54 protein-coding genes and 1 pseudogene are annotated in these 49,741 nt (G+C 76.3%); 28 read left to right on the top strand and 27 right to left on the bottom strand.

Annotation, left to right across the window (positions count from 1 at the left end):
• The 3 genes and pseudogenes from PHK61_RS28700 to PHK61_RS28690 all read right to left on the bottom strand — a co-directional run.
• Positions 1-418: pseudogene (locus tag PHK61_RS28700) on the bottom strand (ISH6 family transposase); the annotation flags it as partial.
• 83 nt (positions 419-501) lie between these two features.
• Positions 502-1,431 (bottom strand): DUF389 domain-containing protein, encoded by a 930-nt coding sequence (locus PHK61_RS28695; RefSeq protein WP_274284451.1) that lies wholly within the window; start codon positions 1,429-1,431, stop codon positions 502-504.
• 10 nt (positions 1,432-1,441) lie between these two features.
• Positions 1,442-2,221, bottom strand: coding sequence for a HemK2/MTQ2 family protein methyltransferase (locus PHK61_RS28690; RefSeq protein ID WP_274284450.1), 780 nt, complete (start codon positions 2,219-2,221; stop codon positions 1,442-1,444).
• Positions 2,222-2,378: 157 nt separating this feature from the next.
• On the opposite strand from PHK61_RS28690, the gene PHK61_RS28685 reads away from it, so the two are divergent.
• The gene (locus tag PHK61_RS28685; RefSeq protein ID WP_274284449.1) at positions 2,379-3,368 is read left to right on the top strand and encodes an iron-containing redox enzyme family protein; all 990 of its coding nucleotides are present in this window, start codon (positions 2,379-2,381) and stop codon (positions 3,366-3,368) included.
• Here PHK61_RS28685 and PHK61_RS28680 read toward each other — a convergent pair.
• From PHK61_RS28680 to PHK61_RS28655, 6 genes are all read right to left on the bottom strand, one after another.
• Positions 3,305-3,571: a CDGSH iron-sulfur domain-containing protein gene (locus PHK61_RS28680; protein ID WP_274284448.1), complete on the bottom strand. Its 267-nt coding sequence runs from the start codon at positions 3,569-3,571 to the stop codon at positions 3,305-3,307. The genes PHK61_RS28685 and PHK61_RS28680 overlap by 64 nt on opposite strands.
• Before the next feature lie 8 nt (positions 3,572-3,579).
• On the bottom strand, positions 3,580-4,239 hold the full coding sequence (locus PHK61_RS28675) for an alpha/beta fold hydrolase (protein WP_274284447.1): 660 nt from the start codon (positions 4,237-4,239) through the stop codon (positions 3,580-3,582).
• Positions 4,236-5,237 carry a LacI family DNA-binding transcriptional regulator gene (locus PHK61_RS28670; protein WP_274284446.1) on the bottom strand — a complete coding sequence of 334 codons (1,002 nt, stop codon included), beginning with the start codon at positions 5,235-5,237 and terminating at the stop codon, positions 4,236-4,238. The genes PHK61_RS28675 and PHK61_RS28670 overlap by 4 nt, the downstream gene beginning before the upstream one ends.
• Positions 5,238-5,247: 10 nt before the next feature.
• Positions 5,248-6,405 (bottom strand): galactokinase, encoded by a 1,158-nt coding sequence (gene galK, locus PHK61_RS28665; RefSeq protein WP_274284445.1) that lies wholly within the window; start codon positions 6,403-6,405, stop codon positions 5,248-5,250.
• Positions 6,402-7,388 carry a galactose-1-phosphate uridylyltransferase gene (gene galT, locus PHK61_RS28660; RefSeq protein WP_274284444.1) on the bottom strand — a complete coding sequence of 329 codons (987 nt, stop codon included), beginning with the start codon at positions 7,386-7,388 and terminating at the stop codon, positions 6,402-6,404. Before galT ends, galK begins: the two co-directional genes overlap by 4 nt.
• 277 nt (positions 7,389-7,665) lie before the next feature.
• Positions 7,666-8,052, bottom strand: a complete 387-nt coding sequence (locus PHK61_RS28655) for a helix-turn-helix transcriptional regulator (protein WP_274284443.1) — start codon at positions 8,050-8,052, stop codon at positions 7,666-7,668.
• Positions 8,053-8,220: 168 nt separating this feature from the next.
• Between PHK61_RS28655 and PHK61_RS28650 the strand changes: the two genes are divergently transcribed.
• Both PHK61_RS28650 and PHK61_RS28645 read left to right on the top strand, forming a co-directional pair.
• Positions 8,221-8,697: a YbaK/EbsC family protein gene (locus PHK61_RS28650; protein WP_274284442.1), complete on the top strand. Its 477-nt coding sequence runs from the start codon at positions 8,221-8,223 to the stop codon at positions 8,695-8,697.
• A gap of 296 nt (positions 8,698-8,993) precedes the next feature.
• Positions 8,994-9,176: a hypothetical protein gene (locus PHK61_RS28645; protein ID WP_274284441.1), complete on the top strand. Its 183-nt coding sequence runs from the start codon at positions 8,994-8,996 to the stop codon at positions 9,174-9,176.
• Between the two features lie 64 nt (positions 9,177-9,240).
• On the opposite strand, the gene PHK61_RS28640 is transcribed toward PHK61_RS28645, so the two are convergent.
• A complete protein-coding gene (locus PHK61_RS28640; RefSeq protein WP_274284440.1) occupies positions 9,241-11,016 on the bottom strand; it encodes an ABC transporter ATP-binding protein in 1,776 nt (591 codons plus the stop codon).
• Between the two features lie 96 nt (positions 11,017-11,112).
• Here PHK61_RS28640 and PHK61_RS28635 point away from each other — a divergent pair, with 96 nt between their 5' ends.
• The 5 genes from PHK61_RS28635 (at position 11,113) to PHK61_RS28615 (ending at position 14,567) form a co-directional block, all read left to right on the top strand.
• The gene (locus PHK61_RS28635) at positions 11,113-11,526 is read left to right on the top strand and encodes a MarR family winged helix-turn-helix transcriptional regulator (protein WP_274284439.1); all 414 of its coding nucleotides are present in this window, start codon (positions 11,113-11,115) and stop codon (positions 11,524-11,526) included.
• A gap of 109 nt (positions 11,527-11,635) precedes the next feature.
• Positions 11,636-12,451, top strand: coding sequence for a DUF4397 domain-containing protein (locus tag PHK61_RS28630; RefSeq protein WP_274284438.1), 816 nt, complete (start codon positions 11,636-11,638; stop codon positions 12,449-12,451).
• A 23-nt stretch (positions 12,452-12,474) separates the two neighbouring features.
• Positions 12,475-13,140: a class F sortase gene (locus tag PHK61_RS28625; protein WP_274284437.1), complete on the top strand. Its 666-nt coding sequence runs from the start codon at positions 12,475-12,477 to the stop codon at positions 13,138-13,140.
• A 70-nt stretch (positions 13,141-13,210) separates the two neighbouring features.
• The gene (locus PHK61_RS28620) at positions 13,211-13,825 is read left to right on the top strand and encodes an RNA polymerase sigma factor (protein ID WP_274284436.1); all 615 of its coding nucleotides are present in this window, start codon (positions 13,211-13,213) and stop codon (positions 13,823-13,825) included.
• Positions 13,809-14,567 (top strand): cupin domain-containing protein, encoded by a 759-nt coding sequence (locus tag PHK61_RS28615; RefSeq protein WP_274284435.1) that lies wholly within the window; start codon positions 13,809-13,811, stop codon positions 14,565-14,567. The genes PHK61_RS28620 and PHK61_RS28615 overlap by 17 nt, the downstream gene beginning before the upstream one ends.
• Positions 14,568-14,578: 11 nt before the next feature.
• Here the strand turns inward: PHK61_RS28615 and PHK61_RS28610 are convergent, their stop codons facing one another.
• Positions 14,579-15,448: an alpha/beta fold hydrolase gene (locus PHK61_RS28610; RefSeq protein WP_274284434.1), complete on the bottom strand. Its 870-nt coding sequence runs from the start codon at positions 15,446-15,448 to the stop codon at positions 14,579-14,581.
• A 67-nt stretch (positions 15,449-15,515) separates the two neighbouring features.
• Positions 15,516-15,989 (bottom strand): MarR family winged helix-turn-helix transcriptional regulator, encoded by a 474-nt coding sequence (locus PHK61_RS28605; RefSeq protein WP_274284433.1) that lies wholly within the window; start codon positions 15,987-15,989, stop codon positions 15,516-15,518.
• A gap of 77 nt (positions 15,990-16,066) precedes the next feature.
• Between PHK61_RS28605 and PHK61_RS28600 the strand changes: the two genes are divergently transcribed.
• Entirely contained in the window at positions 16,067-16,468 is a 402-nt protein-coding gene (locus tag PHK61_RS28600; protein WP_274284432.1) for a DUF5313 family protein, read from the top strand.
• On the opposite strand, the gene PHK61_RS28595 is transcribed toward PHK61_RS28600, so the two are convergent.
• Positions 16,444-17,997 (bottom strand): MFS transporter, encoded by a 1,554-nt coding sequence (locus tag PHK61_RS28595; protein ID WP_274284431.1) that lies wholly within the window; start codon positions 17,995-17,997, stop codon positions 16,444-16,446. The two genes, PHK61_RS28600 and PHK61_RS28595, sit on opposite strands and share 25 nt — an antisense overlap.
• Before the next feature lie 167 nt (positions 17,998-18,164).
• Here PHK61_RS28595 and PHK61_RS28590 point away from each other — a divergent pair, with 167 nt between their 5' ends.
• From PHK61_RS28590 to PHK61_RS28580, 3 genes are all read left to right on the top strand, one after another.
• Positions 18,165-18,632: a DUF7144 family membrane protein gene (locus PHK61_RS28590; protein ID WP_274284430.1), complete on the top strand. Its 468-nt coding sequence runs from the start codon at positions 18,165-18,167 to the stop codon at positions 18,630-18,632.
• Positions 18,633-18,727: 95 nt separating this feature from the next.
• Complete coding sequence (locus PHK61_RS28585) at positions 18,728-19,288, top strand: potassium channel family protein (protein ID WP_274284429.1); 561 nt, start codon at positions 18,728-18,730, stop codon at positions 19,286-19,288.
• Positions 19,285-19,548: a hypothetical protein gene (locus PHK61_RS28580; protein ID WP_274284428.1), complete on the top strand. Its 264-nt coding sequence runs from the start codon at positions 19,285-19,287 to the stop codon at positions 19,546-19,548. The genes PHK61_RS28585 and PHK61_RS28580 overlap by 4 nt, the downstream gene beginning before the upstream one ends.
• Positions 19,549-19,554: 6 nt before the next feature.
• Here PHK61_RS28580 and PHK61_RS28575 read toward each other — a convergent pair whose 3' ends face one another.
• Positions 19,555-19,764: a hypothetical protein gene (locus PHK61_RS28575; protein WP_274284427.1), complete on the bottom strand. Its 210-nt coding sequence runs from the start codon at positions 19,762-19,764 to the stop codon at positions 19,555-19,557.
• A 146-nt stretch (positions 19,765-19,910) separates the two neighbouring features.
• On the opposite strand from PHK61_RS28575, the gene PHK61_RS28570 reads away from it, so the two are divergent.
• From PHK61_RS28570 to PHK61_RS28545, 6 genes are all read left to right on the top strand, one after another.
• Positions 19,911-22,277 (top strand): arylsulfatase, encoded by a 2,367-nt coding sequence (locus tag PHK61_RS28570; protein WP_274284426.1) that lies wholly within the window; start codon positions 19,911-19,913, stop codon positions 22,275-22,277.
• Between the two features lie 251 nt (positions 22,278-22,528).
• Positions 22,529-25,078, top strand: coding sequence for a LuxR family transcriptional regulator (locus PHK61_RS28565; protein ID WP_274284425.1), 2,550 nt, complete (start codon positions 22,529-22,531; stop codon positions 25,076-25,078).
• On the top strand, positions 25,075-26,331 hold the full coding sequence (locus PHK61_RS28560; RefSeq protein ID WP_274284424.1) for an MFS transporter: 1,257 nt from the start codon (positions 25,075-25,077) through the stop codon (positions 26,329-26,331). The genes PHK61_RS28565 and PHK61_RS28560 overlap by 4 nt, the downstream gene beginning before the upstream one ends.
• Before the next feature lie 3 nt (positions 26,332-26,334).
• On the top strand, positions 26,335-29,052 hold the full coding sequence (locus PHK61_RS28555) for a winged helix-turn-helix domain-containing protein (RefSeq protein WP_274284423.1): 2,718 nt from the start codon (positions 26,335-26,337) through the stop codon (positions 29,050-29,052).
• 111 nt (positions 29,053-29,163) lie between these two features.
• Positions 29,164-31,806, top strand: coding sequence for a winged helix-turn-helix domain-containing protein (locus tag PHK61_RS28550; RefSeq protein WP_274284422.1), 2,643 nt, complete (start codon positions 29,164-29,166; stop codon positions 31,804-31,806).
• Between the two features lie 112 nt (positions 31,807-31,918).
• Complete coding sequence (locus PHK61_RS28545) at positions 31,919-32,134, top strand: hypothetical protein (protein WP_274284421.1); 216 nt, start codon at positions 31,919-31,921, stop codon at positions 32,132-32,134.
• Positions 32,135-32,223: 89 nt separating this feature from the next.
• On the opposite strand, the gene PHK61_RS28540 is transcribed toward PHK61_RS28545, so the two are convergent.
• From PHK61_RS28540 to PHK61_RS28530, 3 genes are read right to left on the bottom strand one after another with little or no spacing between them, the layout of a single operon-like run.
• Positions 32,224-32,736: a DUF1269 domain-containing protein gene (locus tag PHK61_RS28540; RefSeq protein WP_274284420.1), complete on the bottom strand. Its 513-nt coding sequence runs from the start codon at positions 32,734-32,736 to the stop codon at positions 32,224-32,226.
• Between the two features lie 2 nt (positions 32,737-32,738).
• Entirely contained in the window at positions 32,739-33,683 is a 945-nt protein-coding gene (locus PHK61_RS28535; RefSeq protein WP_274284419.1) for a YihY/virulence factor BrkB family protein, read from the bottom strand.
• Positions 33,684-33,694: 11 nt separating this feature from the next.
• Positions 33,695-34,216 carry a hypothetical protein gene (locus tag PHK61_RS28530; RefSeq protein WP_274284418.1) on the bottom strand — a complete coding sequence of 174 codons (522 nt, stop codon included), beginning with the start codon at positions 34,214-34,216 and terminating at the stop codon, positions 33,695-33,697.
• Positions 34,217-34,360: 144 nt separating this feature from the next.
• On the opposite strand from PHK61_RS28530, the gene PHK61_RS28525 reads away from it, so the two are divergent.
• On the top strand, positions 34,361-35,572 hold the full coding sequence (locus tag PHK61_RS28525; protein ID WP_274284417.1) for an AI-2E family transporter: 1,212 nt from the start codon (positions 34,361-34,363) through the stop codon (positions 35,570-35,572).
• A gap of 28 nt (positions 35,573-35,600) precedes the next feature.
• Positions 35,601-36,029: a DUF5709 domain-containing protein gene (locus PHK61_RS28520; RefSeq protein WP_274284416.1), complete on the top strand. Its 429-nt coding sequence runs from the start codon at positions 35,601-35,603 to the stop codon at positions 36,027-36,029.
• Positions 36,030-36,046: 17 nt separating this feature from the next.
• Here PHK61_RS28520 and PHK61_RS28515 read toward each other — a convergent pair whose 3' ends face one another.
• On the bottom strand, positions 36,047-36,679 hold the full coding sequence (locus PHK61_RS28515; protein WP_274284415.1) for a polysaccharide deacetylase family protein: 633 nt from the start codon (positions 36,677-36,679) through the stop codon (positions 36,047-36,049).
• 10 nt (positions 36,680-36,689) lie between these two features.
• Positions 36,690-36,932, bottom strand: coding sequence for a DUF6158 family protein (locus PHK61_RS28510; protein WP_274284414.1), 243 nt, complete (start codon positions 36,930-36,932; stop codon positions 36,690-36,692).
• A gap of 88 nt (positions 36,933-37,020) precedes the next feature.
• On the opposite strand from PHK61_RS28510, the gene PHK61_RS28505 reads away from it, so the two are divergent.
• Positions 37,021-37,359 (top strand): MmcQ/YjbR family DNA-binding protein, encoded by a 339-nt coding sequence (locus PHK61_RS28505; protein ID WP_274284413.1) that lies wholly within the window; start codon positions 37,021-37,023, stop codon positions 37,357-37,359.
• A gap of 12 nt (positions 37,360-37,371) precedes the next feature.
• Here the strand turns inward: PHK61_RS28505 and PHK61_RS28500 are convergent, their stop codons facing one another.
• From PHK61_RS28500 to PHK61_RS28490, 3 genes are read right to left on the bottom strand one after another with little or no spacing between them, the layout of a single operon-like run.
• Complete coding sequence (locus PHK61_RS28500) at positions 37,372-38,169, bottom strand: enoyl-CoA hydratase/isomerase family protein (RefSeq protein ID WP_274284412.1); 798 nt, start codon at positions 38,167-38,169, stop codon at positions 37,372-37,374.
• Complete coding sequence (locus PHK61_RS28495; RefSeq protein WP_274284411.1) at positions 38,166-38,834, bottom strand: TIGR03086 family metal-binding protein; 669 nt, start codon at positions 38,832-38,834, stop codon at positions 38,166-38,168. Before PHK61_RS28495 ends, PHK61_RS28500 begins: the two co-directional genes overlap by 4 nt.
• A gap of 53 nt (positions 38,835-38,887) precedes the next feature.
• Entirely contained in the window at positions 38,888-39,913 is a 1,026-nt protein-coding gene (locus tag PHK61_RS28490; RefSeq protein ID WP_274284410.1) for a methyltransferase, read from the bottom strand.
• Between the two features lie 153 nt (positions 39,914-40,066).
• Here PHK61_RS28490 and PHK61_RS28485 point away from each other — a divergent pair, with 153 nt between their 5' ends.
• Positions 40,067-40,813, top strand: a complete 747-nt coding sequence (locus PHK61_RS28485; protein ID WP_274284409.1) for an ABC transporter substrate-binding protein — start codon at positions 40,067-40,069, stop codon at positions 40,811-40,813.
• On the top strand, positions 40,810-41,133 hold the full coding sequence (locus PHK61_RS28480; protein WP_274284408.1) for a cupin domain-containing protein: 324 nt from the start codon (positions 40,810-40,812) through the stop codon (positions 41,131-41,133). Before PHK61_RS28485 ends, PHK61_RS28480 begins: the two co-directional genes overlap by 4 nt.
• Before the next feature lie 7 nt (positions 41,134-41,140).
• On the opposite strand, the gene PHK61_RS28475 is transcribed toward PHK61_RS28480, so the two are convergent.
• The 5 genes from PHK61_RS28475 to PHK61_RS28455 all read right to left on the bottom strand — a co-directional run bounded on the left by PHK61_RS28475 (position 41,141) and on the right by PHK61_RS28455 (position 44,364).
• Entirely contained in the window at positions 41,141-41,350 is a 210-nt protein-coding gene (locus PHK61_RS28475; protein ID WP_274284407.1) for a DUF4236 domain-containing protein, read from the bottom strand.
• 101 nt (positions 41,351-41,451) lie between these two features.
• Positions 41,452-41,886 (bottom strand): hypothetical protein, encoded by a 435-nt coding sequence (locus PHK61_RS32175; protein ID WP_420791453.1) that lies wholly within the window; start codon positions 41,884-41,886, stop codon positions 41,452-41,454.
• Positions 41,883-42,659, bottom strand: coding sequence for an ABC transporter permease (locus tag PHK61_RS28465; protein WP_274284406.1), 777 nt, complete (start codon positions 42,657-42,659; stop codon positions 41,883-41,885). The genes PHK61_RS32175 and PHK61_RS28465 overlap by 4 nt, the downstream gene beginning before the upstream one ends.
• Entirely contained in the window at positions 42,656-43,414 is a 759-nt protein-coding gene (locus PHK61_RS28460; RefSeq protein WP_274284405.1) for an ABC transporter permease, read from the bottom strand. The genes PHK61_RS28465 and PHK61_RS28460 overlap by 4 nt, the downstream gene beginning before the upstream one ends.
• Positions 43,411-44,364, bottom strand: coding sequence for an ABC transporter substrate-binding protein (locus PHK61_RS28455; protein ID WP_274284404.1), 954 nt, complete (start codon positions 44,362-44,364; stop codon positions 43,411-43,413). Before PHK61_RS28455 ends, PHK61_RS28460 begins: the two co-directional genes overlap by 4 nt.
• Positions 44,365-44,647: 283 nt before the next feature.
• On the opposite strand from PHK61_RS28455, the gene PHK61_RS28450 reads away from it, so the two are divergent.
• From PHK61_RS28450 to PHK61_RS28430, 5 genes are all read left to right on the top strand, one after another.
• On the top strand, positions 44,648-47,194 hold the full coding sequence (locus PHK61_RS28450) for a sensor histidine kinase (RefSeq protein ID WP_274284403.1): 2,547 nt from the start codon (positions 44,648-44,650) through the stop codon (positions 47,192-47,194).
• On the top strand, positions 47,191-47,610 hold the full coding sequence (locus PHK61_RS28445; protein ID WP_274284402.1) for a roadblock/LC7 domain-containing protein: 420 nt from the start codon (positions 47,191-47,193) through the stop codon (positions 47,608-47,610). The genes PHK61_RS28450 and PHK61_RS28445 overlap by 4 nt, the downstream gene beginning before the upstream one ends.
• Positions 47,607-47,957, top strand: coding sequence for a DUF742 domain-containing protein (locus tag PHK61_RS28440; protein ID WP_274284401.1), 351 nt, complete (start codon positions 47,607-47,609; stop codon positions 47,955-47,957). Before PHK61_RS28445 ends, PHK61_RS28440 begins: the two co-directional genes overlap by 4 nt.
• A complete protein-coding gene (locus tag PHK61_RS28435; protein ID WP_274284400.1) occupies positions 47,938-48,525 on the top strand; it encodes a GTP-binding protein in 588 nt (195 codons plus the stop codon). Before PHK61_RS28440 ends, PHK61_RS28435 begins: the two co-directional genes overlap by 20 nt.
• 231 nt (positions 48,526-48,756) lie before the next feature.
• Positions 48,757-49,662, top strand: coding sequence for a DUF262 domain-containing protein (locus tag PHK61_RS28430; RefSeq protein ID WP_274284399.1), 906 nt, complete (start codon positions 48,757-48,759; stop codon positions 49,660-49,662).
• The last annotated feature ends 79 nt before the right edge of the window (positions 49,663-49,741 follow it).

Below are 49,741 nucleotides of genomic sequence, written 5' to 3'. Positions count from 1 at the left end.
CCGCGAGCCGGTCGGTGCGGCGGCGCCCCGTGAGGTCGAGCATCAGCAGCAGCGGGGCGAACACTCGCCCGCAGTCGCGGCACCCCACGTTGGCCAGCTGCACGCGCACCACCCCGACCGAGGTGTCGATGCGGCGCGGGCGGGTGCGCTTGCCCTTGCGGGCGAAGTCCTGCATGACCCCGCACCCCGGGCACGCGAACGGTGCGGGCAGGCCCCGCACGGGCAGCCACCGCGGGCCGCACACGCGTTCGATGAGCCGGTCCTGGACCTGCTCCAACGACGCCGCCAGCGCCGCGGCCGGGACCTCCTCGCGCATCGCCACCGCCCACGCCTCGACCATCGACCAGCTCAAGGCTCCTGGACCTTCACCGAGATCGGGAACCTCGGCGCACAGCGTGACAGAGATCGAGGACGGCACAGGCGCTCCTCACAGCAGGCCGGAACCCACCAACCTCACCGCAAGATCTCTGGAATTCAACGCTGCGCCACGCTACCGATCCCTCAGGCGAGCGGGCGCCGGCCGCCGTGGTGGAGCCGGTCCTTGATCAGCACCACCGCGCCGCCGAGCACCACGACCAGCGCCATGTCGGCGCCCGTGCGCTGCAGCCCCTCCAGCGCGAGCGTCCAGTCGCCCGCGACGACGCCCACGCCGGCGAGCGCCGCCGCGGGCACGAGCGCCAGGGCGATCAGCGCCCCCGCGAGGACGGCCTCGCGGAACGACGTGATGATGACGAGCCCGGCGAGCGCACCGCCCGCCCCGACGAGCCAGTCGGCCACCGTCGGGTCGACCACCATGTGCACGCCCTCGCTCTTGGCCAGCATCTCGGGGCTGCCCATCCCCAGCGCGCGCAGCACGAGGAACGCGACACCTCCCGCCGCCGCGAGGACCAGGTAGCCCACGACGACCGACACCAGCGCGCGCCGGATCCGGTAGAGGTTGCCGCGCAGGATCGCCACCGCCAGCTTCGCGACCGGCTCGAACGCGGGCGCGATGATCGCCGACGCGGCCAGCGCGAGGGCCTGGGGCACGGGCGGCGAGAGCAGCCCGGCGACCGCGATCGCGCCGCCCAGGGCCATGAGCGCGAGGTAGTTCGTGCTCATGCGGCCGTGGTGGCGCAGGGTGCGCTCGAACTCCTCCCACGGGGACTCGTCGGCGTCGTCCTCGACGGCCTCCTGCATCCCGGTGGCGACGACGCTCTCGGTGCGCACGGTGGCCACGGTGATCGGGCCGTGCTCGCGGGCGTGCTCGACCGCGGCGAGGACGTCGTCGATCGACCGGTTGAGCACGTGCAGGCTCAGCACGTCGCCGGGCGGCTTCACCGAGCCGTCGCGCTGGTGGGTGAGGGCCAGCACGCCCTCGTGGGCCGACAGCTCGGCGACCAGGCCGTCGGCCGCGGCGGAGGGGAGGGTCAGGTCGATCTGGTGGTGCACGCCCGCCCCCTCAGCAACCGGCCGGGCGCACGGCCCGCACGACGACGAGCTCCTCGGTGCGCTGCTCCGGCGTGGCGAGGCCGCGCGCGCAGAGCAGCTCGCGGCGCTGGGTGAGCACCGGGCCGTACGGGTGCTCGTGGCGCGCGACGACCTCGGCGGACATGCCCCGCGAGTGCAGGCGCCGCACGGTCAGGGCCGGGTCGTTGAACGCGGAGTGCACGACGAGCAGGCGCCCGCCCTCGGTGAGCACGTCGGGGGCCTCGTCGCACACGCGGTCGAGCACGGCGCGCCCGTCGCGGCCGCCGTCGAAGGCGCGGGCCAGCCCGTGCACGGGCAGCTCGTCGGTCGCGGCCGGGACGTAGGGCGGGTTGGACACGACGACGTCGAACCGCTCCCGCGCCACCGGCGCGGTGAGGTCGCCGCGGCGCGTCCGGACCCGGCGCCCGTGCCGCAGGGCGTTGACCCGGGTCGAGAGCAGGGCGCGCCGGGAGAGGTCGACCGCCGTGACGTCGGTGCAGGGCACCCCGGCGGCCACGACCGACAGCGCGCCCGCGCCGGCCCCGAGCTCCAGGACGCGGCACGGCCCGGCGGCGCCGCAGCCGTGGTCGGCGAGCTCGGCGCGCAGGACGTCGGCGAGCAGCCAGGTGTCCCGCTGGACCGGGTAGACCCCGGGCACGCGGAAGACGCGGTGGTGCGGGCGGATGCCGGCGACCGGCTCCGGCATCGGTCCCGGCGCCGTGGTCCTCGGCTCGCTGGTGGCGTGGCGCGGGTCGGGCGCGACGGTGGTCATGGATCCGGCGTTACCCGGCCGTCGGCGCGCGGGAGCCCGTCGGACCGGGTCGCGGATCTCACGTGCGGGACGACGCTGGAGCGGCGATCCGATCGGGTACCACCTCGCCTTCCCCGACGTCCTCCCCGCACCGCCCGACCTCACCGAGGAGCGTTCCGTGACCGCCCTGCCCTCTGCCCGCGGACCGGTCTCGTCCGCCGTGATCGACGTCCTCGCCGGGCGCGGCAGCACGGCCGACCTGCCGCACCGACCCGACGGCGACCCGCTGGGCGACGACCTGCAGCTCGCCCTCTACTGCTGCTACGAGCTGCACTACCGCTCGTTCGACGGGGTCGCCGACGACCTCGAGTGGGACCCCGACCTGCTGCGCCTGCGGGCGCACCTCGAGGACCTGTTCTTGGCGGCCGTCCGCGCGGAGGTCGCGGGCGGCGACGACGTCGAGGCCGCGGTGGACGCGCTGCTCGTCGAGCCGACCGAGGGCACCGGGCCGTCGTGGCACCTCGCGCGCGACGGCGAGCGCTGGCAGCTCGACGAGTACGTCGCGCACCGCTCGATCTACCACCTCAAGGAGGCCGACCCGCAGGCCTGGGTGATCCCGCGCCTGGACGGGGTCGAGGGGCGGGCGAAGGCGTCGCTGATGACGGTCGAGCACGACGAGTACGGCGCCGGGCGCCCCGAGCGGGTGCACGCGCGGATCTACAGCGAGATGATGGCCGGCCTCGGCCTGGAGACCGCGTACGGCGCCTACCTCGACGTCGCGCCGGCGGCGACCCTGGCCACCGTCAACATCATGTCGCTGTTCGGGCTGCACCGGCGCTGGCGCGGGGCCTCGGTGGGCCAGTTCGCGCTCATCGAGGTCACCTCACCGCCCGGGGCGGCGCGGCTCGTCACGGCGATCGAGCGCCTGGGGCTGCCGGCCGAGGTCACGGCCTTCTACGCCGAGCACGTCGAGGCCGACGCCGTGCACGAGCAGCTGGTGCGCCGCGAGCTCCTCGCCGGACTGCTCGAGCGCGAGCCGGAGCTCGCCGCCGACGTCGTCCTGGGCATCCAGGCCTCGACGTGGCTCGAGGACCGGCTCGCCGATCAGCTGGTGGCGGCCTGGTCGGCCGGCGAGTCGTCGCTGCTGGCGGTGCCGGCGCCCGCCTGATCCTTCGCGGGCCGCACCTTGCGCCGGTGGCTGGTGTCGCAGAAGGGGTAGCGCTTGGTGCGCCGGCACGCGCACAGCGCGACCACCGGGCGCTCGCTGGTCACCGTGGTCCCGTCGGGGAGCTCGAGCTCGACGGGTCCCTCGACGAGGAACGGCCCGCCCTCGGTCATCGTGACGCGGGTGGGTCGTGACGGTGCGGCCATGGCGGCGACTACCCCGCCAACGCGACGCGACACACGCGCGCGAGCTCCTCGGGCCGCGTGAGGGGCACCATGTGCGCCCCGGCGCGCGTGGTCACCACCGTGATCCCGGGGCGGACGGCGGCGAGGTCGTCGATCCACGCGGACGGCGCGAGATGGTCGTGGGGACCGCGCACCACGAGGACGGGGAGGTCGGAGCCGGCGAGCGTCTCGCGCAGGTCGTGGCGCCGCGCCGCGCGCAGGGCCCGGGCGAAGCCGGACAGGCGCGTCGTGAGGTAGTCGCGCAGCATCGCCGGCACGCGTCGCGGGTCCTCGCGGGCCGCGGTGCGCAGCCAGCGGATCACCAGCGCGGGCCGGGGCGACATCCGCGGGTCCGCGGTCGGGCCGACCAGGACCGACCCGCGCACCGCGGCGGGGTGACGCCGCGCGGCCTCGGCGACGACCTGGCAGCTCGCCGAGTGCCCGAGCAGCACGACCGGGCCGTCCGCGAGCCCGTCCAGCCGGCGCACGAGGTCGTCGGCGGACGACGCGGGCGCGATCGGCCCCGGGCCGGCCGGGAGCCCGTAGGCGGGCAGGGCGACGACCGCCGTGCCGGCGAGGTGACGGGCGACGTCCCGCCACCCGCGCTCGGTCAGCCCGAGGCCGGGGACGGCGACCGCGACGGGGGTCACGCCGACCCGCGGACGACGAGCGTCGCGGGCAGGAGGCGGGGCTCGGGGGCCGGCGTCGCGCCGGTGTCGTCGCGCCGGGCCCGGACGACGGCGTCGAGGGTCTCGACCAGCGTGCGCCCCAGCTCGTACTTGTCGGTGTGCACGGTGGTCAGCGGCGGGTCGAGGTCGGCGGCGAGGGTGAGGTCGTCGTGGCCGACGACGGCGCAGTCGTCGGGGACGCGGCGCCCGCGCTCGCGCAGCGCGCGGATCGCGCCGACCGCCATGAGGTCGTTGAACGCGACCAGCGCGGTGACCTCCGGGTGCTCGCCGAGCAGCTGGGCGGCCGCGGCGGCGCCGCCCGTGATCGTCGGCGGGCCGGTGACGATCGGCGACCCGGGCGCGGCGGCCGCGGCGAACGCGTGGCGGCGGACGTGGTCGACGCCGACGGCGCCGTCGAGCATCCCGAGATGGCGGTGCCCCCGGGCGTGCAGGTGCTCGACGGCGAGACGGGTGCCGGTGGCGAAGTCGGAGGACACGCTCGCGACCGTCGGGGCGGGCGCGCGCCGGTCCGCGACGACCAGGGGCAGCCGGCGGTGCAGTGCGACGAGCTCCTCGTCGCCGAGCGCCTCGAAGAACCCGATGACGCCCTCCGCGCCCCCCTCGAGGATCTCGCGTGCCGCGGCCGACTCCCGCCCGGCGTGGGCGTCGGTGTTGTGCACGACCACCGAGAAACCGTGGGCCGCGGCGGCGTCGAACACCCCGCGGGCCACGGCCGGGAAGAAGGGGTTGGCGATGTCGGAGAGGATCACACCGAGCGTCCCGGCGCGCCGGGTGCGCATGCCGCGGGCGAACACGCTGGGCCGGTACTCGAGCTCCTCGATCGTCGCGAGCACCCGCCGCCGGGTGGCCGCGCTGATCTCGCCCTTGCCGTTCATCGCCCGCGACACGGTCTGGCGGGACACACCGGCGGCACGGGCGACGTCGTCGATGGTCACCCGGACCGACGGCTCGACCTCCACCGTGTCGACCCTAGTGCCGCGCGCCCGGAGCCCAGGGCTCGCGACGCGCGCCGCCGGCGGGGTGAACCTCGCGGACCACGGGCTCCGGGTGGCCGTCGTCGGCGGCGCGGCGCCGGACGGCCTCGCCGATGCTGTCGGCCGTCGTCGTCGGCGCGAGCACGAGCGCGCTGCCGCCGAAGCCGCCGCCGACCAGGCGCGCGCCGAGCGCCCCGTGCTCCAGCACCGCCTCGACGACCGCGTCGAGCGCGGGCACCGAGACCGCGAAGTCGTCGCGCAGCGAGGCGTGCGACGCGGTGAGCTCGGGGCCGACGTCGGCGGGGCGCTGCGTCCTGAGCAGCTCGACGACCCGGTGGACGCGGGCCTGCTCGGTGACGACGTGGCGGGCGCGGCGACGCAGCCTGCCGTCGAGCCGCCCGAGCATGTCCGGCGTCGCGTCGCGCAGCGCCGGCACCCCGAGGGCGTCGGCGGCCGCGACGCAGGCGGCGCGGCGATCGGCGTACCCGCCGTCGGCGAGGTCGTGGCGCACCCGCGTGTCGACGACGAGCGTCACCAGCCCGGCCTCGTCGAGACCGAGCGCCACGTCCTCGCCCTGCAGCGTGCGGCAGTCGAGCAGCAGCGCGGCCCCGTCGCGACAGAGCAGCGACGCCGCCTGGTCCATGATCCCGACGGGTGCGCCGACCACGTCGTTCTCGGCACGGCGCCCGGCGCGGGCGAGGGTGGCGCGGTCGAACGCCGCGCCGGAGAGCTCGGCGACGGCCAGGGCGACCGCGCACTCCAGCGCCGCCGACGACGACAGCCCGGCGCCGAGCGGGACGTCGCCGGCGACGACGAGGTCCCAGCCGTGCCGCCCCGGCAGCCCGGCATCGCGCAGCGCCCACAGCGTGCCGAGCGCGTAGGCCGACCAGCCGCGCGCCCGCGGGAGCGCCTCGAGGGTGGTGCTCACCGCGTCGCCCGGCTCCTGCGCCGACCGGACCGTGACGACGTCGTCGGCGCGGCGCCCGGCCGCGACCCGGCAGTGCCGGTCGATCGCGAAGGGCAGCACGTGGCCCTCGTTGTGGTCGGTGTGCTCGCCGATGAGGTTCACGCGGCCCGGCGCCGCGAACACGCCGTCGGGCTCGTGGCCGACGGCGTCGCGGAAGGTGGCGACGACGTCCTCGATCACGCTCACGCCGGCACCTCCACGTCCCGGCACGCCGCGCGGAGGCGCTCGGCGGCCACCTCGGGGGCGACGTCGGTGAGGAACGCCCCGCCGAACGTCTCCGACCCCGCCAGGTACTTGAGCTTGCCCCCGCCCCGGTGCGGCGGGCAGATCTCCAGGTGCAGGTGGGACACGTCGCGATCCTGGCCGTCGGTGGGCGCGGCGTGGAGGCCGAGCAGGTAGGAGGTGCTGGCGCCGAAGAACCGGTCGTAGCCGGCGAGCACGCGGGCCAGCACGCGGGCGAGGTCGGCGCGGGCCGGCGTGCTCAGCTCGGGCAGCGACGGGACGTGTGCGCGGGCCCAGATGTCGATCTCGTAGGGGAAGCGCGCCCACGGCGGTACCCCGGCCACGAAGTGCTCGCCGGCGACGACCTCGCGGGGGCCGCCGGCCTCGGCCGCAACGACGTCGCAGAACACGCAGCGCCCGGTCGCGTCGTGGTGGCGGCGGCCGGCGGCGATCTCGCGCGCCGGGCGCGGGGGTACGTCGGGGTAGGCGTAGATCTGCCCGTGGGGGTGGTGCAGCGTGACGCCGACCGCCTCGCCCTTGTTCTCGAAGGGGAGCACGTAGCGCACGCGGGGGTCGGCGCCGAGGTCGGCGACGCGGCGCGCCCAGGTCTCGACGAGCAGGTGCACCCGGGCGACGCCGACGTCGGCGAGGGTCGCGTCGTGGTCGTCGGTGAACACGACGACCTCGCAGTGCCCGTACGCCGGCTCGACGGGCACGAGGTCGGTGCCGGCGATCCCGGGCCCGGGCGGGTGCGGGGACAGCGACGGGAAGCGGTTGTCGAAGACCGCGATGTCGACGTGCTCGCGGGCGATCTCGGTCTCGGGGGCTCCCGGCCGCGTCGGACACAGGGGGCAGGCCGCGGCCGACGGCTTGTACGTCCGGTCCTGGCGGTGCGTCGCGAACGTGACCCACTCGCCGTGGGTGGGGTCGTAGCGCCGCTCGCTCACGTGTCCCCCGCGCCCCAGGAGAAGTAGCGGACGGTCCGGCCGTCGGCGAGCTGCTCGACGTCCTCCGCGACCGCCTCCTCCGGTTCCGGCGGCGACGCTGCGTGCTCGTCCAACGAACCCTCCCCCTCGACCCGGCCTTCCGCCGGTATCGGTCCCGTGAACCATCACGTTAACGTTCACGGACGGGAGGCGACAGGGTGATCGTGACGCCGGGGCGGGGCGAGGGCCGGGGCGGGCGCCGGCACCGAGCACCTGGCCAGGGGCGCCCCTCGCCCCTCTATCCGCGCGACGGTGCCCTTCGCTCAGAACCGGCACCCGTACCGGACTCCGCATCGGCGAGGCGGTGCATCGACGCCGCGAACGCGTCGGCGGCGCGGCGGCGGGCGGTCAGGGAGCGCGTGCCGGTCTCGGTGAGCCGGTAGCGGCGGGGGTCCCGGCTCGACCGGACGACGAGGCGGTTGCGGGCGAGCCGGTGCAGGGTCGGCACGATGCGCGAGTAGGGGACGTCGAGCACGTCACCGACCTGCGCGCGGATGACGTCCGCGACCTCTTCCTGTCGACGCGGGGCCTCGGCCAGGGCAGCGAGGACGAGCGCGTCGACCTGCCCGCGGTCGCGGATGCGGGCGCGCGGCACGGAGGCGCGGCGGGGAGCCGTCGTGGTCATGACCTGCAGGATTACCGCCGACCCACCCCTCTGACACTCCGCCGTCGGGCCGAGCGTGTTGACCTTCGCGGGGTACTTGCCCGCCGAGGGCCTCGGCGGCGCGGCGCCGCTGCCCTCGTCGCGGGAACCCGCTCGCCCGTGTGCGGACCGGGCCTAGCCTGCGCGCTCGTGACCACGGGCAGGGAAGCGGTACGGCGCGCGCTCGAGGACGCGGGGGCGCCGCGGGAGATCCGGACCTTCACCACGGCGGTCCCGTCGGCCGCGGCGGCCGCCGAGCAGCTGGGCTGCGAGGTCGGCGCGATCGCCAACAGCCTCGTCTTCACCGCCGGCGACGGGGTCGTGCTGGTGCTCGCGTTGGGCGCACACCGCGTCGACCTCGGCCGGGTCGCCGCGCACCTCGACGTCGCCAAGCGCCGCGTGAAGCGCGCCGACCCCGAGACCGTCGAGCGCGCGACCGGGCAGCGTCCCGGCGGTGTGGCGCCCGTCGGTCACCCGGCGCCGCTGCCCTGCGTCGTCGACGTCGCGCTCGCCGCGTTCCCGACGGTCTGGGCGGGCGCCGGCGACGAGCACTCGATGTTCCCGACGACCGCCGACGAGCTCGTGACGCTCACGGGCGGGACGCTGCTCGAGGTCGCCCCGGCCTGAGTTCCGGCGTGTCGCACCCGCGAGGATGTGGCGATCCTGGCGTCGAACGCCAGCAATGCCGCATCGCTCGCACTCCGGAGTGCGTCAGCGCGGTGTCGGTCACGCGGTCTCCCGCTCGTCCACGGGATCAGCCGCCGCTGGGCGGGGGTCACCGGGTCGTGCGGCGAGCCCCGTGCATCGTCCGCCGTACCGGGGCGTAGCATCGGTAGTGCGTCACTGGATCGATCCCGAACTGCTCGGGACGGGCCGGTCCGGCGACGCTCCCCGAACCACCCGCGACCCGAAGAAGGTTCGCCGTGACCGCCAGCACGACCCCGCAGTCCGAGGCCGACAGCGCACTCGACACCGAGATCGCCGAGCTGCGCCAGCTCCTCGACCGCCTCGACGGTCTGACCCACCAGGCGCGCACGCGCCTGCGCCGCATCGAGCAGCACCGCAACGGTGTCGACGCGCGCTGGATCGACCGGTCGCTGCGATAGACCAGGACGCCCCCGACGGCCCGCCCCGACGCGATCGGGGCGGGCCGACGTGTGTCCGGACCCGTCAGGCGGCCAGCGCCGCGTAGCGACCCTCGCGGTCGACGAGCTCGGCGTGGCTGCCGCTCTCGACGACCTGTCCGTGGTCGAGCACGGCGATGCGGTCGGCGTGCCGCACGGTCGAGAGGCGGTGGGCGATCGTCAGCGTCGTCCGGTGCCGCGCGAGGTCGTCGAGCGCGAGCTGCACGGCACGCTCGGTGCCGGTGTCCAGGGCGCTCGTGGCCTCGTCGAGGACGAGGACGCGCGGGTCGCGCAGCAGCGTGCGGGCGATCGCGATGCGCTGCTTCTCGCCGCGGGAGAACCGGTGGCCCCGGGCGCCGACGACGGTGTCGTAGCCGTCGGGCAGCGCCGCCACCATGTCGTGGATCCGCGCGGCCCGGGCGGCGGCCTCGATCTCCGCGTCGGTCGCCCCCGGCTTCGCGACCCGCAGGTTCTCGCGCACCGTGGTGTGCAGCAGGTAGGTCTCCTGGCTCACGACGCCGACGACGCGCGCGAGGTCGGCGAGGCGCATGTCGCGCAGGTCGACGCCGTCGATGGTGATCCGCCCGGCGTCGGGGTCGTGCAGCCGGGCGACGAGCGCGCCGAGCGTGGTCTTGCCCGACCCGGTCTCCCCCACCAGCGCCAGCGTCGTCCCCGCGGGGATGGTGAGGTCGACGCCGTCGACGGCGGGGCGGTCGCCGCCGGGGTGGGTGAAGCCGACGCCCTCGATCCGGACGTCGCCCCGGACGTCACCGAGCTCGACCGGGTGCTCGGGGTCCGCGATGTCGACGGCCAGGTCCTGGTACTCGAAGATCCGCGAGAAGAGGGCCAGCGAGCTGGCCACCTGCACGCCGACGTCGAGCAGGCCCGACAGCGGCCGGAAGACGCCCGCCTGCAGCGAGGTGAAGGCGACGAGCGTGCCGATCGAGAGCTGCCCGACCGTCCAGGGCAGGCCGGCGCCGAGGTAGATGAGGGCGGGGATCGCCGCGAAGACCACGCTCATCGTGGCCATGCGCCAGCGGCCGGCGAGCTGGGAGCGGATCTCGAGGTCGGTGAGGCGCGCCGAGGAGGCGGTGAACCGGTCGACGAGGGCGGGGCCGGTGCCGAGCGTGCGGTGCAGCGCGGCGGCGTCGACCGAGAGGCCCTCCTCGATGGTGACGTTGAGGTCGGCGAGCTCGCTCTGGCGCTTGGCGGTCAGCTCGCGGCGCATGCGCGCGACGCGGCGGCTGATCAGCACGGCCGGCGGCAGCACGACGAGCGTGACGAGCGAGAGCTGCCAGGACAGGGCGACCATCGCGACGGCGGTCGCGACGACGGTGGTGAGGTTGGCGGCGATCGACGTCGCGGTCGAGGTGACCACGGTCTGCATGCCGCCGATGTCGTTGGTGATGCGGGACTGCACCTCGCCGGTGCGGGTGCGCGTGAAGAAGCCCAGCGACTGGCGCTGCAGGTGGGCGAAGACGTCGGTGCGCAGCCGGTGCATGACGCGCTGCCCGACGCCGGTGGAGATCCAGGTCTGGACGACGCCGAGCACCGAGGTGACGGCGGCGACGCCGATCATCCCGCCGGCCAGCCACGCGAGCAGGGGCAGGTCGCGGTGCGGGAGCGCGTCGTCGATGACGGCACGCAGCAGGAACGGCGAGGCCATCCCGACGATCGACGAGGCGACGATGACGGCGACGACGAGCGCGAGCGGGCCGCGGTCGTGACGGAACAGGCGCGCGATGCGCCGCAGCGAGACGTGGCGAGCCTGCTCGGCCTCGAGCGCGCGCGTCTCGGGTGAGGGTGGCGTGGGGCGGGGCAAGGGGCGCCTCCTGGGGAGCGGGTCCGGCCACTGAGGTAAACTGCTGAGGTATCCTCAACATGAGGCTACAACAGCAAGCGCCCTACGGTATTCCCCGTGGAGGAGGACGGCTCGCTGGCCGACGCGTTCTGGCAGGTCGCCCGCCGGCTGCGCCACCAGTCGCGCGAGGCCCTCGCCCCGTGGGGCGTGTCGCTCTCCCAGCTGCGCGCGCTCGAGGTGCTGCTGCGCCACGGCCCGACCCGGTCCGGCGAGCTGGCCGAGCACCTGCGCATCGCGCCGCGCTCGGCCACCGAGGTCGTCGACGCGCTCGCCGAGCGGGGCCTGGTCGAGCGCCGCCCCGACCCCGCCGACCGGCGGGCCACCCAGGTCGTCGCCACCGACGCGGGCACCGAGCTCGGCGCCGCCGTGCGGGCGACGCGGGCCGCGGAGGCCGACCGCGTGTTCGCCGTCCTCGACGACGCCGAGCGCGCGGAGCTGCACCGCCTGCTGCGACGCCTCGCCGAGGGCTGAGCCCGCCGGCACCGGGCGCGCACGAAGGATCGCACCGGGGTGCATCCGTCCGCGGGGCCGGCGCCGTAGTGGGGGTGTCCGTCCGTTCCGCTCCGCTGGAGGAGAACCCATGCGCCGCCTGATCCGCGCCGCCGGAGGTGCCCTGATCGCGTCCGCGATCGTGCTCGGCACCGCCGGCGTCGCCAGCGCCCAGGAGACCGGCACCGTGTACGTCGTCCACGGCATCCCCGACACCCCCGTCGACGTCTACGTCGACGGCGAGCGTGCCCTCGACGACTTCGCGCCCGGGACCGTCCAGGGGCCGCTGGCCCTGCCGGCCGGCCCGCACGAGGTCAAGGTCTTCCCTGCCGACGCCGCCGACGACTCGGGGCAGGCCCTGCTCTCGGCGCAGGCCGAGGTGCCCGCCGGGGGCAACGTCACCCTCGCCGCCCACCTCTCCGCGCAGGGGCAGCCGACCATCTCGCCGCTGGTCAACGAGGTCGGTGAGGTGCCCGCCGGACAGGCCCGCGTCGTCGTCCGCCACCTCGCGGCGGCCCCGGCCGTCGACGTGCTCGCCGGCGGCCAGCCCGTGGTCCGCGGCCTGACCAACCCGAACCAGGAGGCGCTCGAGGTGCCCGCCGGCACCGTGTCGGCCGCCGTCGCCGCGGCCGGCACCACCGAGCCGGTCATCGGTCCGGCGGACCTGTCGCTGGAGGAGGGCACGACGACCTTCGTGCACGCCATCGGCTCGCTCGACCAGGACTCCCTGCAGCTCGTGACCTTCACGGTGTCCGGCGGCGACTCCGCGCCGCACGGCGTGCCCTCGGGCGCCCCGTCCGGTGCGCCGGCGTCGAGCCTGCCGCTCGGCTGGGCGGCGGCCTCGCTGCTCGGTGTCGGGCTCGTCGCGGTCTCGCTGGTGCGGCTGCGCACCGCGGGCCGGCGCTGAGCGATCCCACCCCGGATCGAGTGATGGCCCGGATCCTCCCCAGGCCGGCCGGGCGCGGCCCCGCCCTGGTCGGGCTGATCGTCGGCCTCGTGCTGGCGATCGGCCCGGCCTGGGTCGGGCTCGCGGACGTCCTCGCGGTCGGGGGTGCCGCTCCCCCGGCGACCCCGCCCGCCGCAGCCGGCCCGCCCCCGGGTGCGGCCCCGGTGACGACGGATCCGACCGCGCCGGCGCGCCCGGCACCGACGCCGGGCGCGCCGGTCCGGGTCCGCGCCCCGGCCATCGGCCTGGACGCCCCCGTGGTCTCCGTCGGCGTGCGCACCGACGGGCAGATGGAGGTGCCCGACCGGGTGGCCGACGTCGGGTGGTACCGCTTCGGCCCGACCCCGGGCGCCTCGACCGGGTCGGCGGTGCTGGCCGGCCACGTCGACGATCGCGTCCAGGGCGCGGGCGCCTTCGTCGACCTGGGCGGGCTGCGCCCGGGCGACGAGGTGACCGTCGACGCGCCGGGCGGTGCCGTCGTGCACCGGGTGCGCGAGGTCCGGACGTACAGCAAGGAGGCGCTGCCGGTCGCGGACCTGTTCCGGGAGACCGGCCCGTCACGTCTCGTGCTCGTCACCTGCGACGGGCCGTTCGACACCGACGCCGGCCGCTACCGGGACAACCTGGTGGTGGTCGCGGATCCGGGGTGAGGACGTGCGGCCGTCCGGCGGAGTTTCGTCCGCTTCCTCCGGGGCATCTCGAACGGGTGAGGAGTCCCCGGTGACCGACGGGATCGCGCCGTCCCCGCGCGCCGCCCCCGTCCCCGGGTCCCCCGTGTCCGACGACGACCGCATCGGTCGCGAGCTGTCCCGGGGCGAGCCCGGCGCGCTGCGCGAGGCCTACGACCGCCACGGCGGCTGGGTCCTCGCCGTCGCCCGCCGCAGCCTCGGGTCGCCGCAGGACGCCGAGGACGTCGCCCAGCAGGTCTTCGTCGACGCGTGGCGCGGCCGGGCGGGCTTCGACCCCGAGCGCGGCGCGCTCGGCGCCTGGCTGGCGGGCATCCTGCGCCGCCGCGTGGCCGACCGCCTCGGCGCCCGCGGGCGGGAGGCCCCGCCCGGTGCGCGCGCCGACGTCGCCGACGTCGAGCGCGACGAGGGCACGGTCGGGCCGTCCCTGGCCGACCAGGTGGTCGAGACCCTGCTCGTCGCCGACGAGCTCGCCCGGTTACCCGCCGACCAGGCGCGGGTACTGCGCCTGGCGGTGCTCGACGAGCTCACCCACCAGCAGGTCGCGGCGGCCACCGGGCTCCCGCTCGGTACCGTGAAGAGTCACCTGCGCCGGGGGCTCACCCGGCTGCGACGACGGTGGGAGGTCGACGGTGCACCCCACCGATGACCAGCTCACCGCCGCGGCACTGCCCGGGACGCCGGTCGACGCGGACGTCGCCGCCCACCTCGCCGCCTGCCCGGACTGCGCCGCGGAGGTGGAGGCCCTGCGCCGCACGACGGCGCACGCCCGCGACGCCATGACCCTGGACGCCGCGCCCCCGCCACCGCCGGAGCTGTGGGACGGCATCCTCTCCCGGCTCGGCGACGACGCCCCCGACACCGGCGCCGCGGGACATCCGACCCGCGGCCGCAACGGCCACCACGGCGCCCGCACCGGCGGCGGCACCCCCGACGACCGGCCCGCGCCCCCGCCCGCCCGGCCGGGCCGGTGGTTCGGGCGACCGGTCGCCGTCCTGGCCGCGGTCGCCGCGGTCGCGGCGGCCATCGCTCTCGTCGCCGCCGTGGTGACCGGTCCCTCCGGGCCCGGGAGCACGCCACCGCCCGAACGCATCACGCTCGTCGCGACGCGCGCCGGCGTCACCGGGGAGGTCGTCGGCGGTCCGGGCTCGATGCACGTCGAGGTGACGCTTCCCCAGCCCGCCCCGGCCGGTGCGGCCCTCGAGGTGTGGGACACCGGCGCGGGCGCCCCGCGCTCGCTGGGGGTGCTCCGTCCGACGAGCGCCGGGACGCACTGGGTCGGTGACCTCCCGGCGCCGTCCGCGGGCGGCATGCCGCCGCTGGACGTCTCCCTCCAGCCCGCGGGATCCGGCCCGGGGCACTCCGGGCAGAGCCTGGCCCACACGCCCTGAGCGGCCGGGGCTCACGCGCCGTCGAGGACCTCGCGCAACCTCACCGCGAACTCGTCGGGCTTGCCCGGCCAGCCGAACTCGCCGTCGAGGAACCCGCCGTGGTGGCTGGGGAAGACCACGGCCTCCTGCCCGAGCGCGGCGGCCGTGGCCCGGGCGGTGCGCGCGGTGTAGGTGTTGCCGGTCTCCTCGCCCACCGCGACGACGACGCGGGTGGGCGCCGTCCGCAGCGCGTCGACGTCGAGGCGGTGGTCGGTGACGGCCAGCGAGCGGTCCGAGAGCAGCGGGTCGTCGCGGGAACCGTCGTCCTCGGTGGGCATGCCGAACATCGCCGGGTCGGGCGCGGGCCGGGCGAAGTACTCGTCGGTGAACTCGCCCTCCCACGACCCCAGGGCCATGAACCCCGCCATGCCGTGACCCCAGCCCTTGGCCTGGTAGGCCTCGCGGAACTGCTTGCTCGCGCGGTCGGCGGCCTCGGCGTCGGGCAGGAGGCCGTTGATCGGCGGCTCGTGGGCCACGAGCGTCACGACGTCCTCGGGGTGGGCCGTCACGAGCTGCAGCCCGGTGACCGCTCCCCCGCTGCTGCCGAACACGTCGACGGGCCCGGCACCGAGCGCGCCGATGAGCGCGTGCAGGTCCTCGGCCTGGGTCTGCGGGGTGTTGTCGGTGCGCCCGTCGGTGCGGACGCTGCGCCCGAGGCCCCGCGGGTCGTAGGCGACCACGGTGCGGTCGGAGAAGCGCGCGGCCAGGGCGCGGAAGCCGCTCGCGTCCATCGGCTGGCCGATCATGAGGAGGACGGGACGACCGTCGGCCGGCGGGAGCGGGCCGTACACGTCGTACGCGATCTCGGCGCCGTCCACGGGGAGGACCTTCGTCTCGGCCACGGCGAGTCCTTTCGCAGTACAGTTCTCGAACCAAGGAGTTGTAGCTTCGCTTTCAACCGGGAGGTTGTCAAGCACGTCCCTGCGCCCGCCGGGCCGCCGCGATGACCTCGGTGAGCGACGCGTGCAGCTCGCGCAGCTCGGGGACCTCCATGGCGAGGCGCTCCACGATCGCCGGCGGGATGCGCTCCGCCTGCTCGCGCAGCGCCACGCCGGCGGGCGTCAGGCGCACGGCGAGGGAGCGCTCGTCGCCGCGGTCGCGCCCGCGGGTGAGGTAGCCGGCGGCCTCGAGGCGCTTGAGCAGCGGCGACAGGGTGCCGGGGTCGAGCTCGAGGCGGCGGCCGAGCTCGGTGACCGACAGGGGGGCCTCCTGCCACAGCGCGAGCATCACCAGGTACTGCGGATGCGTGAGGTTCATCGGCTCGAGCAGCGGCCGGTACACGGAGATCACCGTGCGCGCGGCCACCGCCAGGGCGAAGCAGACCTGGTTCTCCAGGGCCAGCGGGTCGATGTCGTCGAGCGTCTCCACCGCGGTGTCGTCCATCCCACTCCTCCTCCACACCGGATGGCACCCATACTATTGGTGTGCAAACCGTTGGGGTACCAAGCAAGGAGGCCGACGTGCCCGTCCGCCGCCCGAACCCCCTGCAGTGGCTCTGGTACGCCTACGGCGGCGGCCTCCCGGAGCGCCACGCCTCGTGGGTGCTGCACGACACCACCACCCGCACCTGGTGGCTGCGCCACGTGCTGCGCGCCGTCGCGCAGATCGCGCCGATCGTCATCGCGATCATCGTGTTCGTGCCCGGCCCGCTGTGGCTGCGGACGATGTGCGCCCTCGGCGGCGCGATCATGGGCCTGATCTTCTCGGTCAGCTACCTGCACGAGACCGCCGAGCACCGCCTGGTCAAGGCGGGCTACCCCGCCGGCACCGGACCCGCGACGCGGGCCGAGCGCACCGCCGACCGGGACGCCGCGGCGGCCGAGCGCTACGCCGCGCGCTACCGGACCCCGCCCGACGCCTGACCCGAGCGGCCGGCCCCGCCGGCCCCGCCTGCCCCGCCGGCGACGGCCGCGATCCCCTCGTCGGTCACCGGGATCGTGTGGCTGGTGGCGGCGGCCGCCGCGGCCAGCTCCACCGCCTTCGGACGCCCGCGCCGCCCCGCCCGGCGGGCCAGCGGGATGCCGAGCACGGAGACCACGGCCAGGGCGATGCAGGCCCGCGACAGGGCCGTGGCCAGCGCCTCGCCCGCCGGGACGCCGCCCGTGAGCTGCTCGGTGTTCACCGAGGCGTAGATCCCCGCGACGACAGCGGTCATCACCGCACCGCCGACGTAGCGCGCCATGTTCGAGATGCCCGAGGCGGCCCCGACCTGCGCGGGCGGCACCGACGCCGTCGCCGCCGACGAGGCCGGGCCGTTCGACAGGCCCAGCCCGACCGCGATGGCGAGCAGGGCCGGCAGGAACGTGAGGTAGGACCACGAGACCCGCACGAAGGCGAGCATGACGAAGCCCGCGGTGACGAGGACGAAGCCCGCCACCACGATCGGCCGCCCGCCGAACCGGTTCGCGAGCGGGGTGATGGCGGGCGCCGTGAGGATGACGACCAGCGCCAGCGGCAGCGTCGCGAGCCCGGCCTGCAGGCTCGTCATCCCGAAGGTCGACGGGTCCTGGAAGTAGAGGCTGATGAGGAACGAGAGGCCCGCGATGGCGCCCGCCCCGATGAGGATCGCGATGGTCGAGCCCACCAGCATGATGTTGCGCAGGAGCGCGAGGTCCACCAGCGGGGCGGCCACGCGCCGCTCGACGACCACGAAGCCGACCGTGGCGAGCACCGAGATCGCGAGGCAGCCGAGCGTCGCGACCGAGAACCAGCCCCAGGTCGACCCCATCGTCACCGCGAAGACGAACGGCGCGAGGATCGCGGCCACGAGGGCGGTGCCGGCGTAGTCGACCGAGCGCGGGCGGTCGGGGTCGCGGGACTCGCCCACGGTGGTCAGCACCCACGGGATGCAGATCGCGGCGATGACGGCGTCGATCCAGAACAGGCCCTGCCACCCGGTGGCCTCGGCGAGCACGCCGCCCACCACGGGGCCCGCCGCCGCGCCCGCGGCCGAGGCCGCGCCCCAGAGGGACACCGCGCGCAACCGGGCGGGACCCTCCGTCGCCACCGAGAGCAGGCAGAGCCCGGTCGCGAGGATCGCCGCGCCGGCCGCCCCCTGGATCAGGCGCCCGATCACGACCATCTCGCCCACCCGGGCGAGCGCGATGAGCGCGCACGACGCCACGAACAGCACGAGGCCCGCGACGAACAGGCGGCGCCGGCCGAAGACGTCGCCCAGCGCCCCGGTCGTGACGATGGTGGCCGCGCCGACCAGCAGGTAGCCGGTGACCGCCCACTGCAGCATCGCGATCGGCGCGCCGAGGTCGGCGCTGATCGACGGCAGCAGGATGCTCACGGCCGAGGTGTTGGCGTTGACCACGAACGTCGACAGGCAGGTCACCCCGATCACGCTCGCCGCTCCGCGGTGCGCCGGCGCCGTGGTGTCGGTCATCCCGCGAGCCTGCGTAGCGGCCCGCCGGTCCGCCTCATCCCCCGTGGGTGATCGCGGCCGCAGGGGCCGTCCGGACACGGCGATCTCATCCGGTTCGGGTGAGGTCCGCGGCCGCCACCGGGGGCAACGTCCCGGTACAGCCATCCGACTCGTGTCTGGAGACGACCATGACCGAACAGCAGATCCCGTCACAGATGTCGGGGCCGTCGGTGTCCGCGCCCCGCTCGAACGGGGCGTCCGCCCCGGCCCCCTCCCCCGCCTGGACGGGCTGGGTCCGCTTCGGCGGCGTGGTGATGACGATCATCGGCGGGTTCGCGGTGATCGAGGGCTTCTTCGCGCTGTTCTCGCCGACCTACGTGACCCTCGCCGGCGGGAGCGTCCTGCTGTTCGACCTGACCGCGTGGGGCTGGATCCACATCCTGCTCGGCGTGCTGGTGCTGGCCACCGGCCTCGCCCTGCTGGGCGGCGCGCCGAACTGGGCCCGCGGGACCGGCATCGTCCTGCTGGCGCTCAACACGATCGTGCAGCTCGCGTTCATGCCGGCCTATCCGTTCTGGTCGATCGTCATGATCGTGCTGGATATCGTCGTCATCTACGCGCTGATGGTGACGTGGGACGACGCCGCCGACTACTGACCGACGCCCGCCCCACACGCCGCGGAGGGGACGTGTGAGCGAGGCCCGCCCGGACACCGGGCGGGCCTCGTCCGCGCCGACGGGAGGGAGCGGACGTGGCCACGGAGACGGACTCGCCGTCGACCGGCCGGATCGTGCTGGTCCTGGTGCGCTCCGTGGTGACGATCGCGCTGCTCGTGTTCGTGTACTCCGTCGCGCCGCTGCGCCCCCAGGACAACGCGGGGACGGCCGTCCTGTTCTTCGCCGGGTTCACCGCGCTGATCGTGATGATCGGCTGGCAGCTGCGCGCGATCGTGGTGAAGGCCCGCTACCCGGGGCTGCGGGCGGTCGAGGCCTTCGCCAGCTCGATCTCGCTGTTCCTGCTGCTGTTCGCCGCGACGTACGTGGTGATCGAGGCGGCCCGGCCCGGGATGTTCTCCCAGCCCCTGACGCGGATCGACGCCCTCTACTTCACCATCACCGTGTTCGCGACCGTCGGGTTCGGCGACATCACCCCCGTCGGGCAGACCGCGCGGATGCTGGTGACCATCCAGATGGTCGCCGACCTGCTCGTGCTCGGGCTCCTCGTGAACTCGATCATCGAGGCCGTCCGGCGCGGCCGGTCGCGTCGCGGCACCCTGCCCCACCACCCCGCCCCCGAGGAGCCGACGCCGTGACCGCACCCGAGACCGCACCCGGGACCGCACCGGGGAAGGCCCCCGAGCAGGCCGGCTGGCACGTCGACGTGCCCCTCCTCGGCCCGGTCGGCTGGCCGCCCACCGGCTCGCTCGCCTTCGTCGTGGTGCTGGGCGGGCTCGCCGCGGCGGAGGTCATCGCCTGGCCGGTGGCGATCGCCGTCGGCGTCGGGCACGTGTTCGCCCGCGACCACGACCACCGGCTGGTCCGCGAGGTCGGCGAGGGGCTCGAGGTCGCCTGACCCCGGTCAGGCGTCGGGCAGCGGGTGCGCCGAGACGACCGTCAGTCCGAGCAGGTGGAGCTGCTCGAGGATGCCGTGCAGGTGCGCGTCGTCGATCACCGCGCCCCGCAGCACCGCCCCGGGCCGGATCTCCTGCACGTCCATGTCGCAGAAGGCCTCGCGGGCCTGCGCGGGCAGGCTCCCGTCGACGCGGAACTCGTAGATCCGGTCCGTCATTGAGGGCCTCCCGTTCTCGCGGTCCCCCGAGCCTGCTGCCCGGCACGGGACCCGCCCTCACCCGTCGAGGATGGTCCCGGACACGGCGACGTCGTTCATCCCCTCCGGGTGATCCCACCCGCGCGACCGGGCACGACGGTCGGGCCATGAGCGCGCCCGATCGCCACGCCCGCACGATGCTGCCGGTCCCGGACCGGCCGGTGCCGAGGCTGACCACCTACGACGCGAAGGACCCCGACACGTCCTTCGCGCCGGTCGAGCCCCTCCTGCCGCCCCGGGGCGCCCCGAACGTGGTCGTGGTGCTGCTCGACGACGTGGGGTTCGGGGCCTCGTCGACGTTCGGCGGCCCGTGCCGCACCCCCACCGCCGACCGTCTCGCGGCCCGCGGCCTGCGCTACAACCGCTTCCACACCACGGCCCTGTGCGCGCCCACGCGCCAGGCGCTGCTGACCGGGCGCAACCACCACTCCGTGGGCATGGGCAGCATCACCGAGACCGCCACCTCGGCGCCGGGATACACCTCGCTGCGGCCGAACACCAAGGCGCCGCTGGCGATGACGCTCAAGCTCAACGGCTACTCCACCGCCCAGTTCGGCAAGTGCCACGAGGTGCCGGTCTGGCAGTCGTCGCCCGTGGGACCGTTCGAGGCCTGGCCGTCGGGCGGCGGCGGGTTCGAGACGTTCTACGGGTTCATCGGCGGCGAGAACAACCAGTGGGAGCCGTCCCTGTACGACGGCACGACCCCGGTGGAGCCCCCGCGGACCCCGGAGGAGGGCTACCACCTCACCGAGGACCTCGCCGACCGCGCCACGAACTGGATGCGTCAGCAGAAGGCGCTCACGCCCGAGCGGCCGTTCTTCGTCTACTTCGCGCCGGGCGCGACACACGCGCCCCACCACGTGCCCCGGGAGTGGGCCGACCGCTACCGCGGGGAGTTCGACGACGGGTGGGACGCGGCGCGCGAGCGCACGTTCGCCCGTCAGCGGGAGGCCGGGATGATCCCGGCGGGCGCCGGACTGACCGCGCGGCACGACGAGATCCCGGCCTGGGACGCCATGCCCGAGGAGCTCAAGCCCGTCCTGGCGCGTCAGATGGAGGTCTACGCCGGCTTCCTCGAGCACACCGACCACCAGGTCGGCCGGTTGGTCGACACCCTCGAGGACCTGGGGATCCTCGACGACACGCTGATCTTCTACATCATCGGCGACAACGGGGCGTCCGCCGAGGGCACGATCACCGGCGCGTTCAACGAGATGGCCAACTTCAACGGGATGGCCGCGCTCGAGACCACGGAATTCCTGCGCAGCAAGATGGACGAGTTCGGGTCCCCCGAGTCCTACAACCACTACGCGGTGGGCTGGGCCTGGGCGATGAACACGCCCTTCCAGTGGACCAAGCAGGTGGCCTCGCACTGGGGCGGCACGCGCAACGGCACGATCGTCCACTGGCCCGGCGGCACCACGGGTGGCGGGCTGCGCTCGCAGTTCACCCACGTCATCGACCTCGCCCCGACCGTGCTCGAGGCCGCCGGAATCCCCGAGCCGACGATGGTCAACGGCGTGCAGCAGTCCCCGATGGAGGGGACGAGCATGCTGTACACGTTCGCCGACCCGGACGCCCCCGAGCGTCACGACCTGCAGTACTTCGAGATGTTCGGCAACCGGGGCATCTACCACCGAGGATGGAGCGCGGTCACCAAGCACCGGACGCCCTGGCTGATGACGGGCCACCAGCCGCCGCCTTTCGACGACGACGTCTGGGAGCTCTACGACGGGACCAGCGACTACAGCCAGGTCCGTGACCTCGCCGCCGACCAGCCCGAGGTGCTCGCCCGCCTGCAGCGGCTCTGGCTGATCGAGGCCACGAAGTACGGCGTGCTCCCGCTCGACGACCGCACCGCGGATCGCATCGAGCCGTCGATGGCCGGGCGGCCGACCCTGATCCGCGGCACCTCCCAGCTGTTCTTCCCCGGCATGGGGCGGCTGTCCGAGAACAGCGTCCTGTCGGTCAAGAACCGCTCGTTCAGCGTGACCGCCGAGATCGACGTCCCCGTCGACGGGGCACGGGGCGTGGTCATCGCGCAGGGCGGCCGGTTCGGGGGATGGTCGGTCCATCTCCACGAGGGCCGGCTGACGTTCTGCTACAACGTGCTCGGCATCCAGATCTTCACCGCGCGTGCCGACGATCCCGTGCCGGGCGGCGTGCACCAGGTGCGAGCCGAGTTCGCCTACGACGGCGGCGGGCTGGCCCGGGGCGGGAACGTGTCGCTGTTCGTCGGCGGCACCGCGGCCGGCACCGGGCGCGTGGAGATGACCCAGCCGATGGTCTTCTCGGCCGACGAGACGACCGACGTCGGCCGCGACGAGGGCACGCCGGTCAGCCCCGACCACACCGGCCCGGAGAGCCGGTTCACCGGCCGCATCCACTGGGTGCAGCTCGACGTCGGCAAGGACGACCACGACCACTTCCTCGATCCCGAGGAACGGCTCCGCGTCGCGCTCGCCCGGCAGTAGACGGGGGCGGTGGCGCCGTCGGGTCGCGGGCAACCGGACCCACCGTGACCGGGCGCTTCCGGGCCGTCGCGAGCTGCTCCGAACGTTCGTGCCGGTGCGGCCGGAGGCCGCGAGGATCGGGGACGTTGTCCGCTATCCGGAAGACGAAACAGATCCTATCGTGACCAGGGTCAGCGTCTTCCCCGCGAGCAGCCGCGGGCGCGGACGACCTCTCACCGGCGCGGCGGCGCGCCGTCACCCGAGGACGCCGCATGGTCCACGTCCCCCGGTCGAGGACCGGTCCTCCCCCGCCACCGGACGGCCACGTCCGACGCCGGGCGCTGGAGGTTGTCCTCGACCGGGGACAGGACCGCGACCTCGTGCTGCTCTCGGCGCCGCCGGGCTTCGGCAAGACCACGCTGCTGGCCTCGTGGGTCGGCGACGACCACGGGCAGGCCACGGCCTGGGTGTGCCTCGAGCCCGAGGACCGCGACCCGCGACGGTTCTGGAGCGCGGTCCTCGAGGCGCTGGCGGCCCTGTCGGTAGTGCCGGCCTCCAGCAGGCTCCACCGGTTGACCGTGTCCCGCTCGACGGTGGCGGCCGAGTTCCTCGCCGAGCTGACCGAGGCGCTCGCGGCCCTGCCGTCGCCGGTGCGGCTGGTGCTCGACGACGTGCAGCACCTCGCCGACCCGCTCTCGCGGCAGGGGCTGGCGATGCTCCTGCGCGACGCGGGCGACCGCCTCCGGCTCGTCGTGGCGGGCCGGCGGGACCCTCCGCTGCCGCTGCCGCGCCTGCGGATGGAGGAGCGCGTCACCGAGCTGCGCGCCGACCAGCTGCAGTTCACGCCCGAGGAGTCGGCGGCGTTGTTGACCGCTTGCGGCCTCGACCTCGCACCCGCCCGGGTCGCCGAGCTGCACGACCGCACCGGCGGGTGGGTCGCCGGCCTGCGCCTCGCCGCGCTGTCGCTGCGCGACCACCCCGACCCCGACCGCTTCCTCGAGGGCTTCTCGGGCGACGACCGCCCGGTCGCCGACTACCTGGTGGACGAGGTCCTCGCCGGGCTCGGGGACGTGCAGCGCGACGTCCTGCGGCGGATCAGCGTCGCGCGCGGGGTACCGTCCGCGCTCGCCGGGCGCCTCACGGGCCGGGAGGACGCGGCCGAGCTGCTCGACGACCTCGCGCGCACCACCGGGCTTGTCGCCGGCAGCGGCGCCCCGGGCGACCCCTACCGCCTGCCGGAGCTCCTGCGCTCCCATCTCGTCGCCGACCTCGGGCGGCGGGGACTGGCGCTGGTCGAGGAGCTCGACACGGTGGCGGCGGCGTGGTGGTCGGAGCAGGGCGAGCCGGTCGAGGCCCTCCGGCACGCCGCCCGGACCCGCGACCCCGCGCTGCTCGCCGACCTCGTCGGGCGCTGGGGCCCCCGCCTCGCCGGGCGCGGGGACCACGATGCCCTGGCGGCCGCCCTGGCCGCGGCACCGCAGGCTCCCCCGGACGCCCGCCTCGCGACCGCCGCGGCCCAGGTGCACCTCGTGCGCGGCGATCACGCGGGCGTGCGGGAGGCCCTGCGGCGGGCGCACCGCGCCGGGGACGCGGCCGGGGACGACGCCACGGCCTTCCGGACGGCCACCGAGCGCATCGTCGGGCGCCGGCTCCCGGTCTCGCCCGCCGAGCCCGTGCCCGCCGACCCGGTGCTGGCCGCGCACGTGCGGATCGGGCGCGGCGCCGCCGCGCTGCTCGCCGACGACGCCGCCCGCGCCCGCGCCGAGCTCGGGTCCGGGCTCGCGCTCGCCCACCGCCACGGGCTCGACGTCCTCACGCTGCGCGGGCGGTGCCTGCTCGCCGTCGCGCTGTGGACCGCCGGGGACGTGCCGCGGGCGCGGGTCGCGGCCGACCGGGCCCTCGCCGGCCCGGACGCGGACGGGCCGGGCGGCGCGCCCTGGGCGGCGGCGGCCCGGGCGGTCGTCGCCCACGCGGCCCTGCTGGGCGGCGATCCCGCGGCGGCGGAGGCCGCGGCGAGCCCGACCCCGGAGCCGGTCGCCGCCGTGCGGTTCGCGCGGCGCTGCGCCCGGGGCGGCGTCGCCTTCGACCTCGGGGAGCGCACGGCCGGCCTGCTCGAGCTGCAGGCGGCCCGCGCCGAGCTCGGCGACGTCGCGGTCCCGGGTGCCCTCGCGGTCACGGCGGCGCTCCTCGAGCACCGGGCCGCGGTCGCGCTGGGCCACCCCACCGCGGCGGGCGCGGTCGCGGCCTGGCTCGCCGCGCGCCGGCCGGCGAGCCCCGCCCTCGCCCTGATGCGCGGGTGGAGCGCGGTCGCGGCCGGCGACCACGCCGTCGCCCGCGAGGCGGTCGCGCCCCTGGTCGCCCGGCGCCCGCGACCGACCCCGGACGCCCTCGACGTCGAGGCCTGGCTGCTGGAGAGCGCGGGACGCCTGGCGCGCCACGACCGGCCCGGCGCCCGCGCCGCGGCCCGCCACGCCGTGGACCTCGCCGAGCCGGTCGGCGTCCTGCGGCCCTTCGCCCATGCCGCGGCCCCGGTGCGCGCGCTGCTGGTGGACGAGCTCGCGGCCGGCGCGCCGCGGGCCGCGTTCGTCGCGCGGGCCCTCGCCGCCGGCGCGACGTCGCCCGCCGGGATCGCGCTCAGCGGCCGGGAGCACGACGTCCTGGCCCGCCTGCCCTCGCTGGAGAGCCTCGACGAGATCGCGGACGACCTCGCCGTCTCCATCAACACGATCAAGACCCACGTGCGCGCCCTCTACGGCAAGCTCGGCGTCACGACCCGGAGGGACGCCGTGCTCGTCGCGCACGAGCAGGGCCTCCTCGGATGAGCGGGCCCCGTCCGGGGCCCTCGCCCCGGTCCGTCCTGGTGCTGCTCACCGCGCTGATGCTCGTCGACTTCGCCGACCGCCAGGTCCTCGTCGCCGCGTTCCCGTACCTCCGCGGGGAGTGGGGCCTCGACGACACGACCCTGGGCGCGCTGGTCGCCGTCGTGACGCTCGCGGTCGGTCTCGGCGCCCTGCCGGTCGCCGCGCTCGTGGACCGGTGGAGCCGCGTGCGGGCGATCGCGCTCATGGGCACGGTGTGGAGCGCGGCGGCGGCGGCCTCCGCGGTCGCGGCGAGCCCGGTAGCGCTGTTCGCGGCCCGGATCGGGGTCGGGGCGGGCGAGGCGGGCTACGGGCCGGCCGGCGGCGCGCTGCTCGCGACGCTGTTCCCGGAACGGCGGCGGGCCGCGGTGCTCGGCGTGTTCCAGGCCGCCGGCCCGCTCGGCACCGTCGTGGGGATGGCGCTGGGCAGCGCGATCGCGGCGCAGTGGGGCTGGCGGTGGGCCGTCGGGATCCTCGCCGTGCCCGGTGTGCTGCTCGCGCTCGCCGTCCTGCGGGTCCGCGACTACCCGACCGTGCACGCGGTCCCGCGCGGTCCCCGGGCCGTGGCCGGCGTGCTGCGCACGCGCACCGTCGTCGCCGCCGTCACCGGCATGGTGCTGGTGCTCGTGGTCGCCTCGTCGCTGTACACGTGGCTGCCGACGCACTTCGAGCGCAGCCTGCTGCTCTCCCCCGCGCAGGCCGGCGGGCTCGCCGCGGTCGTGGTGCTCGCCGGGGTGGGCGGCACCGCCGGCGCCGCGGTGCTCGCCGACCGTGCGGCCCGCCGCGACCCGGCCGCGCGGCTGCGCACCCCGGTGCTCGCGGGCACCGCCGCGAGCGCCCTGCTCGTCCCGGCGTTCGCGGTCGTGCCCGCGGGCCCCGCGCAGATCGGGCTGGTGGTGCTCGGGTCGGCGGCGGTGACGGCGGCCGTCGGGCCCGCCGCGGCGGCCGTGGTGGACGTGACCCACCGCGGGGTGCGGGCGACGGCGATCTCCGTGCTCGTCGTGGCGCAGAACCTCCTCGGGCTGACCGTCGGCCCCGTCCTCACCGGCGCCCTGGCCGACACGGTCGACCTCACGACCGCGCTGGCCCTGGTGGCGGTCCTCGGCCTGGCCGCGGCCGCCGCCTTCGGGGCGGCGATGCGCTCCTACCCCGGCGACCGGGCCGGCGTCGGGTCCCCCGCCCCGGGCGCACGCCCGGTCGCCGAGGCCGGGGGGTAGGTCGTGGTCACCTCCCGCGCGCCGTCGTCCGGGCCCGTCATCGAGGGGCCCTGGACGAGCCCGCCGCACCCCACGGCGCCCCCGGCGCCGGCCCACCGGCCGACCTCCGGACGCCGCGACGCCGAGCACGCCGTCCCGGTGGCCACCCACGTCGTCGACCGGCCCCGGCTGCACGCCCTGCTCGACCGCGCCGTCGCCGAGGCGGCGGTGACGCTCGTCGTGGGGCCGGCCGGGTGGGGGAAGACGCTGCTGGTCGGCTCGTGGCTCGCGGCGGGCGCCGGCGGGCGCGACGCGGCGTGGGTGACGCTCGGGCCCGGTCACGACGAGCCCCGGGCGTTCTGGGCGACGCTCGCCCGCGCGGTGGGGGCCCGGGGCGGCCCGGCCACCGCCGCCGCGCTGCGCCGGCTCGGCGGGCTCACCGACCCCGACGAGCTCCCGGGGGTGTTCGCGGCCGCGCTGTGGCAGGCGGATCGGCCGGTGGTCGTCGTCCTCGACGACCTGCACGAGGTGACGTCGGCGCGCGTGCACGACGGGCTGCGCAGCCTGGTGGAGCGCCCGGTGCCCGCGCTCGCCCTCGTGGCCACCACCCGCCGGGACCCGCCGTGGCCGCTGAACCGCCTGCGGCTGGCCGGTCTGGTGGCCGAGGTCCGGCCCGACGACCTCGCCTTCCGTGACGACGAGGCCGCCGCCCTGTTCGCGCAGCTGGGCGTGGCCGCGGCCGACCGGCACGTGCAGGAGATGGTCGCCCGCACCGGGGGCTGGGCCGCCGGGATGCGCCTGGCCGCCCTCGACCTCGCGACCCGTCCCGACGTCGACGCCGCGGTCGCCGCGTTCTCCGGCGACGCGCACAGCGTCTCGGGCTACCTGCTCGAGGAGGTCCTCGACCGCCTGCCCGCCGAGCTCGTGGCCTTCCTCGAGCAGGTCTGCGCGGTCGACCTGGTCTGCGCCGACCTCGCCGACGCGCTCACCGAGCGCAGCGACGGCGAGGCGGTGCTCGCCGAGCTCTCCGCGTCGCACCTGTTCGTCCAGGCGCTGGACCACCCGGGCCGCTGGTACCGCCTGCACCGCCTGGTGCTGGACCTGCTGCGGGCGCGCCCGGTGGCCCGCCGGGACCGGCGCGACCGCCACCGCCGGGCCGCGGAGTGGTTCCGGCGCGAGGGGATGCCGCTCGAGGCCCTGCGCTCGGCGGTGCGCGGCGAGCTGTGGGCCCTCGCCGCCGACATCTTGGGCGGCCACGTGGTCTCCCTCGTCCTGCGCGGCGCCGCGGACGAGGTCATCCGCATCCTCGGCGAGGTCCCCGAGCCGGTGCTGCTCGAGCGGCCCGAGCTGGCCACCGCGCTGGCGGGCGCCCGGGTGAGCACCGGGGTCACCACGCAGGTCCGGGCGCTCGTCGCGGCCGCCCGCCGGGGCGCCGGGACGCTCGGCGAGAGCCGCAGGCGCCGTCTCGAGGTGCACCTGGGCCTCGTCGAGGCCGCCTACGCGCGCGCGCAGGGCGACCTCGAGGCCGTCACCCGGGCGTACCGCTCGGTCACCCTCGACGTCGCCGCCCTCGGCCGGTGGGGGGTGGCGGACGCCGCGATCGTCCCCGCCGTGGTGCTGGCCAACCTCGGCACCGCCGAGCTCTGGACCGGCGATCTGGATGCGGCCGACGGGCACCTGCGCGAGTCCGCCGAGGGCCCCGGGCCGCCCTCGCTGCCCCGTGTCAACGCCGCGGCGCACCTCGCCCTGCTGCTCTGCGAGCGCGGCGAGCTCGACGAGGCCGCGCGCCGGGCGCGGGAGGTCGCCGCGGCGGCCGCCGATGCCGGGTGGGCGCGTACGCTGCAGGTGGCCCCGGCCTACCTGGCGCTGGCCCGCGCCTCGATCGACCGCGACGAGCTCGCCGACACCGACCGGTGGCTCGCCCTGCTCCTCGAGGTCGAGGAGGTCGCCCCCGAGCCGCAGGTCCGGCTCGCTGGGTCGATGGCGGTCGCGGCCCTGCGCGACGCCGCGGGCGACCGTGATGGCGCCCTCGCCGCGCTCCGGGCCGCCGGCGCGCGGATCGGCTCGTGGACGCCGCCGCGCCTGCTGGCCGAGCAGTGGGTGCTCGACGAGGCCGACCTCCTGGCCCGCGGCGGGAACCCGGAGGCGGCCCGGGTGATGGCCGCCCGCCTCGGGGCGCCCCGGACCGACGCCGGCCGCGCGGGCGCCGCCCGCCTGCTCCTGCACCTCGGCGACGGGGGCATCGAGGACGCCCTGGGCCCGGCAGCGGCGAGCCCGCACCCCCGCGTCCGTGCCGGGGCGGGCGTCGTCGCGGCCCTCGCCGCCGAGCGGGCCGGGGCGCCGCAGCGGGCGATCGAGCGTCTCGAGGACGCCCTGGAGGCCGCCGCGCCGGGCGGGCTGCGCCGGCCGTTCCTCGCCGAGCCGGCCCTCGTCGACGTGCTGCGCCGCCGCGTGGACCGGGGTAGCAGGGCCGCGCCGTTCGCGATGGACCTGCTCGAACGCCTCACCGGCACGTCCCCCGACCCCGCCGCGCCGCGCCGCGCCCTCGTCGAGCCCCTCACCGAGCGGGAGGCGACGATGCTGCGCTACCTGGCGAGCACGCTGTCGAACCCCGAGATCGCCGCCGAGCTCTACGTCTCGGTCAACACCGTCAAGACCCACCAGCGGGCGGTGTACCGCAAGCTCGGGGCCGCCGGTCGACGGGAAGCGGTCCTCCGGGCGCGCACCCTCGGATTGCTGTGAGTGATCACCATGACACACCACTCACCCCCACACGCCTCATCCTCGCGGAACGACGCCGTCTCATCCGCCCGGAGGACACTCTCCGTGGCGACGAGACGGAGGTCGCCCGACATGGTCCGCATCCCCGCGAGCAGGACGGCGGTGCCGGCGCTACCCGGCTGGTTCACCCCGCGCCCCGCGCTGTGGCGTCCCCTCGAGGCCGCCGGACCCGGCCGGCTCGTCGCGGTGCTCGCGCCCGCCGGGTCGGGCAAGACCGTCCTGCTCGCCGAGTGGGCCCGCCGGGGCGAGGGCCCGCCGACGGCCTGGGCCGGCCTGGACCGCGACGACGCCGACCCCGACCGCTTCTGGTCGGTGGTGCTGGCCGCGGTGCTCGCCACCGGGGCGGTCCCCGCCGACAGCCCGCTGCACGCGCTGGCCCACCGGCACGCCGCGGGCGAGGAGCTCGCCGACGCGCTGCTCGACGGCCTGGCGACCCTGCGCCCCGCGGTGCGTCTCGTGCTCGACGACGTGCACGTGCTCGCCGACCAGCACGCCGGCGTCCGCGCGCTGGCCCGGCTGGTGCGCCACCGTCCCGCCGGGGTGCACCTGGTGCTCGCCGCGCGCTCGGACCCCGCGGTCGGCCTGCCCCGCCTGCGCCTCGAGGACGGGCTGCACGAGCTGCGCGCCGACGGCCTGCGGTTCTCGGTGGCCGACGCCGGCGCCCTGGCCGCGGCGAGCGGCGTGGTGCTCGACGCCGACGACGTCGCCACCCTGCACCGGCGCACCGAGGGCTGGGCCGCCGGCCTGCGGCTCGCCGTGCTCGCGCTGCGCCGCGGCGGCGAGGAGTCGCGCTCCTTCCTCACCCGGTTCTCCGGGGACGACCGCTCGGTCGCCGACTACCTCGGCGGCGAGCTCCTGGCCGGCCTCGATGCCGACGACCGCGAGCTGCTCGACGACCTCAGCGTGTGCCGGCGGCTGCCCGACGCGCTCGCCGTCACGCTGACCGGCCAGGTCGACGTCGCCCGGCGGCTCGAGGAGCTCGCGCACGGGCTCGGGATGGTCGACCGCGTCGACCCCGGCGAGCACCACGTCCACGCCCTGCTGCGCTCGCACCTGGCCGCCGACCTCGCGCGGCGCCGCCCGGAGCGGCACCGCCGCCAGCACGCCGCGGCCGCCCGCTGGTGGGCCGGGCACGGCGAGCCCGCCCACGCCCTGCACCACGCGCGGCGGGCCGACGACCCGGCCCTCGTCGCGGAGCTCCTGGGCACGCTCGCCGTCCCGCTCCTGCTGCGCGGCGACCTCCCCGCGCTGCGCCGCGCGCTCGGCGCGCTCGACACGGCGGTCACGGAGGACGACCCCGGCCTGGCGCTGGTCGCCGCGCTCGTCCACCTCGACGCGCGCGAGCACCCGGCCGCGGCCGCGGCGCTGCGGCGCGCCCGCGCGGCCTGGCCGGCCGCTCCGGGCCCGGACCTCGCGGCGCTGCGCGCGGCCACCGAGCTGCTCGCGGGCAGCGCGGGGATCCCCGGCCTGCCGGCCCGCCACGAGCTGCTCGCCACGGCCGGCGCGGTGCCCGACGACGCGGGGCTCGCGGGCCTGCTGCAGCTCGCCCGCGGGACCGCCCTGCTCGCCACCGCCGCACCCGGCGACGCCGCCCCCGCCCGTGCCGCGCTGCACGGCGCCCTGGCCGCGGCCCGCGCCGGCGGCCTCGCCCGCCTCGAGACGGGCGCCTTCGCCGAGCTCGCCCTGGCCGCGGTGGTCGAGGGCGACCCCGCCGGGGTGCTCGGCCCCGCCGAGGCCGCGCTGGCCGCCGCCCGCCACGACCCGCGCGCGCCGGTGACGCCGACGGGACCGGCGGCACGCACCGTCGGCCTGCTCGCCTGGGCCGACCTGCTGCGCGGCGACCCCGGGCGCGCCGCCGGGCGCTGCGCCGAAGCCCTCGACGTCCCCGACCGGCTCGCCCCGGCGGACCTCTACGCCCTGCGCGCGATCGACGGGGCGGCCACCGGCGACCGCGGCGACCGCGGCGGCGGGCTCGCCGCGGCGCGCACGGCGCGCGCCGTGCTCGGCGACGCGCCCCTGCCGCCGGCGGTCGCCCGCGCGCTCGCCCTGCTCGAGCACCGCGCGGCCCTGCTGCTCGGCAACCTGCGCGCGGCGGAGGAGGTCGCGGCGTGGCTCGCGGCGCGCGGGGACGGCACGGACGACACCGCCGAGACCGACGAGACCGACGAGACCGACGAGACCGACGAGACCCTGCTGATGCGGGCGTGGACCGAGGCCGCGACGGGACGGTGGGACGCCGCCCGGACCCTGGTCGCCCCGCTGCGCCGGCCGGGCCGGTCGGCGGTCGTGGTGGTCGAGGCCGGTCTCGTCGAGGCGGAGGCGGCGCTGCGGGCCGACGACGACGCCCGCGGGCGCGCCGCCCTCGACGCCGCCCTCGACGTCGGCCGGGCCCACGACCTCGTGCGCCCGTTCGCGCTCGCCGGCCCGCGGACCCGCGCGATGCTGCTCGAGCGTGGTGCGGCCCGGGGCTTCGAGGGCCGGGTCGCCGCCGCCTGCGCCGCGGCACCCCTCGAGGCCGCGCCCCCGCTGTCCGAGCGTGAGCTCGTGGTGCTCGCGCTGCTCCCGTCGCTGCTCGACGCCCCGACGATGGCCGAGGAGCTCGTCGTCTCGGTCAACACCGTCAAGACCCAGATCCGCTCGATCTACGCGAAGCTCGGGGTGTCCACCCGCCGGGGTGCCGTGACCCGGGCCCAGGAGCGTGGCCTGCTGGTGTGAGTCGTCCACCTCCCGTTCACCTGGTCGGGATGAGGCGGGCGCGCGGCGCCCGGGGCGACGATCGCGGGGAACGGTGGCCGTCGGGGCCCCGCGGGCGAACCAGGAGAGGGCCGTGTCGGGACGCTTCGAGATCCACATCAGCGGGCGCCTGTCCGACCGGGCGCGGGCCGCCTTCCCCGACATGGCCGTCGTCGAGGTGCCCGCCGAGACCGTCATCTCGGGCTGGTCGCAGGACGCCGACGAGGTGCACGGGATCCTCGACCGCATCCAGGCCCTCGGGCTGGAGCTGGTCTCGATGCGGCAGGTCCAGGAGCCCGACGACGCCTGACCGCACACGACGATCCGCCGGCGGGAGCGGGGCTCCCACCGGCGGATCGGTCGGTGTCGGACGGCGGCCGGACGGTGTCGGACGAGGTCTCAGACCTGGGCCGGCGCGTCGTCGTCGACGTCGGAGAACGCCTCCCGCAGCCGTGCCTCCTGGTCACCCGAGAGGTTGGTGTGCAGGAGCTCGGCCTGGCTGCCGCGGAACGCCTCGGACACCTTGTCGGTCACGGCGTTGGCGGTCAGCGCGAACAGCGCCGACGACCCCGGGGTGACCTTGGAGCGCACCTCGTCGATGAACTCGTCGTCGATCCCCACGTCGGACAGCGAGCCGGCGAGGGCGCCGGTGGCGGCACCGATGGCCAGACCGAGGAGCGGGACGAAGAAGATCAGGCCGAACAGCAGACCCCAGAAGCTCCCGCCGAGGGCGCCCCCGCCCGCGAGGTTGTGCAGCTGGCGGGTCTTCGGCCGCTTCTTGTCCGCGGGCCAGGCCACGACCGCCGCGTCCAGGACCTGGATTAGTTCCTGCTTCTGGAGCTGTTCGAGCGTCGCGAGGGCCTGGTCGGCACCCTCGGGGGTCGGGAACTTCCATGCCGTCAACGTCGCCATCGTCATCCTCCTCGGTGCCACGGACCGCCCTCCGCCACCGGCACGGCCGGTGCGGCGGGCTCGTCGGGACTCTCGCCCGGCGGCGGGTCCGTGACCTCACCCCGGCGGGGTGACAGCAGGCGCGCCCCGAGCACGCCGCCGGCGACGAGGTGGCCGACGAGGGCGCCGCCGAGCATCACGACGCCGAACGCGACGAACCACGAGAGGATCACGAACACGATCCCCAGCGGACCGAACTGCCGGTAGTTCGAGCTGATCTGGGGCGACAGCACGACCGGCGCGGCCGCCCGCAGGCCCACGAGACCGACGCCGATGACGACCGCGCCGGGCAGCAGGCGCATCCACCCGATGCGCCCGCCGAGCAGGAGGTACTGGGTCCACCAGGCCCACGCCATCGCGAGCGGGGTGCCCACCACCAGCACCACCACGAGCGGCAGGCCCCGGTCCACCGGACCGACGATCACGATGGCGGCCACGAGCGCGAGGAAGCCCGCGAGCCAGGCGAGCGGCCGCCAGAGCGTCCGGACGCCCCGGTGCGGCAGATCCCAGACGAGCTCGTAGCCGCGCTGCAGCGCGAGCGGCCACCGGACGGTGAGCACCACCGTCAGCAGGACGCCGAACCACGTCGACGCGCTGGACACGGCGGTCGTCGTGGGGAAGAGCTGCTGGAGGTCCGACGTGGCCTGCGGCGTCAGCCCGATCCGGGTCGCGAAGGCGGTCACGCCGCCGCCGGGGCGCCCGAGCGGCACGACGGCCGCGAGGGTCACGAGCGCGGGGATGACGAGCATGAACGCGAGCGCGGCGAGGATCAGCGCCTGCTTGGTGAGCTGGGTGTCCACGACCCGCCGCTGCAGGTGGCCGAGCCCGCTCTCCTCGAAGCGCGTGCGCGTGTCCCGCACCCGGTCCCGCCACGGCGGGCGGGCCTCGGGGTCCGCGTCGGGGGTCATCGGGCGCCCGGTCAGTGCAGCGCGGCCTTGAACAGCACGATCGACGCCCCGACGGCGAGCGAGGCGATCGCCCAGGCGAGCTGCACGTGGGGCCGCCGGCGCGCCGCGCGCCCGCCCAGCAGGCTGAGCACGGCGAGCGCGGCGACGCCGACCCACAGCGTGACGTCGATGCGCAGCGCGACGTCGAGCCCGGTCAGCGCCAGCACGAACAGGAGCACGCCCGCGAGGATGCCGGGAAGCCCGGTCCCGGCGCTCTCCCCGACCACCGCCCGCAGCACCTGGCGTCCCGAGCGCGGCGGCGCCGTGAGGGTGCCGGCCAGCAGCCCGCTGTAGGTCTCGGCGAGGAAGATCGCGACGCCGGTCCCGGCGACGGTCAGGGCCGCGAGCCCCGGACCGGGGTCGTAGTCGCCGAGGTAGGCGAGCACCGACATGGCCATGAGCGTGCCGTACACCGAGGCCCGGAGCCGGTGGCGCCGCAGCACCGTCGGGCTGTGGGGCGGCGAGCTGGACGGGGCGTCCGGCGGTGTGGTCACGGGGCCTCCCGGGTGGGCGGGGCGGGCTGTGGACGCTACCGGCTCCGGGCGCGGTTCCCCGGACGGTAGGCAGCGTCGCCCGATGCGGGCTCACCCAGCGCGGGTGAGCCGCGCGCGCGGGCGGGATCTCTACCGTCCGGCAGCATGTCCTCCTCCATCGAGGTGCCCGACGCCGGCCCGCAGGCCGGACGCACCGGGGTCCCCCGCGCCCTGATGCTCATGCTCGGCGCGGCGTCCGTCGTCATCGTCGTCGCGGGTCTCCAGGCCGGTGCCTGGCTCGTGGCGCCGATCCTGCTCGCGCTGGTGATCGTGATCGCGGTCGCCCCGCTGCAGGGTTTCCTGCGCCGACACGGCTGGCCGGGGTGGCTCACGGTGCTGGCCCTGGTCGTCGTGATCTTCGGGGCGATCGTCGGGCTGGTCGGGGTGATGATCGCTTCGGTCGGGCAGCTGGTGGCGCTCGTCCCGCAGTACTCGGGCCGGATCCAGGGGCTCACGGCCTCGGTGGAATCCGCGCTCAAGCGCGTCGGCTTCGACCCCTCGCAAGCGCAGGCCACGGCGTCGTCGGTCGACCTCGGCAAGATCGCCGGGGCGGTCGGCGGCCTGCTCTCGGGCGTGAGCGGGGCCCTGACCAGCCTCGTGTTCATCCTCGCGCTCCTGCTGTTCCTCATCGCGGAGGCGAGCGGCGCGAGCCGGCGGCTGGCCGCCATCGGCGCGGACCGGCCGCACATGGTCGAGGCCATGCTGAGCTTCGCCCACGGGACGCGGCGCTACCTCGTCGTCACGGCCGTCTTCGGGCTGATCGTGGCCGTGCTCGACTCGATCGCCCTCGCGATCATGGGCATCCCGCTGGTGATCCTCTGGGGCCTGCTGTCGTTCATCACCAACTTCATCCCGAACATCGGCTTCATCATCGGCGTCGTCCCGCCCGCCCTCGTGGCGCTGCTCGTCGGCGGGTGGCAGCAGGCGCTCGCCGTGGTGATCGTCTACTGCGTGCTCAACGCGATCGTGCAGTCGCTGATCCAGCCGCACTTCACCGGCGACGCCGTCGGGCTCTCGACGACCATCACCTTCGTGGCCCTGCTGTTCTGGGCGTGGGTCCTCGGCCCGCTCGGCGCCCTGCTCGCGATCCCCGCCACGCTGCTGATCAAGGCGGTGCTGGTGGACTGCGACCCGAGCGCCCGCTGGGTCGAGGCGCTGATCGGGGCGAACAGCCCGCCCGAGAAGAAGGAGAAGAAGGAGCGCAAGCGCCGGGAGAAGGCCGGTACCGCCGCCGCGGACGCCGAGGGTGACGCCGCGGACACCGAGGGCGAACCCGCGGTCACGGCGCCGCCACCCCGTCCCGCACCGGCGACCTGAGCGCCGTCGCGGAAGGCACACTGGGCCCGTGACCACCCCCGATGCGGACCGCGACGCCGGCGACGACACCGTGTTCGAGCAGCTCGACGAGGCCGAGTCGCTCGACGACCCCGACCTCGACGACCAGCTCGACGAGGGCGTCTCCCCCCACGAACAGCCCTGGGGCGTCGACGCCTGGGGGATCACGCCCGAGGAGGAGCGCGAGGGCCAGCCGCTGGCCGGGCGCCTGCGCCGGGAGCAGCCCGACGACACCGACACCGACGCCGACGCCGACGGGATCGGCGACGCGAGCGACACCGACGGCGAGCCCTGGGACGACGAGGTCGGCGAGGGCCGCTCCGGGCGCCTGGTGCTGCGCGAGGACGGCGAGGACTTCTTCGCCGACGACGTGGGCATCGACGGCGCGGGCGCGAGCGCCGAGGAGGCCGCGATCCACCTGGTCGACGACGACCGCTGACGGCGCAGGAACCGGCGTCAGCCGCCCGTCAGCTCGGTGAGCGTGACGGCGGCGAGACCCCGGCGGGCGGTCCGCGCCAGCAGGGCGTCGAGGGTGGCGGGGACCGCCCCGCGGCCCGGCCCCTCGTGCAGGACGACCACGCTCCCCCGCCGCACCACGGCGTCCAGGGCCCGCGGCGTGCCCGCGGTTCCGGCGCCGGACCCGGCGATCGCCACCGCGCTCCCGAGCGCGCAGCGCAGGCCGGCCCGCTCGGCGACCGCGAGGTGCCGGGCGGTCGGCCAGCCCGACCCGGGCCGGAACCACCGCACCGGGCCGTGCTCCCCGAGGACCCGTTGCGTGTCGGCCAGCCCCGCCGCGAACGCGTCGACGGGCAGCCGGTGGGTGGGCTCGTCGCGCCAGGTGTGGTTGCCGAGCTCGTGGCCCCCGGCCCCGATGGCGGCGACGAGGTCGGGGTGCGCCGCCGCCCGCTCGCCGAGCAGGAAGAAGGTCGCGCGGGCGCCGTGGCGGGCCAGCACGTCGAGCAGCGCGGGCGTCGTCGCCGGGTCCGGGCCGTCGTCGACCGTCACCGCGAACCGCGGGGCGCGGGTGGGCACGGCGAACAGCACCCGCCCCGCCAGCACGGGGGCGAGCGCGGTCACGAGGGGCGCCATCACCCGGCCCCTAGGTGTCGTGGCGCGCGCCCTGCCGGGTGCGCGCCGGGTCGACCTCGCGCTCGGGGTGCCGCCGCAGGTACTCGCCCTCGAGCTCGCGGGTGCGGCGGTCGTGCGCCGCCAGGGCGTCGTCGCTGCCGTGGCGGAACGTGACGTGGCGGGTGTCGTGGAGGTGCTCGAGCTCCCCGAGCAGGGAGTCCTCGCCGAGCTCCCGGGGGTCGACACCGGGCGTGCTGCCGTCGTCTGCGGTCATGGGCCCGGACGTACCCGGCGGGCCCGCCGCGCACCCTCGCGCGTGCTCGCCCGCCCGCCGTCGGGGGTCGCTGCTAGCTTGCGCGACCATGGCCGACGTGCACGACGTCCGCCGGCTGGCGCTCGGCCTGGACGACGTCGAGGAGATCGACAGCGACGGTTTCGACTTCCGCGTGGGCGGGCGCGGGTTCGTCTGGTCGTACCCGGACCGCAGCAGCGGGCGCCGGGTCCTGCGCACCGACATCGCGGTCCTGTTCGTCGGCGACGAGGCCGAGCGGCAGGCGCTGCTGCGCGGCGAGCCCGACCTCTTCTTCTCGACGCCGAGCTACGAGGGGCTCCCGTTCGTGCTGGTGCGCCTCGAGAAGGTCGACGTCCCGCGACTGACCGAGCTCGTCACCGACGCCTGGCGGATGCGGGTCGACGGCTAGCCACCCGCCCCGTCACCGGCCGGAGAACGTCGCCTTCCCGTGCCCCTGCTCGACGAACGAGGCCATCGCGCCGGCGAGGTCCGCGGTGGCGAACAGCGCGCCGGCGGCCTGCGGGGTGACCTCGTTCGCCGCCTCCAGCCCGCCCTCGGTGAGGTGGCGCAGGATCTCCTTCGTCGCCGCGTGCGCCCGGGTGGGCCCGGCGGCGAGCTGCGCGGCGAACGCCCGCGCGGCCTCGTCGAACCCGTCCTCGGGCACGAGGCGGTCGACGACGCCCCAGCCCTCGAGCTCCTCGGCGCCGAAGCGGCCCGCGGTCATGACGAGCAGGCGCGCCCGCCCGATCCCGGCCCGCTCGGCGAGGCGCTGCGTGCCGCCCATCGCCGGGGTCAGCCCGACCGTGGCCTCGATCAGCCCGAACGAGGCCCGCGGCGTCGCGACGATGAGGTCGCAGGCGAGCGCGACCTCGAAGGCCCACGTCAGCGTCAGCCCGTGGGCGGCGAACACCGTCGGGCAGGGCAGGTGGTGCAGGCGGCGGCCGGTCTCGACCAGCTCGGCGAAGTAGGCCGTGCCGCGCTCGGCGTCCCCGGCCTGCGCCATCGGGTGGAAGACCTGCTTGACGTCCACGCCGCCGCTGACGACCTCGCCCTCGGCCCGCACGAGCACCGCCCGCGGGCCCGCCCGTTCCAGCTCGGCGACCGCGTCGCGCAGCGCGGTGTGCAGGGCCTGGTCGTAGAGGTTGAGCGGCGGGTGGTCGATGGTGACCACGGCGAGGCCTGCCTCGTCGAGGTCGACCGTCACGGGGAGCGTCGTCATGACCCCGAACCTGCCCGACGCGGGGCCGGGGCGCCCGGCGGGCCGGGGTCGGCGCGGGACACCGGCGCGGGCGGCGGCTCGAGGGCGGTCATCTGGACCTCGCGCCCCAGGAGCGCCAGCAGCACGTCCCGGGGCTCGTCGCTGCAGGGCGCGACGGGGGGACGCCACAGCCCCGGACCGGTGAGCATGACCGGGTCGCGGCGGATGTAGCTCAGCGCGCGCTCGACGCCGACGGGGTCGAGCTCCTCGTCGAGACCCGCGCCGCGCGCGAGGTCCCACTCGTGCACGGTGAGGTCGAGCAGCATCTGCTCGGCGTACTCCTCGACGGGGATCCAGCCGAACGAGGTGTGCACGCGGGCGGCGTGGGTGTCGGTCGCCGTCCAGACCGGCCGCGAGCGGGCGACGGCGCGCTGCCAGGCGCCGGGCGGGTCGCCGTGGAGCAGGTCGCCGTCGTAGCGGTCGCCCACCACGCCCATCGACGTGCCCGCCAGCACGTGCGGGGCCCAGAGGTGCTCGAAGCAGAGGTGGGCCACGAGGTCGCGCACGGCCCACTCGGTGCACGGGGTCGGGGCGCGCCAGATGCCGGCGCCCACGGCGCGGACCCGGGCGGTGACGCGGTCCATGGCGCCGGGGACCAGCGCGCGGGCATCGGCGGTGTCGCTCACGGGCGGCACCCTGCTCCCCGTGGGGCCCGCCGTCGAGTACCCACGGCGGGTGATCAGGCGGGCGCGGCCACGAGCACGCCGACCGGCGTGGCCGTGGGGACGATCTCCTCGATCCGCAGGTCGGCGCGGTCGAGCAGGGCGGCGTACTCCCGCTCGGTGCGCTCGCGCCCGCCGACCAGGGCGAGCATGAGGACGTCGAGGAGCTTGCCCAGGTGCGGCTCGTCGCCCTCGGGCAGCACCGTCTCCACCACGAGCAGCCGGCCGGCGGGGTCCATCGCCTCCCGGATGCGGCGCAGGATCGTCACGGCGTCGTCGTCCGCCCAGTCGTGCAGCACGCTGGAGAGCACGTAGCGGTCGGCGCCGGGCGGGACGGCGGCGAAGAAGTCGCCGCCGACCGCGGTGGCCCGCCCGCCGACGACCGCCGCGGCGCCCGCCACCACCTCGGGCCGGTCGAGCACGACCGCCTCGATGCCGGGGTACCGGTCGAGCACCGCGGCGACCAGGTGGCCCTGTCCGCCGCCGACGTCGACGAGCCGCCGGACCCCGGAGAGGTCGCAGACCGCGAGGACGGCGGCGGCGATCTGGCGGGCCCGGTTGCCCATCGCCCGGTCGAACACCTGCGCCCGCCGCGGGTGGGCGGCGAGGTAGGACCACCAGTCGACGCCGTGGTGGGTGTCGAAGGACGGCCGGCCCGTCCGGAGGGCGCCGCCGAGCCCGATGAGGGTGTGCAGGTACTCCGCCGAGCCCCAGTTGCGGGCGTGGTCGCGCATCGAGCCCGGCACCTCGCTGCGCAGGGTCGTGCCCAGGTCGGTGAGCGCGAAGGTCCTCGGCGCGACCTCGGTGAACACGCCGGCGGCGGCGAGCGCGCGCAGCATCCGGTACAGCGTGTCCGGGTCGGCGTCGGTGTCGGCGGCGAGCTCGTCGACCCCGCGCGGCCCGTCGGCACAGAGGTCCGCGACCCCGAACTCGGCGACGATCGACACCAGCCGGCCGACCACCGAGCCGTAGAGCAGCCCCATCATGCGCATCGCGGGCGACTCGGTCGCCCCGGAGGTGGTCGCGGTGGTCTCGGTCGTCATCGTCGGATCGTGACGCCGCGCGTCGGCGCGGACGACCGCCGAGCGGGCCCGCGACCGTCACGATTCGGCCGTGGTGCGCCGGGCCGGACGCCGCGCCTGGTCCGCGTGCCGCGTGACCTTCCCCCGACCGTCGCTGCGCGCCAGACTGCCGCCATGGGCGACGGCGACGTGCTGCGGGTGGGCGCGGCCCTGCCCGATCCGCCGTTCGAGCTCGAGGGCGAGCACGGCGACGCCGTCGGCTTCGATCCCGCGGTGATGCGGGAGGTCGCCGCCCGCCTCGGGCGCACGTTCGTCCTCGTGCGCTACGAGGCCGACGACTTCGACGGCATCTTCGCCGGGCTCGACCGCGGCGACTACGACGTCGTGGCGTCCGGCGCGACGATCACCGAGCACCGCCGGACGCTCGCCCGGTTCTGCCGGCCCTACGTGCGCTCCGGGCAGAGCCTCGTCGTCGACCGGCGGCGCCACCCCGACGTCACCGGCCTCGACGACCTCGGCGGCCGGACGCTCGGGGTGCAGCGGGGCAACACCTCCGAGCCGGTGGCCGACGCGCTCGCGCACGCCGGGCGGATCGGCGGGGTGCGCCGCTACGCCTACCGCGACATCCTCACCGCGCTCGACGACCTCGCGGCCGGGAGGCTCGACGGCTTCATGAAGCTCGAGCCCGTCATGCGGGCGCTCACGCGCGATCGGCCGACGCTCGGGGTGGTCCAGACCGGGATCACCCACGAGGACCTCGGCGTCGCCGTCCGGCGCGACGACGCAGGCCTGGCCGCCGACGTCGACCGGGCCCTCGACGCGCTGCGCGCCGACGGCACGCTCGCGCGCCTCGGGCGGGCGTGGCTCGGCACCGACGCCCCGGGCACGACGACGTCCGTGGTCACCGGGCAGGCCCCGTGAGCCGCCTCGTCCGGCTCTGGACCGAGGACGGCGAGTCGCGGTTCCGCGAGGAGTCCGGGCTCCCGCCTGCGGCGGACGCGCGCCGCGTGCACGCCGAGGAGTCCCCGGCGGGCAGCGCCCTGGCCTGGCACGACGCCCCGTGCCGCCAGTACGTCGTCACGCTCTCCGGCACCCTGCGCTTCACGACCCGCGACGGCGACACCTTCGTGCTGCGCCCCGGCGACGTCCTCCTCGCCGAGGACACCGCCGGTGGCGGCCACCGCTGGGAGCTGATCGACGACCGGCCCTGGCGGCGCGTCTACGTCGAGCTCGCCGACTGACCGGCCCCTACCGGCGGGGGCGACCCTTGCTCTGCCAGTAGCCCGGGCCGGGGGTGTCCACGGTGTGGCGGCGGCTCTTCGCGTTCCACGACCAGCGTCCGGCGCCGAGTCCCCAGCTGACGCCGTCGGGGCCGGCGTGCAGGCGCAACGGGCCGAGCCGGAAGGTGCGCCGCAGGTGATGGCGCGGATGGACGTGGGGCAGCAGACGGAATCCCATGGGGAGCCTCCTCGGTCGAGTGGTCAACGGATGCCCCGGGTCGGGGAGTTCCCGAACGACGCCATCCGGACCAATCGGACGACTGCGCGGCGGCGGCGACCTCACCGTTCGACGGGCTCCGCGGCGCCGGTGTCCCGCTCGGGCGCGCCCGACCCGTCGCGCAGCAGCGCCGCGGCCCGCGCCCGCAGGTGGACGAAGGCGTCCGACTCGCGGGTGGCGATCTGGTCCCGGTCGGGCGGAAGGTCCACCGCGAGGTCGGCGACGACGGACGCCGGGCGCGGCGAGAGGACGACGACGCGGTCGGCGAGGTAGATGCTCTCGTCGATGTCGTGGGTCACGAGCACCACCGTCATCGCGTACTCCCGCCGCACGCGCAGCTTGCCGCACCCGGACGGGCCCAGCAGGCACACGACCTCGTCGCGCTCGACGCGCAGGGAGAGCCCGTCGAGCACCGTCGTCGCGCTCCGCCCGTCACGGAAGGCCACGGCGAGGTCGGCGACCTCGACCATCGGCGTCACGGCATCCCCTCTCGTCATCCCCCGGTGGTGCCCCGGCCGAGCGCCCGGCGCTCGACGCCGAGCAGCGCCGCGTTCAGCGCGTAGCCCACGGCCCCGAGCAGGACGATCGCCGCCCACATCGCCGTGAAGTCGAAGGCGCGCTGGGCGACGACGAGCTGGTGGCCCAGACCGTCGGTGGACGCCACCAGCTCCGAGACGACCATGAGGATCAGCGCGAGCGAGAGGCTCACCCGCAGCCCGGCGACGATCCGCGGCGCCGCCGCCGGGAGGATCACCCGCCACAGCCGGCGCACGCCCCGCACGCCGTACACGTCCGCCGTGTCCATCGTGACCGGGTCGACGCCGCGGGCGCCGTCCGCGGCGTTGAGCAGGACGGGCCAGACCGTGCCGAACACGATCGTCGCGAGCTGCATCGGCGTGCCCGCGGCGAACAGCACGAGGAAGACCGGGATCAGCACCGGCGGCGGGAGCGCCCGCGCGAAGGCCAGCAGCGGGGCGAGGTACTCGCTCGCCCGCCGGGAGCGGCCCAGCATCAGGCCCACCGCGATGCCGATCACCGCCGACAGCGCCCACCCGCCGAGGACGCGGGCCACGCTGGGCACCACGTCCGCCCGGGCGCTCTCGGTCAGGACGGCGGGTCCGGAGAACCAGGTGCGCCACGCGACCGCCGCGATCGCCGACGGCGGCGGGAAGAACGCGCTCCCCGCGGCCCGGGCCGCGATCTCCCAGACGGCCACGGCGAGCGCGAACACGCCCCAGCGCACCCACGGTCGGGTCGTGCGGCGCGTCACGCGGCGGGGCTCCACGGCAGCCACCGGCGTCCCGCGGCGGTGAGCGCGGCGTTGGCGGCGAGCCCGACGAGGCCCGCGACGATCGCCGCCGCGAGCACGACGTCCATGCGTCCGCCGCCCGTGCCGGACTGGGCGATGTACTCCCCGATCCCCCGCCCGCCGCCCACGAGGAGCTCGGTGGAGACGACGAGGATCAGCGCCACCGCGGCGGCGAGGCGGACCCCGGTCAGCACGAAGGGCGCCATCGACGGCAGCACGATCCGCAGGAGGGTCCGGCGCCGCCCGGCCCGGAACGCCGCGGCGGTCTCGCGCAGGAGCGGGTCGACCTCGGTGACCGCGTGGACGGTGTTGAACAGGATCGGCCACACCGCCGCGTAGACGGCCAGGGCGATCTTGCTCGCGGGCCCCTGCCCGACGAGCACGACCGCCAGCGGGATCAGCGCCACGGACGGGATCGGGCGCAGGAACTCGACCAGCGCCCGCGTCCCCGCGCGGACGCCGGGCACGCTGCCCAGCAGGACCCCCGCCGGCACCGCGATCCCGACGGCGACGCCCAGCCCGATGAGCCAGGCGAGCACGGTCGCGACGACGTCGGCCCGGAACGCCTGGTCGGCGACGATCTCGACGAGCGAGGCGAGCACCGCCGACGACGGCGGCAGGAGCTCCGGCGGCACGAGGCCGGCCCGTCCGACGACCTCCCCGATCGCGAGGAAGGTGCACAGACCGACGAGCCCGCGGACGACCGCACGGCTCACGGCGGGGCCAGCAGCGGCTGCACGTCGAAGCGGCCCGGGACCAGGGCGAACTGCTGCATCAGGTCGGCGACCCGCTGCAGCCGGGTGCCGTCGAGCGACTGGGGGTAGGTCCCGAGGTTGATCAGCGTGGCGGTGGCCCGGTCGATGCGGATGTAGGTCGGGAGCACCTGCTCGACGTTGGCCCGGTCGGCGGCGGCCTGCTGTCCCCGCAGCATGGCCCGCTGGAAGGCCGCGACGGTCCGCGGGTTCTCGGTCGCGAACGCCTCGGTCGTGCCGTAGCCGCCCAACGGGATGTCGGCCGTGGGACCCGATGCCGTGTCGAGGACCGGGATCGCGCCGGAGCTGCGCCCGGCCGCGGTGATGAACGGCTCGACCATCGCGGCCGCGTCGACCCGCCCGGCCGCGAGGGCGGCGGCCATGTCGGGGAACGGGACCTCGACGAACTGCACCGTGTTCGGATCGACCCCGTTCGTCTGGAGCGCTGAACGCGCATTCAGTTCGACGATGTTGCGGAACGTGTTCACCGCGACCCGCCGGCCCGCGAGATCGCGCGGCGCGCGCACGGTGCCGTCCGGACGGACGACGAGGACGAAGGTGTTGGGCCCGGCCTGATATCCGTCCGAGATCAAACGGAATCGGCCGACTCCTTGGTTCTGCGCGAGGAAGAACGACACGTAGTTGCCGAACGTGACGTCGAGACTCCCGCCGACGACCGCCGGGATCGACGCCGCGCCGCCCTGCGCGACGACCGGCTCCACGGTGAGCCCCTCGTCGCGGAAGAAACCCCGTTCCTGCGCGAGGTAGAACGACGCCGTGTCGACGATGTTGAGCATCCCGACCCGCAGTGTGGGCCTCTCCGGTCCCCCCTCGGTCCCGCCCTGACCCCCGGAGCTCGACCCGCCGAGCGCGCTGCACGCGGACAGGACGAGCACGGACAGGACCGTCAGCAACCGGACGATGATCTGTCGACCTCGCCGGCTCGCACGATTGTTACTCCACTTGCGCACGACTTCCCCCTCTTGGAGCACGAATTGTTCGACGAATTGCCGCGCAGTAGTGCGTCCGCGTGAACAACTGTCTCGATCGGGTGTCGTGCTCGCCACGGGGAAGCTACCGTGGCTTTCGTCATCGTCACAGATGGTTGTTGAACGAGTTCTCCATCCGGTCAACGAAATGCGCCCGGGAACTCGAGACGCCGATCCGTGCCGTGCCTGGCGAACCGGGGGATCGTCCGTGGCCGAGAGCAGCGTGCCCGTTCCCACCGCGAATGCGTGGTGGAGCGCTGGCCACTGGCGTGTCCGCACCAAGGTGGTCGCGGTGGTGGCGGTCCCGCTCCTGTTGGTGCTTCTGCTGGCCGGGCTGGCGATCCGCACCCAGCTCGCCGAGCGCGGCGAGCTGGCCCAGGTGGCCACCGGCGCCCGCCTGACCGGCACCGTCGCCGACCTGGTCGACCGGGTCCAGACCGAGCGCAGTGCGACCGCCGCCTGGGTCGCCGCGGGCCGCCCACCGGACCGCTCGGGCCTCGACGTCGCCGCGGACCGCACCGACGGCGCCGTCGAGGCGCTGCGCGCCGCCGGCGGGGAGGCGGCCGAGCTCGACCCCGGCGTGCGCGACCGCTACGCGACGGCCCTCGCGCGCCTCGACGCGCTGCCGCCCCTGCGGGCCACCGCGGTGGCCACCCGCTACCCCGCCACCAGCGTCGTCACCGGCTACACGGGTCTGGTCGACCCTCTGCTGGGGCTCTCCCGCGACATCGCCGGCGCGGTCGGCGAGCCCTCGGTCGTGCGGCCGGCGACGAGCCTGGCCGCCCTCGGCCGGGCGAAGGAGCAGGCCGAGGTCCAGCACGCCCTGCTCCTGGTCGGGGCCATCACGCGCGCGCTGCCCGTCGGCGCGAGCGACGTCCTGCGCGGGGCGGTCGCCGAGCAGGAGGCCGCCACCGCGGAGTTCGAGGCGGGCGCCACCCCGGCCCAGGTCCAGCTCTTCGACGACACCGTCGCCGGCCCCGAGGTCGACCAGCGCGTCCGCATCCTGCAGACCGCCCTGCTGCAGGACGGCACGGCGCTCGCCGTCGACCCGGCCGCCTGGGACGGCGCCGCGAGCGCCACCCGGGAGCGGATGCGCACGCTCGAGTCCGCTCTCCAGGGCGAGCTGCAGGCCGCCGCGGACGGGCTCGTGGCGCGGGCGACGACGACGGCGGTCGTGGCGATCGCCCTGGTCCTGCTCGGCGTGCTCGCCGCGGTGGCGCTCGCCGTCGTCATCGCGCGGTCGCTGATCACCCCGCTGCGGCGGCTGCGGTACTCCGCGCTCGACGTGGCCGAGCGCCGCCTGCCCGACGCGGTCCGGGAGCTCGAGGACGAGGGCGTGGGCCGCGATCGCCCCGAGGACGCCGTCGACCCGGTCCCGATCCACACCGAGGAGGAGGTCGGCGAGGTCGCCCGGGCGTTCGACAGCGTGCACCGCGAGGCCGTGCGCCTCGCCGGCGAGCAGGCCCGCCTCCGGACCAACCTCAACGCGCTGTTCGTCAACCTGTCCCGGCGCTCCCAGGGCCTCGTCGAGCGGCAGATCCTGCTCATCGACACCCTGGAGAGCCGCGAGGAGGACCCCGACGTCCTCGCCGACCTGTTCCGGCTCGACCACCTCGCCACGCGCATGCGGCGCAACGGCGAGAACCTGCTGGTGCTGGGCGGCGCCACCCCGTCCCGCGGGGCCGCCGAGCCGCTGCTGCTCGCCGACGTCGTGCGCGCAGCCGTCGGCGAGGTCGAGCACTACCAGCGCGTCGAGGTGCGGCAGGTGCCCGGCCTGCGCGTGCAGGGCGCCGCCGCCGACGACCTCACCCACCTGCTCGCCGAGCTCCTCGACAACGCCACCAGCTACTCGCCACCCGACACCCCGGTCACGGTCAGCGCCTCGCGGGCCCCGGACGGCGGCGCGATCGTCGAGGTCGCCGACCGGGGGCTCGGCATGGACACCGAGGACCTCGACGACGCCAACGCGCGGCTCGAGCAGCCGGTGCTCCTCGACTCGACGGTGCCCCGGCAGATGGGCCTGTTCGTGGTGGGCGCGCTGGCCCGCCGCCACGGGATCACCGCACGGCTGCTGCCGGGCGGCGACGACGGCACCACCGCGAGCGTCCACGTGCCCGCCGACGTCCTCGTCGCGCACGAGCGCCCGCGCGTCACCGACGACCCCGTCGCCGCCGAGCCGGGCGACGGCTCCCTCACCGACGGCGTCCGCACCGACGGCGCCCGCACCGACGGCGCCCCCACCGACGAGCCCCAGCCCGAGGACCCCCTCACCGACGAGGTCCCCGTGGCGCGCGCGCCCGACGAGCCGATCTTCCAGGAGATGTGCTCGGCCTGGTTCTCCGACACCGACGCGGCGATCCCGGCACCGCGGGGCGGGAACGCGTCGCTCTGGGAGTCGACCGCCGACGAGGGGTGGCGGGCCGTCGCCGCCCGCGCCGCCGAGCCCGAGCCCACCGAGCACACCGCCGGCGGCCTGCCCCGGCGCCGCCGCGGCGCCGGGCTCGTCCCGGGAGGCGCCGCCCCGCCGGCCGCCCCGTCCGACGCGGAGCCCGCCCCCGACGACATCCCCGCGCCACGGCGGACCGTCGACGCCGACGCCCTGCGCGCCCGGATGAGCCAGTTCCAGCAGGGCGCCACCCGGGGCCGCGAGGAGCTCGACACCGACGGTTTCGAGGTACCCCGGGACGGCGACACCATCGAGACCGAGCCCGCCACCGCGGGCGCGGCGGGCAGCGAGTCGGGAGGCCCGCGATGACCACCTCGACGTCGTTCGAGCGCTTCGCCTGGCTGGTCGACGACTTCGTGACGCGCGTGCCCGGCGTCGCCCACGCCGTCGTCATCTCCGCCGACGGGCTCCTGCTCACGCACTCGAGCCGCCTGCCCGACGAACGCGCCGACCAGCTGGCCGCGGTCGCCGCCGGGCTCGTCAGCCTGGCCGGCGGCGCCGCCCGGTGCTTCGACGCCGGCGAGGTCGTGCAGACCGTCGTCGAGATGGCGCAGGGTCTGGTGCTGACCATGGCGATCCGCGACGGCTCCTGCCTCGTCGTCCTGGCCACCGTCGACTGCGACCGCGGCCTGGTCGGCTACGAGATGACCCTGATGACCGCGCGCGTGGGGAAGGCCCTCACCCCCGAGGTGCGCCGGGAGCTGCGCACCGCCCGGGCGACGTGACCACCGGGGCGGGGCGCCGCGCTCCCCGCGTGCGGCCGTACACGATCACCGGGGGCCGCACGCGGCCCGAGGTGACCCTGGCCGTCGAGACCCTGGTGCAGACCGCCTCGGCGCTCGACGTCCCCGCCGCGGGCATCCCCGAGGAGCAGCGCGCGATCTGCCGGCTGTGCGTCATGCCGATCTCGGTGGCCGAGGTGTCCGCCCGCATCGACCTGCCGCTCGGCGTCACGCGCGTGGTGCTCGACGACATGGCCCGCGGCGGCCTGGTCGTGCTCCACCTCCCGTCCGACGACCGCCCGAGCCGCGAGCTCCTGGAGAGGGTCCTCGATGGGCTCCAGCGTCTCTGAGGCCCCGCGCGGCGCGCCCTCCACCGCCGCGCCGTCGGCGAAGATCGTGGTCGCCGGCGGGTTCGGCGCGGGCAAGACCACGTTCGTCGGCGCCGTGTCCGAGATCGAGCCGCTCGTGACCGAGGCCGTCATGACCGAGGCCGGCCGCGGGCACGACGCGACCCCGCGGGCCGACAAGACGACCACCACGGTGGCGATGGACTTCGGCCGGATCTCGTTGCCCTCGCAGCTCGTGCTCTACCTGTTCGGCACGCCCGGCCAGCAGCGCTTCTGGTTCATGTGGGACGACCTGTTCCGCGGGGCGGTCGGCGCGGTCGTCCTCGCCGACACCGCGCGGCTCGAGGCGTGCTTCGCGGCCACGGACTTCCTCGAGTCCCGCGGCGTGCCCCATGTCGTCGCGGTGAACCTGTTCGACGGCGCGCGCCGCCACGACCCCGACGAGGTCCGCGAGGCGATGGACCTGCCGTCCGGGACCCCCCTGCTGACCTGCGACGCCCGGCGACCCGAGTCGGCGCGTGACGTGCTCGTGGCCCTGGTCCGGCACGCCCTCGTGCTCGACGGGCGATGACGGGAGGCCGATGCCCCGTGCGCGTGACCCGCCACCGTGTCCGCCGCCGGACCCCGTGGTTGACGAGGGTCCTCATCGCCCTCGACGCCGTGGTGGTCGTCGCCGGCTGGCTCGCCTGGTCGTCGACGCCCCCGCGTCCCCCGCCGGCGCACCCCCCGTCCTCGACGATCCACCAGCCCGACCCCGGACCCCTTGAGCGTGGGCCGCCGCCCACGGACGGTGGAGGCCGCCGTGCACGTTGAGCGCATCGAGCTCGAGCTCGAGTCACTGATGGCCCGCCTCGAACGCCAGGAGCTCCATCCCCGCGGCGACACGTCCCGCCCCGGCGGGTGGGACGAGCAGCGCCAGCAGCGCTTCATCGACACCATCCTGCGCGAGTGGTGCGTCCCGGAGATCCACATCGCCGCCGATCCGGCCGACCCGGACGTCGGCGAGGTCGTGCTCGACGGGGCCCAGCGGCTGCTCACGCTGCTGCGCTTCTTCCGCGACGAGCTGCCGTGCTCCGGGGAGCAGGCGCCCGGCCACGACGAGGTGCGCAGGCTCGACGGGCTGCGCTTCAGCGACCTCCCCGGCGACGTCCAGCGCCGCGTGCGCCGCTTCCGGATGACCGTGGTGGTGCTCTCCGACTACCGGCCCGCCGAGCTGCGCGAGCTGCTCGACCGGCTGCGCCCGTCGGACGAGCCGGACATCCCGGTGCCGTCGCCCCGCGCCCCCACCCACCGGTCCCCGGTCTCGCCCGAACCGATCTACGACCAGGTGTCGGCGTGGTTCGCCGACCTCTCGGAGTTCCGGGCGCTCTCGGAGGCGTCCGGCGACGCCGTGGCGTGGTCCTCGCCGGCCGACGCGGGGCAGGCCGCCGCGGAGGCCGCGGTCGAGCCGGACGGCGCCGACCTCGCGGGCGTCACCGCGGCGGGCCTGCCGCAGCGCGAGCCGCGGGCGCTGCTCGTCCCCGGCGCGGTCCCGCCGCCGGCGGGGGGCGCGCTGAGTTTCGGCGCCCCGGGGGCCTCGCCGCACGAGGTCGCGGAACGGCTGGCGAGCTACCGGGACGGCGTGACCGAGGGCAGCGGGGAGGAGCGCACGGACGACGTGTCCCCGCACCCGATGTTCGACGACGGGGGCGCCCCCCAGAGCCGGTGAGGGTCAGAGCCGGTGAGGGTCAGGGCCGGTGAGGGTCAGGGCCGGTGAGGGTCAGGGCCGGTGAGGGTCAGGGCCGGTG

This window comes from Actinomycetospora lutea, from assembly GCF_028737205.1.
GTDB lineage: Bacteria > Actinomycetota > Actinomycetes > Mycobacteriales > Pseudonocardiaceae > Actinomycetospora > Actinomycetospora lutea.
This window is presented reverse-complemented; position numbering and strand designations above follow the sequence as displayed.

Excerpts from the sequence above, each read along its gene's own strand:
- PHK61_RS28625 (WP_274284437.1), top strand. The coding sequence starts at position 12,475 with ATGGCCCGGATCCTCCCCAGGCCGGCCGGGCGCGGCCCCGCCCTGGTC.
- PHK61_RS28550 (WP_274284422.1), top strand. The coding sequence starts at position 29,164 with ATGGTCCGCATCCCCGCGAGCAGGACGGCGGTGCCGGCGCTACCCGGC.
- PHK61_RS28630 (WP_274284438.1), top strand. The coding sequence starts at position 11,636 with ATGCGCCGCCTGATCCGCGCCGCCGGAGGTGCCCTGATCGCGTCCGCG.
- PHK61_RS32175 (WP_420791453.1), bottom strand. The coding sequence starts at position 41,886 with ATGACGAGAGGGGATGCCGTGACGCCGATGGTCGAGGTCGCCGACCTC.
- PHK61_RS28570 (WP_274284426.1), top strand. The coding sequence starts at position 19,911 with ATGAGCGCGCCCGATCGCCACGCCCGCACGATGCTGCCGGTCCCGGAC.
- PHK61_RS28565 (WP_274284425.1), top strand. The coding sequence starts at position 22,529 with ATGGTCCACGTCCCCCGGTCGAGGACCGGTCCTCCCCCGCCACCGGAC.
- PHK61_RS28510 (WP_274284414.1), bottom strand. The coding sequence starts at position 36,932 with ATGACCGCAGACGACGGCAGCACGCCCGGTGTCGACCCCCGGGAGCTC.
- PHK61_RS28535 (WP_274284419.1), bottom strand. The coding sequence starts at position 33,683 with ATGACCCCCGACGCGGACCCCGAGGCCCGCCCGCCGTGGCGGGACCGG.
- PHK61_RS28605 (WP_274284433.1), bottom strand. The coding sequence starts at position 15,989 with ATGGACGACACCGCGGTGGAGACGCTCGACGACATCGACCCGCTGGCC.
- PHK61_RS28485 (WP_274284409.1), top strand. The coding sequence starts at position 40,067 with ATGGGCGACGGCGACGTGCTGCGGGTGGGCGCGGCCCTGCCCGATCCG.
- PHK61_RS28560 (WP_274284424.1), top strand. The coding sequence starts at position 25,075 with ATGAGCGGGCCCCGTCCGGGGCCCTCGCCCCGGTCCGTCCTGGTGCTG.
- PHK61_RS28500 (WP_274284412.1), bottom strand. The coding sequence starts at position 38,169 with ATGACGACGCTCCCCGTGACGGTCGACCTCGACGAGGCAGGCCTCGCC.
- PHK61_RS28525 (WP_274284417.1), top strand. The coding sequence starts at position 34,361 with ATGTCCTCCTCCATCGAGGTGCCCGACGCCGGCCCGCAGGCCGGACGC.
- PHK61_RS28435 (WP_274284400.1), top strand. The coding sequence starts at position 47,938 with ATGGGCTCCAGCGTCTCTGAGGCCCCGCGCGGCGCGCCCTCCACCGCC.
- PHK61_RS28595 (WP_274284431.1), bottom strand. The coding sequence starts at position 17,997 with ATGACCGACACCACGGCGCCGGCGCACCGCGGAGCGGCGAGCGTGATC.
- PHK61_RS28690 (WP_274284450.1), bottom strand. The coding sequence starts at position 2,221 with ATGACCACCGTCGCGCCCGACCCGCGCCACGCCACCAGCGAGCCGAGG.
- PHK61_RS28515 (WP_274284415.1), bottom strand. The coding sequence starts at position 36,679 with ATGGCGCCCCTCGTGACCGCGCTCGCCCCCGTGCTGGCGGGGCGGGTG.
- PHK61_RS28490 (WP_274284410.1), bottom strand. The coding sequence starts at position 39,913 with ATGACGACCGAGACCACCGCGACCACCTCCGGGGCGACCGAGTCGCCC.
- PHK61_RS28655 (WP_274284443.1), bottom strand. The coding sequence starts at position 8,052 with ATGACCACGACGGCTCCCCGCCGCGCCTCCGTGCCGCGCGCCCGCATC.
- PHK61_RS28505 (WP_274284413.1), top strand. The coding sequence starts at position 37,021 with ATGGCCGACGTGCACGACGTCCGCCGGCTGGCGCTCGGCCTGGACGAC.
- PHK61_RS28445 (WP_274284402.1), top strand. The coding sequence starts at position 47,191 with ATGACCACCTCGACGTCGTTCGAGCGCTTCGCCTGGCTGGTCGACGAC.
- PHK61_RS28680 (WP_274284448.1), bottom strand. The coding sequence starts at position 3,571 with ATGGCCGCACCGTCACGACCCACCCGCGTCACGATGACCGAGGGCGGG.
- PHK61_RS28475 (WP_274284407.1), bottom strand. The coding sequence starts at position 41,350 with ATGGGATTCCGTCTGCTGCCCCACGTCCATCCGCGCCATCACCTGCGG.
- PHK61_RS28540 (WP_274284420.1), bottom strand. The coding sequence starts at position 32,736 with ATGGCGACGTTGACGGCATGGAAGTTCCCGACCCCCGAGGGTGCCGAC.
- PHK61_RS28590 (WP_274284430.1), top strand. The coding sequence starts at position 18,165 with ATGACCGAACAGCAGATCCCGTCACAGATGTCGGGGCCGTCGGTGTCC.
- PHK61_RS28575 (WP_274284427.1), bottom strand. The coding sequence starts at position 19,764 with ATGACGGACCGGATCTACGAGTTCCGCGTCGACGGGAGCCTGCCCGCG.